Source organism: Dactylosporangium sp. NPDC005555 (assembly GCF_040605635.1).
Lineage (GTDB): Bacteria > Actinomycetota > Actinomycetes > Mycobacteriales > Micromonosporaceae > Dactylosporangium.
Genome location: NZ_JBEXDG010000019.1, coordinates 113,280 through 164,256, shown reverse-complemented (window position 1 = coordinate 164,256; position 50,977 = coordinate 113,280). Strand labels below are relative to the sequence as shown.

Below are 50,977 nucleotides of genomic sequence, written 5' to 3'. Positions count from 1 at the left end.
ACAGCATGTGTAACGGGAGCTTCGTTGCTGCGCAAGCCGCCACGCGGCATCGACAACCCTCGACGCAAATCCTTAACTCACCGGCATTGCGCCAGAGCAGCACAAACTCTTCCGGATCATCAAGGACTGCGGGCGGCCACGCGAAAAGGCGCCCCAGCCGTGTGCCGGGGCGCCTTTCACGACAGCACGATCTAGTGGTGGGCGTCCCCCGACGGGGACGACGGGTGCTGGTAGCGCAGCTGCTCCGGCGGCAGTGGGAACTCCTGGTCGTCGCCGAACGGTGAGCCCGCCGCCGCCCGGTCCAGGGTGAGCTCCGCCACCACGAGCTTGCCGTCCGCGCCGACCGGCGCCTCCTGCGGCACCGGGCCCTCCTGGTGCCAGTTGCTGCCCGTGTCCGCCACGGCCAGCTCGCCGGAGGTGGTCTTCGCGCTGGTCACGGCGTGCGCCGGCGCGGACTCGTCCAGCTGGTCACGACGGAAGATCTTGCGTCCGAGCCAGGTCACCGGGTCGTACCTCCGATCGACAACACGTTCCTTCATCGGGATGATCGCATTGTCAGTGATTTTGATGTGCTCGGGGCAGACCTCGGTGCAGCACTTGGTGATGTTGCAGTAGCCCAGACCCTGCTCGGCCTGCGCGAGCTCCTTGCGGTCGTCGCGGGCGTCCAGCGGGTGCATGTCCAGCTCGGCGGCCCGGATGAAGAACCGCGGCCCGGAGAACGCGGGCTTGTTCTCCTCGTGGTCACGGATGACGTGGCACACGTTCTGGCACAGGAAGCACTCGATGCACTTGCGGAACTCCTGCGAGCGCTCCACGTCGACCTGCTGCATCCGGTACTCGCCGGGGGCGACACCGGCGGGAGGCGCGAACGCGGGCAGCTCGCGGGCCTTCTGGTAGTTGAAGTTGACGTTGGTGACGAGGTCGCGGACCACGGGGAACGTCCGCAGCGGCGTCACCGTGACCGTCTCGGCCTCCTCGAACGTCGACATGCGGGTCATGCAGCCCAGGCGCGGCTTGCCGTTGATCTCCATCGAGCAGGAGCCGCACTTGCCGGCCTTGCAGTTCCACCGCACGGCCAGGTCGGGGGTCTGCGTGGCCTGGAGCCGGTGGATGACGTCGAGCACGACCTCGCCCTCGTTGACCTCCACCTGGAAGTCCTCCAGCGCGCCGCCGGTGTCGTCGCCGCGCCAGACGCGGAAGTGGCGTTTGGTGCCCATCACAGCTCCTCGTCGGTCATGTACTTGGCGAGCTCGGTCTGCTCGAACAGGCCCTGCAGCTCAGGACGCATGACCGGCAGCGGCTGGTGCTCCAGCCGGACGTCCTCGCCGTCAAGGGAACAGACCAGGTTCACCTTGCGCCACTTCGGGTCCATCTTCGGGTGGTCCTCGCGGGTGTGCCCGCCGCGTGACTCGGTGCGCTCCAGCGCGGCCTTCGCGGTGCACTCCGACACGATCAGCATGTTGCGCAGGTCCAGCGCCAGGTGCCAGCCCGGGTTGTACCTGCGGCCACCGCCCACACCGACCTTCTTGACCCGCTCCTTGAGCTCCGCCAGCCGGGTGATCGACTCGCGCAGCTCGCCGTCGCGCCGGATGATGCCGACGAGGACGCCCATGATCTCCTGCAGGTCGTGGTGCAGGGTGTACGGGTTCTCCCCGGCGTCGGCCCTGGCGAGAGGTGCGAGGGCGGTCTCGACGGCCGCGTCGACGGCGGCGGCGGACGGCTTGCGCCGGCCGGTCTTCTCGGCGTGCGCGGCCGCGTGCTCGCCGGCCCGCTTGCCGAAGACCAGCAGGTCCGACAGCGAGTTGCCGCCGAGCCGGTTGGAGCCGTGCATGCCGCCGGAGACCTCACCGGCCGCGAACAGCCCGGCGACCGCGGCGGCGGTCGTGTCGGCGTCGACCTCGATGCCACCCATCACGTAGTGACAGGTCGGGCCGACCTCCATCGGAGCGGCGGTGATGTCGACGTCCGCCAGCTCCTTGAACTGGTGATACATCGACGGCAGCCGCTTGCGGATCTGCTCGGCGGGCAGCCGGCTGGCGATGTCGAGCAGGACGCCGCCCGCCTTCGTGCCGCGGCCCGCCTTGACCTCGCTGTTGATCGCGCGGGCGACCTCGTCGCGGGGGAGCAGCTCCGGGGGGCGCCGGTTGTTGTCCGGGTCGGAGTACCAGCGGTCCGCCTCCTCCTCGGTGTCCGCGTACTGCTTGCGGAACACGTCGGGGACGTAGTCGAACATGAACCGCTTGCCCTCGGTGTTGCGCAGCACGCCACCGTCGCCGCGGACCGACTCGGTCACCAGGATGCCCTTGACCGACGGCGGCCAGACCATGCCCGTCGGGTGGAACTGCAGGAACTCCATGTTGATCAGCGTCGCGCCGGTGCGCAGCGCGAGGGCGTGCCCGTCGCCGGTGTACTCCCAGGAGTTGGAGGTCACCTTGTAGGACTTGCCGACGCCGCCGGTCGCGAGCACGATCGCGGCGCTCTCGAACAGCACGAAGTCGCCGGACTCGCGGTAGTAGCCGAACGCCCCGGACACCGCGCCGTCCTCGACGAACAGCTCCGTGATCGTGCACTCCTGGAAGACCCGGATGCGCGCCTCGTAGTCGCCGTGCGTGGCGAAGTCCTCCTGCTGCAGCGACACGATCTTCTGCTGCAGCGTGCGGATCAGCTCCAGGCCGGTGCGGTCGCCGACGTGCGCGAGCCTGGGGTACTCGTGGCCGCCGAAGTTGCGCTGGCTGATCTTGCCGTCCTTGGTGCGGTCGAACAGCGCGCCATAGGTCTCCAGCTCCCAGATGCGGTCCGGGGCCTCCTTGGCGTGCAGCTCCGCCATCCGGAAGTTGTTGAGGAACTTCCCGCCGCGCATCGTGTCGCGGAAGTGGACCTGCCAGTTGTCCCGCGAGTTGACGTTGCCCATCGCCGCGGCGGCGCCGCCCTCGGCCATGACGGTGTGCGCCTTGCCGAACAGCGACTTGGAGATGATGGCGGTCTTCTTGCCGGCGAGCCGAGCCTCGATCGCGGCGCGCAGCCCGGCGCCGCCGGCGCCGATGACCACGACGTCGTAGGTGTGTCGCTCGATGTTCGTCATCGGAATGTCCCTAGTTGAAGAACCGGAAGTCGGTGATCCACCCGGCCGAGACCGCCATGACGTAGGCGTCGGCGATGATCACCGAGAAGAGTGATGCCCACGCGTACTGCTGGTGCTTGGCGTTGAGCTTCGACACCAGACCCCACGCGCGATACCGCACCGGGTGCTTCGAGAAGTGCTTGAGCCGCCCGCCGATGATGTTGCGGCAGGAGTGGCAGCCCAGCGTATACGCCCAGATCAGCACCGCGTTGGCGGCGAGGATCAGCGTGCCCACGCCCATGCCGATGCCGCCGTCCTTGCCGTGCCAGGCGAGGACCGCGTCATACGTGAGGACCGAGCCGACCAGGATCGCGGCGTAGAAGAAGTACCGGTGGATGTTCTGGAAGATCAGCGGGAAGCGGGTCTCACCGGAGTAGGTCTTGTGACCGTCCGGGACCGCGCACGCCGGCGGCGACAGCCAGAACGAGCGGTAATACGCCTTGCGGTAGTAGTAGCAGGTCAGACGGAAGCCGCCGGGCAGCACCAGGATGATCATCGCCGGTGACATCCAGGACGGCAGCTGCGGGACCGGCTGGCCGAGGAAGTGGCTCGAGCCTTCCACACAGCTCTGGGTCAGGCAGGGGGAGTAGAACGGCGCCAGGTAGTGCTCGGCGCCAGCCCAGTAGTGGTCGTTCATGATGGCGCGGACCAGGCCGTAGACCACGAAGGCCCCGAGACCGAGGAACACCAGCAGCGGCTGTAGCCACCACCTGTCCGTCCGCAACGTTTTCTCGCTGATCGCTGCGCGGGGCCCCGCGCCCGAGGCTGACCGAGGCCTGGCCGGCGTGGTCGTCATGGTGATTGCTCCCTGTTGGCGCCGAGGGACGGGCCGATGTACCGATCTGGTGGTCGGTCACACGTTACGCTCGGACGCATCCGGCCTCGTGATCGCCCTCACCCGGACGCGCCACCGGTGTAATTCCACGAGGCGAGCCGCAGTGCGGGGGCGAACGATCCGGACTCCGACTAGGGGCCCGGCAGCTCGACCGCGCGCGGCCCGACACCCAGCACCGCGCCTGGTGCCAGGGCCTGCGGATAGGACTGCGTGAACCGGAAATTGCGCACCGGCGTGGTCACTACACCGTCCTCGATCAGCCAGACCCCGTTGCGGGTCAGGCCGGTGACGACCAGCGTGCGCGGGTCCAGGACGCGGGTGTAGTGGTTGTCGGTCACCAGCAGGCCCCGCTCCACCCCGGCGACCAGCGCGGCCACCCCGGAGTCCGCGGCCGGGCCGTCGACCTCGACCGGTGCCGGCCCGTCGTGCGCGAGCAGCCGCAGGCTGGCCGGGATCGCGCCGAAGCTCGCCCCGCCCGGGATCGCGTGCCCGGTCGAGACCGCCCCGTCGCCGGCCTTCGCCGCGGTCCGCCGGTCGTGCACGACCGCGCGTGACACGCCCGCGTCGACCAGCACGACCCGCTGCCGCGGGGTGCCCTCCACGTCGAACGGCAGCACCGTCGAGTCGGCCGCCGCCGAGTCCTCGACCAGCGTGACCGCCGGGTCGAACTGCGCCGCGCCGAGCTCCAGGAACGACTGCCGGTCCTGCACCATCTTCGCGTTGAACCCATACATCGCGAGCATCGACAGCACGTCGGCGACCGCGGTCGGCTCCAGCACCACCTCATAGCGTCCCGGCGGCAGCTCCACCGGGTCGGCGCCGGCCCTGGCCTTCGCCGCGGCCCGCGCGCCCAGCACCGCCCCGTCGAGGTCGGCGATGCGCACCGACGCCAGCCGGGCGAGCCCGTCGGACGTGCCGGTGCGCGCGATGCCGTCCATTGCCGCGCCCGTCCTGCCGCCCGTGACGTGCTGACCCGCGGAGTTCGCATAGACGACCCTGGTCGCCGAGGTGCGGCAGTAGCCCGCCACCTCCAGCCCGGCGGCCCGGTCGACGAACGCCCGCACCCGGGCGGCCCGGTCGTCCGGCGCGGCCGCGGCGGTCGCCTCGTCGAAATTGCCGCCGAACCGCGGTGCCGCGGGCGGCGCGAGGCCCGGCCAGGCCGGATCGGCGGGGGCGAGGGCCAGGCCCGCCACGGTGCGCCGCACGAAGTCCTCGACGCCGCCGACGACCGTGGTCGTGGCCGTCGTGGTCCGCCCGCCGCCGTGCAGCCTGAGCCGCACCGCCATGGTCTCGTCGGCGACATTCTGGTGGATGTAGGAGTTGGCGAAGCGGGTCAGCGACAGCGCCGACCGCTCCACCACCACCTCGGCCTCCACACCGTCGCCGGCGAGCTTCAGGATCCGCTCGGCGAGATCGGTCTCGTTCATCCCCTGACCCCCACCCGCACGTTCTGGAAGCGGGCCGCGGCGGCCGGATGGCCCGTGTGCCCGATCTGGCCCGGCTGGCCCTTGCCACAGTTGGGCGTGCCCCACGACACGACCTCCGAGGACAGCATGTCCATCGACCCCCAGAACTTCGGGCCGATGCCCGTGTAGGTCGGGTTGCGCAGCATCCGCCCGAGCCTGCCGTCCTTGATCTCCCAGCCGATCTCGCAGCCGAACTGGAAGTTGAGCCGCTTGTCGTCGATCGACCAGGACCGGTTGAGGTCCATCAGCACGCCGTCGGCGGTCTCGGCGATCATCTCCTCCAGGGTGTGCGGCCCCGGGGCCAGCCCGACATTCGTCATGCGCACCATCGGCAGCCGCGCCCAGCCGTCGGCCCGCACGCTGCCGGCATAGTCCAGGCCCGCCACGGCCGCCGACTCGCGCCCCGCCAGGGTGCCGACCCAGATCCCGTCGCGGACCGCGTGCCGCGCCTGCGCCGGGGTGCCCTCGTCGTCATAGCCGAACGAGCCGAGCGCGCCGGGGATCGTCGGGTCGATCGTGATGTTCATCAGCTCGGAGCCGTAGCGCAGCCGGCCGAGCTGCGCCAGGTCGAGCCAGCTGGTGCCCGCGAACGCGGCCTCCCAGCCGAGGATGCGGTCCAGCTCGATCGCGTGCCCCACCGACTCGTGGATCTGCAGCGCCATCTGCTCGCTGCCCAGGATCAGCGTCGTCTCGCCCGCCGGGCACAGCGGCGCCGACAGCAGCGCCCGCGCCTCGTCGGCGATCCGCGCGGCGTGCGCGGTCAGGTCCAGCTCGTCGACCAGCTCCCAGCCTCTCGTCCCATACTGCCCGCGATAGGACGGATAGGACCGGCGCTGGGTCTCGCCGTCGCCGATCACGGTGGCGGAGATCCCGGCGCCCGACTCGCGGATGTGCTGGTCGATGCGGTGCCCCTGCGACGACACGAACCACTTGCGCGTGTCCCAGATCTGATAGAGCCCCTCGGCGATGTCGGCGCCGCCCTTGTGCGCCTCGGCCGTCGCGGCCGTGAGCAGGTCGCCCTTCGTCGACAGGGCAACGCCCAGCGGGTCGACCTCGCACGCGCTCGCCCACGAGTCGGTGCGCGCCTCGATCTCGACCAGGTCGACCGGCGGCCCCGGCACCGACGCGGACGCCCGCGCGATCGCCGTGGCCCGCTCACCCGCCCGCCGGGCCGCGTCGCGCCCCAGGTCGGGCAGCGCGAAGAAGCCCCAGCTCGACCCGACCAGCGCCCGCACGCCGACGCCGGCGTCCTCGGCCTGGCTCAGGTCCTCGATCGCGCCGTTGCGCGCGGTCATGGACTCGGACCGGCGGTGCATCACGCGCGCGTCGGCATATCGGGCCCCGGCTGCGAGGGCGGCCTCGACCGCCGCGCCCGCCACGTCGAAGTGGGTCATGCCTGGACCCTACCGACCGGGTACGACATTTGCTCCGCCCAGCGGGACACCCCCGCAAATCCACCGTGGCACGTTCGGGGGATTCGGGTGATCACCCGGATGCCTAACGTTCTCGTCGGCACCACACCAACGACTCCCCTGAGGGCGGACGAGCATGAGCGACTACGACAGCGGCGACCTCGACCCCGGCTACACCGGCGACGACCAGCCCGAGACGCTCGACCCCGGCTACACCGGCAGCGACCAGCCCGACACCTACGGCGCCGGCGGCACGGACTACGGCCAGTACGCGACCGGCCAGGAGCACGGCGAGGTCGAGCAGCTGCACCAGACGTCCGGCGGCGAGGCCGGCTACGACAACCAGTTCGCCGTGTACGAGCAGGATCACGCCTCGGCCGAGCAGACGAGCTTCGACCAGGGCCACCACGTCGAGTACACCGACCCGAGCGGCGCGCACTACGAGGAGTCGGACTTCACCTCGTACGACCACAGCGCCGCGGAATCCGACCACGTCTTCGCCGCCGAGGGCAGCGAGTCCTCGCACCAGGCCGAGTTCTCCACGCTCGACGCCCTGCGCGAGCAGATCGACACCGTCTTCACCTCGATCACCGAGGGGCACACCGGCGGCAACGCCGAGGGCTCGTCCGGCCTCGGCGTCGCGTCCAACTGACTCAGCCGACCAGCTCGTTGATCTGCCCGGCGAGGGCGACGTCCTTGGCGGTCACGCCGCCCTCGCTGTGGGTGCTGAGACGGAACGTCACCGTCCGCCACCGGATGTCGATGTCGGGGTGGTGGTCCGCCTGCTCCGCCACGTGTGCCACCTCGGCCACCAGCCGGATGCCGTCGAGGAACGTCCCGGCGGTCACCGAGCGCTCGATGCCGGAGACGTCGCCCGACCATCCGTGCAGACGGTCGAGCGCGGTGGCCACCTCGTCACTGCCGAGAAGCACGGTCATGCCGGAAACGCTACCGCCTCCAGTACAAAGGGAGCATGCCCATCGCCGGTGTCACCCGTGAACTCCTCGTGCGCTACCTCGACCTGTGGGTGCCGGGCGCCGTGCACTCGCCGCACGGGGCGACGTTCCTGCAGGCGTCGGCGACGGGCCTCGACGGTGACGTCGCGGAGGCGGCGCTGCGGGCGTGCGCCGAGTTCGGGGACAGGCTGACCAGGCGGCGGCTGACGCTGCTGTACGTCACGCCCGGCGCCGAAGGCCTGAAGGGCAGGCTCACCGCGGTACACCGGGAGCTGCGGACGCCACCGGAGCTGTCGCTGCACGTCATGGACGGCGACGTGGCCGTCATGCTGAAGGCGCTCGGCGCCCGGTCCGGCCCCCTGCTGTCCATGATCGACGGGATCGACCCCGCGGTCGTCGCGACCGCCAGGCCCGCCGAGGTGATCACCGTCGACGTCCCGCGGGAGCGGCTGCGCGACTTCGAGCTCACCGCGGCCGTCACCCTGGTCGACGGTGCCACGGAGCGGACGATCGGGTTCGGCACCAGGTCGGCGAAGAGCCTCGAGGCGTTCAAGAACGAGATGTGGGCCCTGGACGAGTACGCGGGCGTGCGCTACCGCGACCCCAACGACCCCGAGGGGCACCTGATGGACATCACCCTCGAACCGAACCCGGGCGCGCTGCGGCGGGAGCTCCTCGACCTCCTGCGCGGCGGCGGACGCACCGTCACCGAGCTGAAGCGCTTCGCGCTCACCGAGACGGTCTACCGGGCCGCCGACGCGGTCAAGGTGGTCACCGCGCTGCTGCAGAGCGGCGCGGTGACCAGGGAGCCCGCCGACGGCCGCCTCGGCGGCGACGTCACGATACGGATCGCCGGATGAAGTCCAGCTCGATGCGCAGCAGCTTCTCGGCGAGCCCGCCGGCGGCCATGTGGGTCGCGCCGGTCAGCGGGATCATCGAGTGCGGGCGGCCCGCGGCGAGCAGCGCCGCCGACAGCCGCAGCGTGTGCGCGGCGACCACGTTGTCGTCGACGAGCCCGTGCACGAGCAGCATCGGCCGGGCGTCCCCGGGGCGCACCGGCGGCTCCGCGGCCGGCTCGATCAGCGAGTTGTGGCTGTACACCTCCGGCGCGTCCGCGGGCAGCCCCAGGTAACGCTCCGTGTACGCGGTGTCGTAGAGCTCCCAGTCGGTGACCGGCGCGCCGACGACCGCGCAGTGGTAGACGTCCGGGCGGCGCAGCACCGCGAGCGCGGACAGCCAGCCGCCGAACGACCAGCCGCGGATCGCGACCCGGTCCAGGTCCAGGTCGGGGTGCTTCTCCGCGAGCGCCTGCAGGGCGTCGGCCTGGTCGGTGAGGATGACGTCGGAGAACCGCCGGTGGATCGCCTTCTCGAAGGTCGGCGACACGCCCGGGGTGCCCCGGTTGTCGATCGTGACGACCGCGAACCCGGCGTCGGCCCACCACTGCTTCTCCAGCCAGCGCGCCCGCGCCGCGACGACCTCCTGATGGCCGGGGCCACCGTAGATCGCGACGAGGACCGGCAGCTTCCGCCCCGCGACGTGTCCGCGCGGGTAGAGCACGGCGGTGGGCAGCCGCCGGTCGGTAACCCGCTCCAGCACCGGCCTCGGCGCGAAGGGCGGCGTCGCGGCCAGCGAGGGGATCGTGCCGATCACGGTGTCGTCGTGGTGGATGGTGTACTGCCATCCGGCGTGCTCCAGGGTCTGCGACCCGATCACCAGCGTGCGGGCGGCGGCGTGGGCGACGTGCCAGCCCGGCTCCGACGTGAGCCGCTGCGCCTGGGCACCCGCGTGCGATACGGGGATGCGGAAGACGTGCTGCTCGCTCGGCTCGCCCTCGGCGGCCTCGACGACGAGGTCGCCGCCGAGCCGTCCCGCGACGCGCCGCACGTACAGGTCGGGCGGCGTCAGCAGGCTGCCGTCGGCGAAGAGGCAGCGTGCGTCGTAGCCGTCGTGCGCGAGCTCGCCGCCGACGAGGACCCGCCCGTCCGGCAGGTGCTGCGGGGTGCCGGGCACCGGCTCGACCCAGCGCGGGTCGGCGAGCTCGGCGTGCACCTGCGTCTCGCCCGTGCGCGGGTCGACCGCGATCACCAGGCCGTGCTGCTGGAGGCGGCGCAGCACCGTGAGCAGCGGGCCGCCCTGCTCGGTCCATGAGGCGTCGACCAGGTACGGGTACGTCTCCCGGTCCCAGTGCACGTCCACCCAGCCGCCGTCCAGGTCGAGCACGTGCAGGGTGACCTTCGCGTTGGTGGCGCCGGCGTGCGGATACGCCACCGTCGTCGGCGGCTGGTCCGGCTGGGACGGGTCGTGCAGGTGCCAGCGGGGCACCCGCGACTCGTCGACGCGCGCGGTGAGGATGCTGCGCCCGTCCGGCGCCCACCAGTAGCCGCGGAAGCGGTGGAACTCCTCGGCGCCGATGAACTCCGCCAGCCCCCAGGTCACGCCCTCCTCGCCGGCGAGGACCGCGTCGGTGCCGTCGGCCTCGATCACGCGCAGGGCGCCGCCCGTCACGTACGCCACCCGTCGCCCCTGCGGGTCCGGCCGCGGGTCGACGGCGGGCCCGGCGGTGCGCAGCTCGGTGAGGTCGCCCGTCAGCAGGTCCAGGCGGAACAGGCGGCCACCGAGCGGGAAGACCGCCATCACGCCGGCGCTGTCCATCGCGTACGAGCCGATGCCGCCGGCCGAGAGCCGCAGCCGCTCGCGCAGCGCACGCTCGGCCGCCGGCAGGTCGACGTCGTCGGTGAGCAGGGTCGCGGGGTCGGCCAGGAGGCGTTCGGCCCGCGTCGCCACGTCGTACACCCACAGCGCGTCGCTGCCGTCCTCGGGCCCGGACGAGCGCAGGAACACCACCCGCGCGCCGTCGGAGGTCACCGTCACGGCGCGGGGAGCGCCGTAGGAGAAGCGTCGGGTGCGCGCGGCCAACTCCGGATAGTCCACCGCTGAATGTTTACCCGAAGCGGCCCGATTGTCATGCTCTGCGGGGGCCGCGCCGCGGAGGAAGTGTCACAGGCGGGTCGTACAGTTGGCGCTGTGAGTGCTCGGAGCATCCTTTTCGTCCATGCGCACCCCGACGACGAGTCGATGGGGACCGGCGCGACGATGGCCCACTATGCGGCCGCCGGCGCGCACGTCACCCTGGTCACCTGCACCCTCGGCGAGGAGGGCGAGATCCACCGGCCCGAGCTCGCCGGGCTCGCCGCAGGCGCCGCCGACCAGCTCGGGGGCTATCGCGTCGCGGAGCTGGAGGAGGCCTGCCGCCGGCTCGGTGTCACCGACCACCGGTTCCTGGGCGGCGCGGGGCGCTATCGCGACTCAGGGATGATGGGCACCCCGCCCAATGAGCACCCGCGCTCCTTCTGGGGCGCCGACCTCGACGCGGCGGCGGGCGAGCTGCTCGACGTGATCCGCGAGGTCAGGCCGCAGGTCGCGGTCACCTATGACCCCAACGGTTTCTACGGTCACCCCGACCACATCCAGGCGCACCGGGTGCTGATGCGGGCGGTCGAGCTCGCCGACGCCGAGGGGATCGCGCCGGCGAAGGTGTATTGGACTGCGGTGCCGCGCAGCGTCCTGGAGGCGGGGATGCGGGAGTTCCGCGACTCGTCGGACAACCCGTTCGCGGAGGTGGAGAAGCCCGAGGACCTGCCGTTCGGCACGCCCGACGACGAGATCGCGGCGCGGCTGGACGGGCACGAGTTCGCCGAGGAGAAGACGGCCGCGCTGCGCGCCCACGCGACGCAGGTGCCGCCGTCGTCGTGGCTGTTCGCGATCGCGGGCAACTTCGGCGCCGAGTTCATGGGCGTTGAGTATTACCAGCTCGCGCGCGGGGTGAAGGGGCCCGGCGTGGGTCCGCACGGCTGGGAGGAGGACCTCTTCGCCGGCCTCGACGTCGCAGTGGCCGCCGCGCAGGGCGCCCCTCAGCTGGAGACCGCGGCGTCGTGACGAAGCGGAAGGCGGGGACCGCGCAGCGCGCCGACGCTGCGCGAGTCGGCCTGTCCAAATCGGAGAGCGCCACGCCCGGCGACCCAGCGGCGACGGGCGGCGGGTCGGCGGCGGGCGGCGGCATTTCAGCGATGGGTGGTGGCTCGGCGGTGGGCGGCGGCAGCTCGGCGGCCGGCAACGGCTCGGCCGGCGGCGGTTCGGCGGGCGGCGGTTCGGCGGGTGGCAGTGGTCCGGTGGTCGGGGCCGGTCCGGTCGTCGGTGGTGGCCCTGTGATCGGCGGCGGTCCGGTGGACGGTAGCGGTGCCGTGGACAGCGGCCCGGCCGGCGGCGCCGCGGGCGTCATGCCTGTGGAGGGCTCCGCCGGGAGCGGTGACGCCGTCCCTCATGCGCCCGACAGCGGGTTTACGGTGCCCGGTGACCAGCGGAAACCCGAAGTCGCCGGGGGGCCGCTCGACATCGCGGTCACGGTCGGCGGCCTCGTGGTCGCCGTGCTGCTCGCGGTGGCGCTCGCGGTGACCGAGGCGTTCCTCGCGCCGCTGCGCGTGTCCGACCTCGGGTTCACGGGCACGGGGGAGAGCAACTGGCGCGTTCCCGTCGCGTTGGTGCTGGCGCTGGTGACGAATCCGTTGCTGGGGTGGTTCGCGTTCACGACGACCGGGCGGAGGTTCGCGGCGCTGCTGCCGGCCGGGGCGTGGTGCGTCGTGTGGATCCTCGCGGCCGGTCGCACGACCGAGGGTGACCTGCTCATCACCAACGACAACTGGGTGGGGCTGCTGACGCTGTTCGCGGGACCGGTGGCGTTCGCGGTGGGGATCTACGTGTCCGCGGTCCGGCAGCGGGTCGCGGGCTCAGCGAACTCCAAGGCAACCCCTCTTGCGCCACAGAGCGTGGGACAGGTAGACACGTTCCCGCACCGTCCGTGACATCCGGCGGCGCGCGGGGAGCGAGCAGCAGCGGAGGCTTGGAATGAAGGAGCGTTGGCTGCCTGTCGGAGTCGTGGCGGGGACGCTGTTCCTCGTCAACGTGGTCGCCAGGCTGGTCGTGCGGTTCGCCGCCGGTGACGACGACGACAAGCAGATCACCATCGGCCTGTGGGCGCTGTTCGCCGTCGGCGCCGTGATGATCCCCGTCGCGTTCTGGTACGGGCGCCGCCACCCCATGCTCCGCGTCGTGGCCGACCTGGGCATCGCCGTCGTCGCGGCGTGCGTGCTCGCGGTGCTGGTCGGCCCGTTCGTGTCGGGTGCCACGCCGTTCGGTGACGGGATCGGGCTCGTCTTCCGGCAGTTCTTCTACTTCGTCGGGCTCTCCGCGATCGGGGCGGTCCTGGGCATGCTCGCGCTGATGACGCTCGGCCTGGACCACCGGTCGCAGTCGTGGAAGCGGTACATCGACCGGGCCGGCACCAAGCCCCGCCGGGTCGTCCGCCGCTAGCCGGCCGGGTCGTCCGCCGCTGGCCGGGTCGTCCGCGGCTAGGTGGTGATGAGCTGCCGGGTCAGGTAGACGTGGTGGGTGGTGAAGCCGAGCCTCTCGTAGAGCGCGACCGCCCCCGTGTTGCGCTGCTCGACCTGCAGGTACGCGTCGGTGGCGCCGGTCTGCGCGGCCCATGCGACCAGGGCGGCGATCACCCGGCGGGCCAGGCCCTGCCGCCTGGCGCGCTCGTCGGTGCCGATCAGGGACAGACCCAGCCAGCGCCCGCCGGCGTCGGCGACGCAGCCGCGCCCGGTGGCGAGGAGCGTCCCTTCGGCGTCGCGCAGTGAGGCGAACCGTACCGACGCCACTTCGGTGAGGACCGCCCGGGCGCAATCGGGCAGCGGACCCTTCCGGCCCGCGACCGAGGTCAGCCACTCCTGCGAGGGCGCGGCGTCCAGCGAGATCGCCGGATCCTGCGACGGCGCGGCGCCGAGCGGGACCGCCGGCGGCGCGGCAAGGGCCGCGAGCGGTGCCGTCATGACCATCGTCAGCGGGGTCGGGGTCCAGCCGCGGCGCTCCAGTTCGTCGTCGATGCGCCGGAACAGCGGCAGCGGTACGCTGATGGTAGGGCGGAGGTTGCGCTGCTCATACCATCGCGTGACCGCGTCGACCGCGTCGGGCAGCGGCAGGTCGGGGTCGCCGACAGGGAGTGCCGAGTTGGCCCGCATGGTCCAGCCGTCGGTGGCGCGCAGCAGCCAGTCGCCGAGCCGGTCCTGCTCGCGGGCGGGCCACCCGGCGGCGGCCGCGACCTCCAGAGCCTCGGTCGGCGTGAGCCGGCGGCGGTCCGGGACCTGCTTGGCCCGGTGGATCTCAGCCGTTGGAATGCGGATGACCCCGGCCCGTGCACGCACTGTGAGATGTGTCTCGGTGACCTCGACGAGGTGGCCCAGAATGTCCGAGTACACGGGCCGATCACCGCGCCGTCCCACGATGCGGCGCACGACGACCCGACTTCCCACGTGCTGTGGTCCGAGCACGATGCACCTCCTGGGCGACGGGATACTAGGCTCGTACCCGCCGCGGTAGGGATGCGGCGGGGCTCGCCGACCACGTTGGCAGCCTCAGGTGCGAAAGAGGGCGACCCGTGACATACATCATCGCCGAACCTTGTGTGGACCTGCTCGACAAGGCGTGCATCGAGGAGTGCCCTGTCGACTGCATCTACGAGGGCAACCGCATGCTCTACATCCACCCGGATGAGTGCGTCGACTGTGGTGCCTGCGAGCCGGTGTGCCCGGTCGAGGCGATCTTCTACGAGGACGACGTCCCGGAGAAGTGGAAGGACTTCGTCGGCGCCAATTACACGTTCTTCGACGAGCTTGGCTCGCCCGGTGGTGCCTCCAAGGTCGGCAAGGTCGAGAAGGACGCGACGTTCGTCGCGGGCCTGCCGCCGCAGGAGCACGACCACTGACCGGCATCGTCCCGGCCGGAGCCCGGCGCTCGCTCGCCGCCGGGCTCCCGGACTTCCCGTGGGACCGGCTGGAGCCGGCCAAGACCAGGGCTGCCGGTCACCCCGGCGGCCTCGTCGACCTGTCGATCGGCACGCCGGTCGATCCGGTCCCCGCGGCGATCCGTGCTGCCCTGGCGCAGGCGTCGGACTCGCCCGGCTATCCGCTGACCGCCGGCACCCCGCAGCTGCGAGCCGCCATCCGTGCCTGGGTGACCCGGTGGTGCTCACCCGGGAGCGACGGCTTCGGCGTGCTGCCGACGATCGGGTCGAAGGAGCTGGTCGGGTGGCTGCCGACGCTGCTCGGGCTCGGTCCCGGCGACACCGTGGTCATCCCGTCGGTCTGCTACCCGACCTATGAGGTCGGCGTGCAGCTGTCGGGCGCGACCGTGGTGCGGTCGGACTCGCTGACGTCGCTCGGGCCGGCCCGCGTCCGGCTCGTGTGGGTCAACTCGCCGTCCAACCCGACGGGCCGCGTCCTGCCCGCCGCGCACCTGCGCAAGGTCGTCGACTGGGCCCGCGAGCGCGGCGCGGTCGTGGCCAGCGACGAGTGCTACCTGCCGCTGCCGTGGGAGGCCGAGCCGGTCTCGATCCTGTCGGTCTGCGACGGCGACTTCAGCAACGTCCTCGCCGTGCACTCGCTGTCCAAGCGGTCCAACCTGGCCGGATACCGCGCCGGGTTCGTCGCCGGCGACCCGGCACTCGTCGGTGAGCTCCTGGCGGTGCGCAAGCACGCCGGGATGATCGTCCCCGAGCCGGTGCAGGCGGCGATGGTGGCCGCTCTCGGCGACGAGGCGCACGTCCAGGAGCAGCGCGACCGGTATGCGGGACGCCGGGCCACCCTGCGGGAGGCGTTCGAGCGGGCGGGCTTCACGGTCGAGCACTCCGAGGCCGGCCTGTACCTGTGGCTGACCCGCGACGAGGACTCCTGGGACACGGTCGCCTGGCTGGCCGGGCGCGGCATCCTGACCGCCCCGGGCGCCTTCTACGGCCCGGACGGCAGCCGGCACGTCCGAGCCGCCCTGACCGCTTCCGACGAGCGGATCGAAGAGGCGGCGAGACGCCTGAGGTGACCTTGGAGACTTTGTCTCATCCTGACGAGACGAAGTCTCCAAGGTCGACAAGCGTCGGCTAGTTGGCGTGCAGTGCGGCGTTCAGCTCGATGCCGCGACCCGCCCGCTCGCGGACCTCCAGGCGGCCGGAGACCGAGTCGCGGATGTACAGCAGGTTCGAGACACCCGACAGCTCCCGGGCCTTCACCACGCGCCCGTCGGGCAGGGTGAGCTTCGAGCCCGCCGTGATGTAGCAGCCGGCCTCCACGACGCAGTCGTCGCCGAGGGAGATGCCGATGCCCGCGTTGGCGCCCAGCAGACAGCGCTCGCCGAGCCGGATGACCTCCTTGCCGCCGCCGGAGAGCGTGCCCATGATCGAGGAGCCGCCGCCGACGTCGGTGCCGTCGCCGACGACGACACCCGCGGAGATCCGGCCCTCGACCATGGAGGCGCCGAGGGTGCCGGCGTTGAAGTTGACGAAGCCCTCGTGCATGACGGTCGTCCCGGGCGCGAGGTGGGCGCCGAGCCGGACCCGGTCGGCGTCGGCGATGCGCACGCCGGACGGGGTGACGTAGTCGACCATCCGCGGGAACTTGTCGATGCCGAAGACGTTGAGCCGGCGGCCGGAGGCCAGCCGCAGCTCGTCGACCTGCTCCGGCAGGCAGGGCCCGGCGGAGGTCCACGCGACGTTGGTGAGGAGGCCGAACAGCCCGTCGAGGTTGGCCTGGTGCGGCTGGATGATCCGGTGCGAGAGCAGGTGCAGTCGCAGATACGCGTCGGCGGTGGAGACCGGTGCGTCGCCCAGGGAGCCGATCTCGACCCGGACCACCTCGACGGACAACGACGGCAGCGGTGCGGTGCCGGTCGGTGCGAGCGGCGGAACTTCCAAAGGCCGCAGGCCGAGGTGACCGGTGGGGAACCAGGCGTCCAGCACCTGCCCCGAGGAGGTCACCGTGGCAAGGCCGAGCCCCCAGGCGGGGGAGTCGATGTAGGCGGTCGTCACGTGATCAAACGCTACCGCATCTAGGGTATGGGGATGCTCACGCGTGACGTGCTCGACGATCCCATCGCCCTGACCCGTGCCCTGGTCGACATCGAGTCGGTGTCCGGCGACGAGGCCGAGATCGCCGACCGGGTCCAGCAGGCGCTGGAGGGCACCGACCTCAAGGTCGAGCGCTTCGGGCACACGATCGTCGCGCGCACCGAGCTGGGCCGCCCGCAGCGGGTCGTGCTCGCCGGGCACCTCGACACGGTCCCGCTCAACGACAACTGGCCGTCGCGCACCGAGGGCAACCTGATGCACGGCTGCGGCACGTCGGACATGAAGGCGGGCACGGCGATCGCGCTGCATCTCGCGGTCACCGAGTGGGAGCCGCGGCACGACGTCACGTATGTCTTCTACGAGTGCGAGGAGGTCGACTCGGCGCGCAACGGGCTGAAGATCCTCGCCGACACGCGGCCCGGGCTGCTGACCGACGCGTCGTTCGCGCTGCTGCTGGAGCCGACGCACGGGCTCGTCGAGGCCGGCTGCCAGGGCACCCTGCGGGTCCTCGCCCGGACCAGCGGCCGGCGCGCGCACTCGGCCCGCTCCTGGCTCGGCGACAACGCGATCCACAAGGCCGCGCCCATTCTGCAGCGGCTGCTGGCGTACGAGCCGCGCACCGTCACCATCGACGGCTGCGAGTTCCGCGAGGGCCTCAACGCGGTGCGGATCGGCGGCGGCGTGGCGGGCAACGTCATCCCCGACGCGTGCGTGGTCGAGGTCAACTTCCGGTTCGCCCCGGACCGCTCCGAGGAGCAGGCGGTGGCGCACGTGAGGGACGTGCTCGACGGCTTCGACCTGGAGGTGGTCGACTCCGCGCCCGGCGCGTTGCCCGGCCTCGACGCGCCGCCGGCGAGGGAGTTCCTCGCCGCGATCGGGCAGCCGCCGCGCGCGAAGCTCGGCTGGACCGACGTGGCCCGGTTCGCCGCGCTCGGCGTGCCCGCGCTCAACTACGGCCCCGGCGACCCGAATCTCGCGCACAAGCAGGACGAGCACGTCGAGCTCGACAAGATCGCCGAGGGCGCCGACGTGGTCAGGCGCTGGCTCACCGGAAGGCCGTGAGATCCGGAAGGCCGTGAGATCCGGAAGGCCGTGAGATCCGGAAGGCCGTGAGACCGGGAAGGCGTGCGATCCGGCAAGGCCGTGCGATCCGGCAAGGCCGTAACCGACCTCAGCGCTCGAGCGTTGACGGATCCGGGGGCTCGACCAGCGGACCCATGGCGGCCAGCATGCGGCGCACCGCGAGCACCTCGCGGATCCGCCGGTTCATCTGCCGTTTGCGACGGTCGTGCTCAGCACCTGTCATACCGGTCACCCCCTACACCTTGCCGTCCGGTATATCGGGTACGACGCGATGAAACCGGCGAACGTTGCCCTCCGCACCTGATTTCTCACCGGACCGCGACGTTCGGACTAATCATCAGGTGGGTCAGCGCGGCGCCGCGGGCCCGGTCACGTAGGTCCGGCCGTCCGGGTAGGGCCACGGGTTCTGGACGCATCCTTCGAGGCCGAACGTCTGCCGCGCCATGACCGGCGCCGGCGCCCCCTTGCGGGGGCACACCACGTGACCGTTGCCGAGGAAGTGCCCGACCTCGTGGTTGACGACCATGTCGCGGTAGTCGGCGAGCACCGGGTACCAGGCGACGCCGAGCTGCCACCGCTTCAGGTTGATGATCACATCCCGGCCGCCGCGGCAGGAGACCTCGCCCCGGGTGCGCACACCCCGCTTCGCGCACATCGTGTCGGTCGTGCCGGGGGTCGCCAGGTGCACGGTCAGCTCGCTCGGCTGCCCCGCCGGGACCCGCTGGAAGGAGGCCTTCCCGCCGGCGGTCCAGCTTCTGGGGTCGCCCAGCGTCGCGTGTACCGCCGCCGCGAACTCCTCCGGATCGACCGCCGATCCCCGCTCGGTGGCGACCGTGTAGCGGACGAGCCGCCCGGCCCCGCCGACCCGATCGGCGCCGGCGGTGCTGTAGTCGAACGTCCCGTTGCCGCGGGCGGGCACGGCGCCGACCACCGGCGACGGCGGCGGCGACGGTGCGGCGGAGGGCGACGGCGACGGCGACGGCGATGGCGATGGCGACGGGGACAAGGAGGGCGAGGGGGAGGCCGACGGCACGGCGGCCGTGCCCAGCCCGTACCAGACCGCGCCGACCCCGGCGGTGACCGCCAGCGCCAGCGCGACGATCATCCCCCGGCGCCGCCCCATGGCTGCATTGCATCATGAGATCCACGTACGGTGGGGACCATGACCGAGGGCAAGACCAGTCAGCCACCCGAGCGGCACCGCGGACCTGTCACCCTGCGCCGCGACTCGATCCCGCCGAGCACCGCCGACCAGCGCCTGCTCGACTCGCATCTGCGCGGCGAGTGGAAGACGAAGGACGCCTGGCGGGCGCTGCGGATCCTCAGCGAGTTCGTCGAGGGCTTCGACACCCTTGCCGACCTGCCGCCGTCCGTGAGCGTCTTCGGCTCGGCCCGCAGCAAGCCCGGCAGCCCCGAGTGGAAGCTCGGCGAGGAGATCGGGGCGGGGCTCGCCCGGGCCGGCTACGCGGTCATCACCGGCGGCGGCCCCGGCGTCATGGAGGCGGCCAACAAGGGCGCCGCGGAGGCCGGCGGGCTGTCCGTCGGGCTCGGCATCGAGCTGCCGTTCGAGCAGGGCCTCAACGAGTGGGTCGACCTCGGCATCGACTTCCGCTACTTCTTCGCCCGCAAGACGATGTTCGTCAAGTACGCGCAGGCGTTCGTCGTGCTGCCCGGCGGCTTCGGCACCCTCGACGAGCTCTTCGAGGCGGTGACCCTGGTGCAGACGAAGAAGGTCACCAGGTTCCCGGTCGTGCTCATGGGGGTGTCGTACTGGCAGGGCCTCGTCGACTGGCTGCGCGACACGATGCAGGCCGACGGCAAGATCGGCCCCGAGGACCTGGAACTGCTCCACCTGACCGACGACGTCGAGGAGGCCGTCCAGTACATCGTGCAGGCCGGCTCGGAGGAGATCGAGGTGGCATCCGCGCGCCGGACCGCCCGCGAGGCGAGCGGCTGATGGCCTCGATCGGCGTGTTCTGCGCCTCCTCGCAGCGGCTCGACCGGCGCTGGCTCGACCTGGCCCAGCAGCTCGGCCTGGAGATCGGCCGGCGCGGCCACGAGCTGGTCACCGGCGGCGGCTGTGTCGGGATGATGGGCGCCGTCGCCGACGGCGCCCGCGACGGCGGCGGCCGCACCTACGGCGTGATCCCGCAGTCGCTGGTGGACCTGGAGGTCGCCGACACGAAGTCGGACGAGCTCGTCGTCACCGACGGCATGGCCTCGCGCAAGACGCTCATGATCGAGAGGTCGGACGCGTTCGTGGTCCTGCCCGGCGGCCTCGGCACCCTCGACGAGCTGTTCGAGGTCTGGACGACCGCCATGCTCGACCTGCACCGCAAGCCGGTGCTGCTCTTCGACGCCGACGGCTTCTACGCCGGCCTCCTCGACTGGCTGCGCGGCCTCACCACCCAGGAGTTCGTCCGGCCCTCGGCGATGTCGATGCTGCTGATCTCCCGCGACGTGCCGGAGTCACTCGACCTGCTGGAAGCGAGCCTCCTCGGAGGAACTGTCGGTCGGTCGTGATTGCATAGCGGCGTGACCGCGACCGCTGCCTCCCGCCGCCAGTATCGTCTGGTGCGCCGGCCCGGTGCCGCGGCCGTCGCGATCGAGCGGGATCCGTGGCAGCGGCTCGTCGTGGAGCACACGGCCGGGCCGCTGCTCGTCGTCGGCGGCCCCGGCACCGGCAAGACCACCACGCTCGTCGAGGCCGTCGCCGCGCGGGTCGCCGAGGGGGTCGACCCCGAGCGGATCCTGGTCCTGACGTTCGGACGGCGGGGCGCGGTGCGGCTGCGGGACACGATCGAGGCCCGGCTCGGCCGCGCCGCGGGGCTGCGGACCACCGCCGAGCCGATGGTGCGCACGTTCCACGGCTATGCGTTCGGGCTGCTGCGCCGCGCCGCCGTCGAGCGGGGCGAGCCGTCACCCCGGCTGCTCACCGGCCCCGAGCAGGACCTCGTGATCCGGGAGCTGCTCCAGGGCGCGCACGAGGACTCGCGGGCGCCGTGGCCGGAGTCCCTGCGCGGCGCGCTCGGCACCCGGGCCTTCGCCACCGAGCTGCGCGACCTGCTGCTGCGCGCCGTCGAGCGCGGCGTCGGCCCGCAGGGGCTGGCCCGGCTCGCGGCCGTGCACCGGCGTCCCGACTGGGCCTCCGCCGCCGCGTTCTTCGAGGAGTATCTGCAGGTGCTCGCCCTGCGCGACGCGGCCGGCCGGGGCGCGGTCGCCTATGACTACGCCGAGCTGGTGCGGGCCGCCGCGGGGCTGCTGGCCGACCAGCCCGACGTCCTCGCCGCGGAGCGCCGCCGGATCTCAGCCGTCTATCTCGACGAGCTGCCCGACACCGATCCCGCCCAGATCGAGCTGCTCGACCTGATCGCCGGATCGGGCGCGCACCTCGTCGCGTTCGCCGACCCCGACTCCTCGACGTTCGCGTTCCGGGGCGCCGACCCCGGCATCGTCGGCGAGTTCCCCGGCCGCTTCCGCACCGCCGGCGGCGGTCCCGCCCCGCAGGTCGTCCTCCCGCACTCGCGCCGGCTCGGCGAGGGGCTGCTCGCGCCGACCCGGCGGGTCGCGTCCCGGCTGCGCGGCCCCGCCCGGCACCGGCAGCTCGCGGCGTCGCACCCGGGCGGCACCGTGGAGACCGCGACGTTCGGCTCGGAGACGACCGAGGCCGCGTTCCTCGCGCACCGGCTCCGCGAGGCGCACCTGCTGCGCGGCGTGCCGTGGTCGCGGATGGCGGTCGTGGTGCGCTCCACGGCCCGGCAGCTCGCGCCGCTGCAGCGGGCCCTGCACTCGGCGGGCGTGCCGACCGTCACCGAGTCCGAGGACCTGCCGCTGCACCTGCAGTCCGCGATCGCGCCGCTGCTGCTGCTCCTGCGCTGCGCCCTGGACGCCGACCGGCTCGACGAGGACGCCGCGGTCGCGCTGCTGCACTCGCCGCTCGGCGGCGCCGACCCCCTGGCCGAGCGGCGCCTCCGGCAGGGCCTGCGGGCCCTCGCGCTCGCCGCCGGCGACCGGCGCCCGTCCGGGGTGCTGCTCCTGCGGGCGCTGCGCGACCCCGGCGAGCTGGCCCCGGTCGAGCGGAAGTGGGCCGCCCCGGCCCGCGCCGTCGGGCAGCTGCTGCGGGCCGTCCGCGACGCCGCCGCCCGGCCCGGCGCCACCGCCGAGGAGGTGCTGTGGACCGCGTGGCAGGGCAGCGGCCTCGCCGACCGGTGGGCGTCGCTGAGCTCCCGCGGCGGCCACCGCGGCGCCGCCGCCGACCGCGACCTCGACGCCGTCGTGTCGCTGTTCGACGCGGCGGCCCGCTTCACCGACCGGCTCCCCGGCGCCGGCATCGCCGTGTTCCTCGACCACGTCGAGGGCCAGGACCTGCCCGCGGACTCCCTCGCCCCGTCCGCCGACCGCGGCGAGGCGGTCCGCATCCTGACCGCGCACGCCGCCAAGGGCCTCGAGTGGGACGTCGTCGCCGTCGCCGGCGTGCAGGAGGGCGTCTGGCCCGACCTGCGGCTGCGCGGCAGCGTGCTGGGCTCCGAGCTGCTCGTCGAGGTCCTCGCCGGGCGCACCATGGAGACCATCGGCCGGCTGTCGGCGCTGCTCGACGAGGAGCGCCGGCTCTTCTATGTCGCCGTCAGCCGGGCCCGCGAGCAGGTCCTCGTCACCGCGGTCGCCTCCGGCGACGGCGAGGACCAGCCCAGCCGCTTCCTCACCGAGCTGACCGGCGCCGACGGCGACGCCGAGCCCGACGGCACGGTCGTGTCCGCCGGAGGCGTCGACGACGCGATCATGGGAAGGCCGCCGCGCGCGCTGACCCTGCCCACGCTCGTCGCCGAGCTGCGGGTCGCGCTGATCGACCCCGACGCCACCGACGGCCGCCGGGCCGCGGCCGCCGCGATCCTCGCCCGGCTCGCCGCCGAGGGCGTGCCCGGCGCCGACCCGGACAGCTGGTGGGGGCTGCCGCCGCTGTCGGACGACCGGCCGCTCGTCGACCCCGGCGAGCCGGTGACCGTCACCCCGTCCACGGTCGAGAGCGTCGACCGGTGCAGCCTGCGCTGGCTGCTGGAGCGGCACGGCGGGAAGCTGGCGCCGTCGCCGGAGCAGTCGATCGGCAACCTCGTGCACGCCGCCGCGATGCTCGCCTCCGACGCCACCGCCGACCGGGCCCAGCTGGTGGCCTATGTCGCCGACCGCTTCGACGCGATCGAGCTGTCCGCGCGGTGGCTCGCCGGCCGCGAGCGCGACCGCGCCGAGACGATGCTCGACAAGCTCATCGGCTGGCTCGCCGGCAACCCGCGCCGCCTGGTCGCGATCGAGCAGGACTTCCTCGTCGAGCTCGCCGACCCCGGGGCCCCGATCGAGATCAAGGGTCGCGTCGACCGCCTCGAGCTCGACGAGCAGGGCCGGCTCGTCGTCATCGACCTCAAGACCGGCAAGTCCATCCCCGCCAACGCCAACCTGGCCGAGCACCCGCAGCTCGCGGCCTATCAGGCGGCGATCGAGCTCGGCGCGTTCGACGAGTCCACCGTCTCCGGCGGGGCGTCCCTCGTCCAGCTCGGCGGGGAGACCAGCAGCGCCCGCGAGCAGGTCCAGCCCCCGCTGGGCGAGTCCGGCGACCCCAACTGGGCCCAGGCGCTGGTGAGGAAGACCGCGCAGACGATGGCCGCGTCGACCTTCAGCGCCGTGGTCAACAACAAGTGCCGGGTCTGCCCGGTGAAGACCTCCTGCCCGGTGTCGGGCAAAGGCCGGCACGTCACATGACCCAGACGCGACGCGAGAGCACGAGCCCGGCACGGACCGGCTACACGCCGGTCGAGCTGGCGAAGCTGCTGCGGCAGCCGGCGCCGACCGCGCAGCAGGCGGCCGTCATCGCCGCGCCCGTCCAGCCGCTGCTCGTCGTGGCCGGGGCCGGGTCGGGCAAGACGGAGACGATGGCGGCGCGGGTCGTCTGGCTCGTCGCCAACGGGCACGCCCGGCCCGAGCAGATCCTCGGGCTCACGTTCACCCGCAAGGCCGCCGGGGAGCTGTCGCACCGCATCCGGCAGCGGCTCGGGCAGCTCGTCCGCCGGCTCGGCCGCGACGACCTGATCGCGGGCGAGCCGACCGTGGCCACCTACCACTCCTATGCCGCCCGGGTGGTCCGCGAGCACGGCGTCCGGGCCGGCTTCGAGCCCTCGACGCGGCTGCTCACCGAGGCCGCGTGCTGGCAGCTCGCCGACGCCGTCGTGCGCGGGTATGACGGCGACATGACCGCGGTCGCGTCGGCACCGTCGACCGTCGTCGACGCCGTCCTGCACCTCGCCGGGGACCTCGCCGAGCACCTGCGGGCCCCCGAGGACGTCTCCGCGTGGACCGGCCGGTTCTTCGCCGAGGTCGGCGCCAGGACCGGCAAGATGGCCAAGCCGGTCCGTGACGTGCTGTCCCGCCAGCAGGCCAGGCTCCAGCTACTGCCGCTGATCCGGTTGTATCAGGAGAAGAAGGCGCTGCTGGAGGCGATGGACTTCGGCGACCAGCTGGAGCGGGCGGCCCGGGTCGCGCTCGCGCACCCCGAGGTGGGCACGGTCGAGCGGGACCGCTTCCGGGTCGTGCTGCTGGACGAATACCAGGACACCAGCCACGCACAGGTGGTGCTGCTGCGGTCGCTGTTCGGCGGCGGCCACCCGGTCACCGCCGTCGGCGACCCCTGCCAGTCCATCTACGGCTGGCGCGGCGCCTCGGCCGGCACCCTCGAACGCTTCCCGGTGGAGTTCCCGACCGTCGGGGGCGCGGCCGCCGACGAGCTGACGCTGACCACCAGCTGGCGCAACCGGCCCGAGATCCTCGACGTCGCCAACACGCTGTCCGCGCCGCTGCGCGCGCACGGCGCCCGGGTCGCCGAGCTCGCCCCCGCCGACGTCCTCGCCGAGCCCGCGTCGACCGCGACCGTCCACTGCGCGCTGCTGCCGACCTATGCGGACGAGGCCGCCTGGATCGCCGACCGGATCGTCGCGTCGTGGCGGCTCGCGGCGAAGGCGGCGCCGGAGACGTTCCCGATGGACATCCCCGTCGAGGACCGGCCCACCACCGCCGTGCTGGTGCGGACCCGCGCGCAGATCCCCGCGCTGGAGAACGCGTTGCGCTCCCGCGGCCTGCCGGTCGAGGTCGTCGGGCTCGGCGGCCTGCTCGACACGCCCGAGGTCCGCGACGTCGTCAGCGTCCTGCGGGTCCTCGCCGACCCCGCCGAGGGCGCCGCGCTGCTGCGCATCCTGACCGGCCCCCGGTGGCGGATCGGGCCGCGGGACCTCGTCGCCCTGTACCGTCGCGCCCGCTCCCTCGCCGCCGCGCGCCGGGCCGGACCGGTCGACGACGAGCCGGCCCTCGCCGACCGGCTCGACGAGGCCGTCCTGGTCGAGGCCCTGGACGATCCCGGCGACCCGGCCGCCTACTCGGAGCCGGGGTTCGCCCGCTTCGCCGCGCTCGGCACGGAGCTGCGCCGGCTGCGGTGGCGCCTCGACCAGCCGCTGCCCGACCTGGTCGCCGACATCGAACGCGCCACCGGCCTCGACGTCGAGGTCGCCGCGCGCCCCGGCGACGCCGGCCTGGCCCGCGGTCACCTCGACGCGTTCAGCAACATCGCGGCCCGCTTCGCCACCGAGTCCGAGGGCGCGACCCTCAGCGCGTTCCTCGCGTTCCTCGCCGCCGCGGAGAACGAGGAGCGCGGCCTCGCGCCCGGCGAGGTCGAGGTCGTCTCCGGCGCGGTGCAGATCCTGACCGCGCACGCCGCCAAGGGCCTCGAATGGGACGTCGTCTCGGTCGCCGGCCTGTGCAACGACGTGTTCCCCGGCCCGAGCAACGCCGGCGACCACTGGCTGCGCGGCCTCGGCGTCCTGCCGTTCCCGCTGCGCGGCGACAGCGACGGCCTGCCGGTCCTGGACCTGTCCGCCGCCGCCGACATCAAGGGCGTGGTCCGCCGCCTGGAGGCGTTCACCGAGGACTGGCGCCACCACGACGTGCGCGAGGAGCGCCGGCTGGCCTACGTCGCGGTCACCCGCCCCCGCCGGTTGCTGCTGGCCAGCGGGTACTGGTGGGGCGACGGCGTCAAGCGCGCCCGCGGCCCGTCGATCTTCCTCGACGAGATCCGCGACCGCTGCGCGGCGGGCGCCGGTGCCGTCGACGTGTGGGCGGAGACCCCGGCCCCCGACGCGCAGAACCCGACGGCCGAGCACGTCCCGAGCGCCAGCTGGCCCGCCGACCCGCTCGGCGGCCGCCGTCCACTGCTGGAGGCGGCCGCGGCGATGGTCCGGGCCGCCGGGGGTGATGCGGGGGCGATAGTCGGACCGACGCCGCCGGCGAAACCCGGTGCGGCCACCGAGCGCATCGCGTGGCCCGCCGAGGTCCTCGCCGACGGGTCGGGGCAGCGGTGGGCCGCCGAGGCCGATCTCCTCCTCGCCGAGCGGGCCCGGCTCACCCCGCAGCTCAACGCCCCTGTCGAGGTGACGCTGCCCGGGCACATGTCGGTGTCCCAGCTGGTCGCGCTGCGGCGGGACCCGCAGCGCCTGGCCCGCACGCTGCGCCGGCCGCTGCCCTCGCGGCCCGACCCTTACGCCCGGCGGGGGACCGCCTTCCACCACTGGCTGGAGCAGCGGTTCAAGGCGGAGCGGCTGATCGACCTCGACGAGCTGCCCGGCGCCGCCGACGAGGGCGCCGCCCCCGACGAGGCGCTCGCCGACCTGCAGGCCAGGTTCCTGGAGGGGGAGTGGGCGGACCGGGTGCCGCTGGACGTCGAGGTGCCGTTCGCCTCCGTCATCGCCGGCGTCGTGGTCCGCGGGCGGATGGACGCCGTCTACGCCTACCCCGACGGCCGCTACGACGTCGTGGACTGGAAGACCGGCAACCGGCCCGCCGGGACCGACGCCGCCGCCGCGGCGGTGCAGCTCGCCGCGTACCGGCTGGCCTGGTCGGAGCTGCGTGGCCTCCCGCTCGACCGGGTCGGCGCCGCGTTCTTCTACGTCCGCGACGGCGTCACGGTCCGCCCCGCCGACCTGCTCGACGAGGAGGGCCTGCTCGCACTGATCACCGCGCTGCCGAGCCGGTGACTCTTCGCAACAGTCTTTGCTCAACGGCAAGTATCGGGTCGAGCATCCGACACCTCGCTGTCCACGGAACCGCGCTGTCCTCGAAGCTGTCCAAAGAGCATGCGGACGGGCATGCGAGGGGAAGTGCGCACGATGCAGGCAACGCACACGCGCGAGGTCGCACTGGTGGTCGGGATGGCCGCCGCCGGGGTGCTGACCGCCGCCCTGATCGTCATCGGCCCGGTGGCCGCCGCGCACGCTCCCAGGTATCCCCAGGTCACCGACGTCCGCATGCCGGAGCAGCCGCGGCCGTAGCGGTTTTTGGCAGACTGGCCCCGGGCTGCGACACTTGCTTCTGAGATGACCGAGCAGCATTCACCGTGGGCTCAGCCGGACACGCAGGTCGTGCTGGCGCCCGTCGGGCCGGCGCCGACGATTCAGCGCACGGCCGAGCCGCCGCGCGCCGCGCCGGGTTACCAGTCGGGCCGGGTCTCGGGCATCGGCGTCCCGCCCATCGTGCCGCCGCCCTCGTTCCCGCCGCCCGGCGGTGGCGGTGGCGACGACGACGACCCGGTGAAGCGCAACAAGCGGATTCTGAAGGTCCTCAGCGGCGGCGCGGTCGCGGTCGTCGTCGTCGGCCTGGTCGTCATCCTCGTCTCGCTCATGACCGGCAACGCCAACACGCCGGGCGGCCTCTTCGGCAACCGCCCGGAGGGCCCCAGCGACACCCGCCCCGAGCTGGCCCGCCGCTGCCCGCCGCCGACCATCCCGCCGGAGGCCCCGCCGGGCGGCACGGAGGTGCCGGCCGGCCCGCGGATCTCCGACGAGGAGTCGGGGATCTCCTACAAGCAGTTCGGCGCGCCCTGGGAGCCGTGGGACAACGCGTGGGTCGACCGCGGCGACCTGAAGGTCACCTACCGGATCGGTCAGCACTTCGTCACCGAGCCCAACTACCGCGGCAACAACGACTACCACGCGACGATCCTCTCCGGGCACGTCCCGGCCGCGGTCAACGACGGCATGGTGCTGGACCTCAAGTGCGTCGGCGACCAGATCGCCGCCGACGTGCGGATCAGCTTCTACCCGGAGCAGAACACGATCGAGCAGATCTCCGCGAAGGACCTGACGCTCGGCGGCCGCCCGGCCCGGCTGCTGAAGTTCCGCCTGCACTTCTCCCAGGTGGGGCTGCGGGCGAAGAGCGAGCTGGTCTCGATCGCCCTCATCGACCTCGGCAAACCCGAAGCGGCGATCCTGTATGTGTCGATCCCCGACACCCACCGGCAGTTCGACCCGATCGCCGACGAGGCCCCCGAGTCGGTCCGTCCCCTGTAGCCGGAAGCCGACTGGCGCGGGTTGCGTCGATCCGTCACGCTAGCGCGGTGAAGAAGGCCGCACTGGTTGCAGGAGTCGTGCTCGCACTCGTCCCCGTGAGTCCGGCGTGGGCGGACGGCATCCGTGACGATCAGTGGCCCCTGCAATACCTGCGGGTGAGCGAGGCCAACGAGAAGACCCGCGGCGAGGGCGTCACGGTCGCGATCATCGACAACGGCGTGGACCGCAACCACGTCGACCTGACCGCCAGCGTGCTGCCCGCGATCTACACCAACGGCGCGCTGACCGCGCCCGGCGACCCCGACGGGCACGGCACGGCCCTCGCCGGGCTGATCGCCGGGCAGGGCCACGGCGCCAACCGGCAGAACGGGGTGGTCGGCATCGCGCCGGGCGTCGACATCCTGCCGGTGGTCCTCGGCAGCCCCGCGACCCCGGACCCGACCGGCGTGCGCGGCGGCGCCCACACCATTACCGCTGACCAGTTGGCCGAGGGCATCGAGCTGGCCACCGTCCGCGGCGCGAAGGTCATCGTCGTCGGTTACTCCGTCGGCGGCAGCGAGCGGCTCCAGCAGGCGGTCCGGGAGGCCCTCGCCGCCGACGCGGTCATCGTCGCCGCCGACGGCAACCGCGCCGGTGAGGCGTTCGAGCCCTACCCGGCCGCGTATGACGGGGTCCTCGCGGCGGTCCCGCTGTCGCGCGCCGGCGACGTGCTCGTCACCTCCGACAGCGGCCGCAAGCTCGGCTTCGGCGTGCCGGGTGAGGACATCATGACGACCAACACGGGCGGCGGCTACCGGGTCGACGCCGGCAGCGCCTCCGCCGGCGTGCTCGCCGCGGCCGTGGCGCTGGTCCGCGCGGCGTATCCGAAGCTGCCCGCCGACGAGATCGTGCACCGGCTGTCGGTGACCGCCGTCGATGCCGGCGTCACCGGCGCGGACCCGGTGTTCGGCGTCGGCCGCGTCGACCTGGTGCCCGCGCTGACCAGGGTGATCCCGCTCGCCCACCCGCCGTCGCCGTCGGCCGTGCCGGCGCCGTCCACCGCGGCGCCGGCGTCCGTGCCGCCCCTGGCCGCCGATCCGCTGCACCCCAGGTCGCGGGGCAACCTGGGGTGGCTGCTGAGCCTGCCGCTGATCGCGTTCATCGGGGTGCTGCTCTGGTACGCCCTGCGCGCCGAGCACCGGCTGCGCCGCGCCGAGCGGGCCGGGTCAAGGGCCGGGTCACACGCCGACTCACACGCCGGCTCACGCGCCGAGGAGCCCGCCGGTAGCACCGGGTAGGCGGTCGGCGACGGCGAATCGCGCGGGACGGGATAGATTCGACGGGTGCCTCGTCGTAGTCCCGCTGTGCGGATTCCCGCGTCCAAGTATCCCGTCGAGCGCCTCACCCTTCCGAACGGTCTGCGGGTGGTGCTCTCACCCGACCGGGCCGCCCCCGTCGTCGGCGTCGCGGTCGTCTATGACGTCGGCATCCGCTCCGAGCCGCAGGGCCGCACCGGCTTCGCCCACCTGTTCGAGCACCTGATGTTCCAGGGCTCCGAGAGCCTGGAGAAGCTCGCCCACTTCCGTTACGTGCAGGGCTCCGGCGGCACGTTCAACGGATCGACCCACTTCGACTACACCGACTACTTCGAGACGCTGCCGTCCAACGCGTTGGAGCGGGCGCTGTTCCTCGAGGCCGACCGGATGCGCTCCCCCCGCCTGACGGAGGAGAACCTGCGCAACCAGGTCGACGTGGTCAAGGAGGAGATCCGGGTCAACGTCCTCAACCGGCCCTACGGCGGCTTCCCCTGGCTGCGGCTGCCCCCGGTCATGTTCGACACGTTCGCCAACGCCCACGACGGCTACGGCTCGTTCGACGACCTGGAGTCCGCGACCGTGCCCGACGCCGCCGACTTCTTCGACCGCTACTACGCCTGCGGCAACGCGGTGCTCGCGGTCTCCGGCGACTTCGACGTGGCGACCGCGACCGCGCTGATCGAGCGGCACTTCGGCGACGTCCCGGGCCGCCCGGCGCCGGCCCGCCCCGACTTCGCCGAGCCCGACCTGACCGCCGAGCGCCGCTCCTCCTACGAGGACCGTCTCGCCCCGCTGCCCGCGGTCGCGGCGGCGTGGCGGGTCCCGGACCCGATCAACGACATCGAGGCCTACCTCCCGTATGTCGTGCTCGCCGAGGTCCTCACCGACGGCGACGCGTCCCGGCTGGTCGAGCGCCTGGTGCTGCGTGACCGCACGGTGACCAGCGTCGGCGGCTACGTCGGCTTCATGGGCGAGCCGTTCGCGGTGCGCGACCCCACCGCGCTGGTCCTGCAGGCGCACCTGCCCCCGGGCGGCGACGTCGACAAGGTCCTGCGCACCGTCGAGGAGGAGTGCCAGCGGATCGCCACGGACGGCCTCGCCGAGGACGAGCTCAGCCGCACCCAGGCCCGTATGGCCACACACCTGCTGCGCGACACCGACGCGGTGCTCGGCCGGGCGCTGCAGATGGCGGTCCTGGAGCAGCAGCGCGGCGAGCCCGAGCTGCTCAACCAGCTCCACACGCTGATCGGTGGCGTCACCGAGGAGCAGATCATCGCCGCGGCGGCCACGCTGGTCCCGTCGCGCCGCGCCGCGGTCGAGGTCATTGCCGGAGGAGCCAAGTGACTGCCGAAACCCTGCTCCGCACCGTGCCCGTGCTCGGGCCCAACCGGCCGCTGAAGCTGCCGAAGACCGTCGAGCGGACCCTCGACAACGGGCTGACCGTGATCGCGTTGCGCCGCTCGTCGGTGCCGCTGGTCGAGGTCCGGCTGCGGGTGCCGTTCGCGAAGGCGCACCTGGCCCGCGCCGCGCTGCTCACCCAGACCGTGCTGTCCGGCACGACCGCGATGTCGACCGTCGACATCGCCGCCGAGCTGCAGAAGGTCGGCGGCGGGCTGTCCGCCGGCGCCGACCCGGACCGGCTGCTGATCTCCGGCAACGCGCTCGTCGGCGGCCTCGACCGGCTGCTGGACCTGCTCGCCGAGGTGCTCACCGACGCCAACTACCCGGCGGAGGAGGTCAGCACCGAGCGGGCCCGCCTCGTCGACCGGATCCGGGTCGCGCAGAGCCAGCCCAGCCACCTCGCCCGCGCCGCGCTGCTCAAGCGGATGTACGGCAGACACCCGTACGCGATCCAGACCCCGGCGCCGGAGCAGGTCGAGGCCGTCACCCCCGCCTCGCTGCGCACCCTGCACGCCGAGCGGGTGCACCCGACCGGGGCGACCCTCGTCATCGTCGGCGACATCACGCCGGAGAAGGCGATCGCCGCCGCCGAGCGGATGCTGGGGAAGTGGGACGGCGCGGGCACGAGCGTCGACCTGCCGCCGACGCCGGAGCTGAAGCCGGGGCCGCTGACCCTGGTCGACCGGCCCGGCTCCGTGCAGTCGTCGCTGCGCCTGGCGCTGCCCGCGGTGTCCCGCCGGCACCCCGACCACGCCGCGCTGCAGCTGGCCAACCTCGTCTTCGGCGGCTACTTCTCCTCCCGCTGGGTGGAGAACATCCGTGAGGACAAGGGCTACACGTACGGGCCGCACTCCCTCGTCGAGCACGCCGTCGCCGGGTCGGCGCTGGTCGTCGCCGCAGAGGTGGCGACCGCGGTCACCGGGCCGGCGCTGCTGGAGACGCTCTACGAGCTGGGCCGGCTGGCCAGCCTCCCGCCGAAGGAGGAAGAGCTGGAGCAGGCCCGGCAGTACGCGCTCGGCACGCTGCAGCTGGGCATGTCCACGCAGGCGGGGCTCGCCGGGCTGGTCTCCACCTACGCCGGGTTCGGGCTGCGCCTGGACTATCTCGCCGAGCACGCCGCCCGGCTGGCCCGGGTCAGCCGCGAGGACGTGGCGGCCGCGGCGGCGCAGTACCTCGCGCCGTCCCGGATCGCGGCCGTCGTCCTCGGCGACGCCGAGCAGATCGAGAAGCCGCTCGCGGCGCTGACGGCGGTCACCCGAGCGGCGTCATGACGGGCTCTGAGCGTCCGGTTGCTTCTGGACGGCGACGCCAGTGCGCAGCCGCTTCCGGACGGCGGCGCCGGTGCGCTGCGGGATGACCTCGTGACCGACGTTGCCGCCGCCCGGCCGGGGCCTCCGCTCGCGCGGGGTGTGCTCGACCGGGCGGCGCACCGCCGCACCGACGCCGCCTGGCTGGACGCGGCCTTCACCCGGGCCAGGGTCGTGGTCGTCGACGACGGGCACATGCTGGTCCGCGGTGACGACCCGCCCGAGCTCGTCTACGTGGACCCGGCCGACGCGCCGCAGGGCGAGCGGTTCTTCCTCGGCGAGGACACCGACGGCACCGCCTACTTCGCGGTCGCCGCGGACGTGGCCGTGCTGCCCGGCACGCGGCGGGTCACGCTGCGCCAGGTCGGGCACGCGCTGCCGGACCTGCCGGCCGGGCTGTTCATCACCGCCGTCGGGCTGGCCAACTGGCACTCGCGGCACCCGTACAGCCCCCTGAGCGGCAAACTGACGGTCCCGGCGCAGGCGGGGTGGGTGCGGACCACCGAGGACGGCGCCGAGACGCTGTGGCCGCGGACCGACCCGGCCGTGATCATGCTGGTGCACGACGGGGTCGACGGACCCGGCGGGCGCTGCCTGCTGGGCTGCAACGCGCAGTGGCCGGCGGCCAACGGCATCCGGCGCTACTCGACCCTGGCCGGGTTCGTCGAGCCCGGCGAGTCCGCGGAGATGGCCGTCGCGCGCGAGGTCCTCGAAGAGGTCGGCGTCGTCGTCGGCGACGTCACCTACGTGGCGAGCCAGCCGTGGCCGTTCCCCGGCTCCCTCATGCTCGGGTTCCACGCCACGGCACCGGTCGGCGCGCCGGTCGTGGTCGACGCCACGGAGATCCTCGAGGGCCGGTGGTTCTCCCGTGCCGAGATCGCGCCGGTACTGGCGGGGGAGTCCTCCGACTTCGGCCTGCCGTTCCCGGCGTCGATCGCGCACTACCTGATCACGGAATGGCTGGGTTAGCCCCGCTGCTCACGGCGAGCCCCTGCCGAGCGCTTCGCGGTGCCAGCGGTCGCACCAGCGGTCGAGGACCCCGGCGGCGTGTGCCGGGGTCACGGCACGGATGTCGTGGTCGATCTTGTGCGCGCCGAACGCCTGCGTCGGGTGCCAGTCGAGGTCGCGCCACAGCGCCTCCTCCGTCACCCGCCCGGCGGGTTCGACGACCCGGCGCAGCAGCGACAGCGGCGTGTCCACGTCCGTCTCGCCGTCGACGCGGACGAAATACGTGATGAGCGTCCGCGGGGCGGGCGGCGGACCGGTCCGCCACGCCGTCAGCGCGTCCTCGGTCAGCCGGCCGTCCGGCTCCGGCGCGGGCGCGCGGAAGTCGTGCCGGCGCATCTGCCGCAGCAGGTCCTGCTCGGGGGCGAGCCCGTCGTCGAGGATCTCGGCGACGAACCGCTCCGGCCACAGCCACAACCCGTCGGTGTGCAGCACGCCCGGACCGTGCCCACGGCCGATCGCGGTGCCGCCGGACAGATAGTCGGCGATGCGCCGCCGGCGCCCCGGGTCGGCCACCCGCGGCCGCTCGGGCGCGTGGTAGGTCCCCTGGTGAGCCCCAGGTCCCCGGGCGCCGGACACGGCGAAGTCGCGAGCCACCCGCATGCCGGTCACCGTAGTGAGCCGGCGGCTCCCTGTGAAGGGTCAGCTACTGACCGCGTTGGCCAGCTGGGCCTTGACCTGGACGATCGTCGGGTTCGTCAGGGCGGTGCCATCGTCGAACTTCAACGTCGGGACCGTCTGGTTGCCCCCGTTGACGCTCTCGACGAACGTCGCCGCGGCGGGGTCCCGCTCGATGTCGACGACCTGGTACTGGATGCCCTCACGGTCCATCTGCGACTTCAGGCGGTGGCAGTAGCCACACCACGTGGTCGAGTACATCGTCAGCATCCGGTGCTCCTCCGTCGTTTTCTCGGCAGGTACTTCGGGGGAAACGTCATACCCGGCTGGAATGATGCCTACCTGTGGCGGACTCCTCAAACCCACTCGCAGGACTTGACCCGGAGCAGGCGTCCGTGGTCACTGCTCCGGCCGGGCCCCTGTGCGTCCTCGCGGGCGCCGGCACGGGCAAGACCAGGGCGATCACGCACCGCATCGCCCACCGGGTGCGCACCGGGCACGTCCGCGGCCAGCACGTCCTCGCCGTCACGTTCACCGCCCGCGCCGCCGCCGAGATGCGCGCCAGGCTCGGCCAGCTCGGCGCCGGCGGCGTCCAGGCGCGCACGTTCCATGCCGCGGCGCTGCGCCAGGTCCGCTATTTCGCCCCGCGGCTCTTCTCCGGCCGGGAGATGCCCGAGCTGCTGGACAGCAAGGCCCGCCTGGTCGGCCTGGCCGCCACCCGGGCCGGGGTCAAGATCGACGGCACCGGCGCCCGCGACCTCGCCGGCGAGATCGAGTGGGCCAAGTCCTCGCTCATCGAGCCTGCCGACTATGCCGTCGCCGCCGCCAAGGCGCTGCGCGAGCCACCGTTCGACGCGGCCAAGGTCGGCGAGGTCTATGCCGCCTATGAGCGGGTCAAGCGGGCCCAGGGCGTGATCGACTTCGAGGACATGATCCGGGCCGCGATCTGGGCCATGGAGGAGCACGAGGACGTCGCGGAGCAGATCCGCTCGCAGTATCGGCACTTCGTCGTCGACGAGTATCAGGACGTCAACCCGATGCAGCAGCGGCTGCTGGAGTCCTGGCTCGGCGACCGCGAGGACCTGACCGTCGTCGGTGACGCCAGCCAGACGATCTACTCGTTCACCGGCGCCAGCGCGTCCTATCTCGTCGACTTCAAGCGCCGCCACCCCGGCGCCACCGTCGTGCGCCTCGTCCGGGACTACCGGTCGACCCCGCAGGTCGTCGGCCTCGCCAACACCGTGATCGGCCAGGCCCGCGGCGAGCTGGCCCGGCTCCGGCTGGAGCTGATCGGCCAGCGCCCGCCCGGCGCCGAGCCGGTCATGCGCTCGTTCCCCGACGAGCCGCAGGAGGCCGCCGCCGTCGCGGCCCGCTGCCGCGAGCTGATCGCCGGCGGCACGCCCGCAGAGGAGATCGCCGTGCTCTTCCGGGTCAACGCGCAGTCCGAGGTCTATCAGGAGGCCCTCGCCGAGGCCGGGGTGCCCTATGTGGTGCGCGGCGCCGAGCGGTTCTTCGAGCGGGTCGAGGTCCGCCAGGCGATGATCGCGCTGCGCGCCGCCACCCGGTCCCTCGACCCGGACGCGCCCCTCACCGAGTCGGTCACCCGGGCACTGGAGGGCGTCGGCTGGCGGGCCGGCGAGGTCCCCACCGGTGGCGCCGCGCGGGAGCGGTGGGAGGCGGTGTCGGCGCTCGTCACCCTCGCCGAGAGCATGCCGGCGCTGACCCTCGAAGCCTTCAACGAGGAGCTGGCCCGCCGCGCCGCCCTGCAGCACGTGCCGACGGTCGCCGGGGTCACGTGCGCGTCGCTGCACTCGGCGAAGGGGCTGGAGTGGGACGCGGTGTTCCTCGTCGGCCTCGCCGAGGGCACCATGCCGGTCATCCACGCCCGCACCCCTGACGCGGTCGAGGAGGAGCGGCGGCTGCTCTATGTCGGCGTCACCCGCGCGAGGCACACGCTGTGGCTGTCCTATGCGGGCGCCCGCACGCCCGGCGGCCGTCCCCGGCGGGCCACCCGCTTCATGCCCGCCCTGGAGCCGGGGCGTTCCTATGAGCCCGGCCGGCGTGCGTCGTCCCCGGGCATCGGCAAGACCGAGGTGACGGCCCGGGTGAAGCGCGCCGTCGCCGTCTCGTGCCGGGTCTGCGGCGCCGGGCTGCTCAGCGGGCCGGAGCGCAAGCTGGGCCGCTGCGAGGGCTGCCCGTCCGACCGCGACGAGGAGCTCCTCGCCCGGCTGCTCGACTGGCGGGCCCGGCTCGCCGCCGTGCAGAAGGTCCCCGCGTTCGTCATATTCACGGATGTCACGCTCGCCGCGATCGCCGAACGGCGTCCCGGCCGCCGCGAGGAGCTCGCCGTCATCGCCGGCATCGGCCCCCGCAAGCTGGGACTTTACGGCGACGACGTGCTCGCGCTGGTCTCCGGCACGACGGTCGATGACCTCGTGCGGAGCGACTGATTCCGATCCGCGGAAAAGTGACAAGAACTTTTCCCGGAAATTCGATTGCCCTACCCTGAAGACGCGGCATAGCCTGCGAACACGAACGCCGGAGCACCGGCGGTCGGCCCATGACGAGTGTGGAGAGAAGGTGCGACCCGTGAAGCTCTATATCTCAGCCGAGCTACAGCCGGCGTTGCGCACCCTCTGCGCCCCGTCCCCGGTGTCGGCGCGCCGTGTCCCGACGCTGTGGCAGGAATCTGCCGTCAGAGGCGCCTTCGCGGGCGTCGCTGCCGCGCAAGGCCCGGCCGCTTCCCTGATCCCGACCGTTGCCTCTGCTCCGGCTGCCGCTCCGACCGCGTTCTTCGCGGCCACGGGTGGCGTCGCGGCCCTGGGTGGCGTCGAGGTTCCGGGCGGCGTCGAAGTCCAGGGCGTCATCCCGGCCGATCTGAGGATCGACCTGGACGTCAAGGGCGGCACCGGCACCACCGGCACCACCAGCACCATCGAGCGCGTCCGCACCGTTGAGCAGATGCCCGCCGCCGGCGGCACGCTGCTCAACCGGCGGGGAGTCCAGGTTCAGGGGACCAGTGGGCTCACCGCGAACGACAAGCACGACCTGACGGCTCCGAAGCCCAACGGCGGAGTCCGCGGCACACCACCTCGAGGCAGGCCGGTCTAACAGACCGACTTACCGGCTCACCTCGAGGCCGCGGAACCCGACACCGGGATCCGCGGCCTCAGTCATTTTGCACCGACGATCACCACCAAACGATCGAGAAACAGAAAGGGGTGACCGGGATGAGTCTGGCCTTGGCATCGCGCGATGTGCGCGTTGAGGGTGCCGACGAGCGTCTCCTCGTCGCTGCCCGGGGCGTGAAGTCCGACCTGCCGTGCCGCACCTTCGACCCGGACCTGTGGTTCGCCGACCAGCCGGCCGAGCTCGAGCTGGCCAAGTCGCTCTGCGTGGAGTGCCCTCTGCGCGTCGAGTGCCTTGCCGGCGCAGTCGAGCGCGCCGAGCCCTGGGGCGTCTGGGGTGGCGAGATCTTCGAGCGCGGCGCGGTTGTCCCGCGGAAGCGTCCGCGTGGCCGCCCGCGCAAGGAGGACGTCGCCCGCGACGCCGTCCTGCGGGTCGAGGTCGCAGCTCGCACCGCGGCCGTGGCCGCGAGCGTGGCGGCCTGACATGAGCGCACATCCGTTGTCAGCCAGCCGAGGTCTGCGCGCCGCGCAGCCGACCCGGCTTCAACTCACCGACGTACGCACCAACCTGAGGAGCATGGCCGTGTCCTTGCAACTACTCCACGAAGCACTCTCACGAGCACGAATGCGTCAGCCTCAGGCTGTCCGTCACTCTGAGGCTTCTTCGTCCGCCCGTCAGATCGCGATGCGCGCCCGCCGTGAGCAGGAGCGTCAGCTGAACCGACACTGACCTTCGTCAAAAGGCGGCCTCCCGTCCGGGAGGCCGCCTTCGGCATTCGTCTATTCGGCCTTGCGCCGGCGCGTCTTCTTCACCGAAGGCTCCGCGAATCCCGGCAGCCAGCGCTCGATGATCTCCCGATAGGGGGCCTCGGCCTCCAGCTGACACAGGACGCCGATCGAGCCGAGCGTCACGCGGTGGGTCAGCATGTACGACGGGGGCAGGTTGAGCTGCCGGCTCATCGCATACGCGGGGCTCTTCGGATTGGCGAGCCGGCCCGCCTCCGCGCGCAGCCACGCCCGGCTGAACCGGAACTTCGGCTCCGCGACCGGGTCCAGCATCGGCCTGATGTAGCTCAGCACCGCCGCCGCGTCGATCTTCGCGTCGCGCTTCACGAACCCCTCGTCCTGCAGCCCGGACAGCACCGCGTCGGCGTCACCGGCGAGCGCGAGCCGGGTCAGCCGGCCGATCACCTCCGGATGCCCGCCGGGGAGCCGGGCGACCGCACCGAAGTCGAGGACCCCGAGCCGCCCGTCGGGCAGCATCCGGAAGTTGCCCGGGTGCGGGTCGGCGTGCAGCAGCTCCGCCCGCGCGGGCGCGGAGAAGTGCAGCAACGCCATCCGCGTGCCGGCCGCGTCGCGCTCCTCGACCGTGCCCGACGCGATGATCGTCGCCAGCGGCACACCGTCGATCCACTCCGTGACGAGCACCCGCGGCGACGACGTGAGGACCTGCGGCACGCAGATGTCCGGGTCGCCCTCGAACGCTTTCACGAACGCGCGCTGTGAGGTGGCCTCCAGCTCGTAGTCGAGCTCCTCGGTGACCCGGTCCCGGATCTCCTGCACGAGCGGCTTCACGTCCAGGCCCGGCTGGATCGCCTTGAAGAGCCCGGCGAACCGGGCCAGCTGGTTGAGATCCGACCGCAGCGCCTCACCGGCGCCCGGATACTGCACCTTGACCGCCACGTCGCGACCGTCCGCCCACACGCCTCGGTGGACCTGCCCGATGCTGGCCGCGGCGGCCGGTCTGTCGTCGAACTCCTTGAACAGCTCCCGCCAGTCGTCGCCCAACGACTCCCGCAGCACCTTGTGCACGCTGGCCGCCGGCAGCGGCGGGGCGGCCTCCTGCAGCTTCGTCAGCGCGGCCCGGTAGGGCCCGGCGAGGTCCTCCGGCAGCGCCGCCTCGAAGACGGACAGCGCCTGCCCCATCTTCATCGCACCGCCCTTGAGCTGCCCGAGGACGCTGAACAGGTGCTCGGCGGTGCGGCGCTGGACATCCGCGGACACTACGTCGGCGGCCATACCGGTCACTCGCTTGCCCAGGCCGAGCGCGGCCCGCCCGGCCAACCCGAGGGGAAGCGACGCCAGTCGTGCGGTGCGGGCGACTGCGCCCCTGGGGATCTCGGTCACACGTCATTCTTACCCGTTCTGCGCTGCGCGACGACGGCGACGGCAGTCACAGCGGGGATGCGCCACCCAAACCCGGCGTCTCAGCTCACCGGCGCGAGGGATCTCGACGATCGCCGCTTCCGTCCGCGCGGCCGTCCCGTCGAGGAACGCGAGCACCTCGTCGGCGGCGAACGCCACCCCCGCCAGGGCCGTCGCGGACGCGCAGGGCTCGCCGTCGCCGGGCGGGGCCGTGGCCAGCTGCGCCGCGAGGACCGGCCAGATCGGGTCCCGGTCGCGCCGGTGCAGGTCCAGGCACGCTCCGCAGGGGGAGCTCGCCGGGCGTACCAGCGGACCGATCAGCACGGTGCCGAGCCGGACCGTCAGCTCCAGCCGCGCCAGGCCACCGAGCCGCAGGCCCCTCCTGGCGAGCGCGGGCGGGTGGCGGTCACCGACGCGCACCACGAGATCGACGTGGCCCGTCCTGGCCGCCGAGAGGTCCGCCCCGGGCGCGCACCTGGCGACGGCGTTGCCGGTCGCGACCGCCCGTGAAACTCCCACGTCGTCGGCGAGCAGACCGCCGACCAGCACGTCCCCGGCGCCGGTGACCCCGTCGACGACCAGGTCGACGTGCCCGACCCCGCTCGCCGCGAGCAGCGCCGCCAGCGGAGCCAGCAACGGGCCGTCCCCGGCGACGACGACGCGGGAGGTGTACCGGCGGCGAAGGACGTCTGCGGGCTCTTCCCTGCCCCGGTCCTCGCGCGTGGCTTCGTGCCGGTCCTTGCGCGGCTGTTCGTGCCGGTCCCTGCTTGTTGCTCCGTGCCGGTCGTTGTGCGGCTGTTCGTGCCGGTCCTTGCGCATCTGGAGGGCGATCGCCGCGGCCTCGATGCTGAGGCGGCGGTGTGCCCGCTCGGGCAGGCCGGCCGGGACCAGGGCGTGCGCGCCGACGACCAGCCCTTCGTCCCGCAGCAGGTCCACCAGGCCGCCGACGTCGGCGGCCGCCAGCCCCAGCGCCTCGCCGGCCGCCAGCACGGCGGGCTCGGTGTGCGCGCCGTCGAGCAGGTCGAGCACCCTGGCCAGCTCCGGCCGGCGCAGGTGCAGCACCACGGCGCCGGCGGGGTCGGTGCCGAGCTGGACGGTGGACGCGTCCCGCCACAGGCGGCGCAGGTTCGGCAGGAGTGTCGGTCGCATGACCGGCGAGACTGCCACCGGCGCGGACTCCGGCCGGGGTGGTTGTCCACAGGGATATCCACCGCCGGCCGGACTTGTCCACAGCCGGCCGCCGAGTTGTCCACAGCGAAAGGCGCAAACGCTTCATACCGCGCGGGCCAACTGTGCTGCGCGAGCGCGACGATCTCGGGGCTCACCCACCGGGCGGGGGGCGGCGAGGAGCCGATGTGTACGGCCCGCCGTCGGCGGCCGTGCCTGGCTGCGTGCCTGGCTACGGGTGGAGTCAGGCCTTGCCGAGGATCCGGTTGACCGTCGTGCCGCAGACCGGGCAGGCGCCCTTGGCCATCTTCATGCCCGTCTTCGAGATCGCGATCTCGCCCTCGAAGTCCCGCTTCTCCTTGCACTTGACGCAGTAGCCGTTGTACGTCTCGGCCACGATGCCCTCCTCATCTCGGTCCGGTGCACGCACCGGTGCTGACCAGCTAGGTCGACGTGGTGAGTGTGCCTTGTCGGACACTCGGGGAAAGTGCGGTAAGACGGGACACGCCGAGCGTAATCGGAAGATCTTCCTCTAACCGCACGCTACACACTATGCACAGCCTGGGGATAACTGTGTGGGCAACGGTGTGGGTTGCTGTGGATGAAATGCCTTCGGGTGGCCTTTGAGGGCCTGTTGGCGGCCTCATCGCTCCGACGACCGGCGGAATCTTTCCGGCGAGGCGCCACGAATGGGTGACATACGGGCGTGCTCCGCGAGATTGGCCCTTGCGGAGAGATGGCCGTTTCCGGCTAGCGTTCCTCCGTGAGCGGTACCCTGAGGGGGCCGGCATGACACGTAAGCCGGTCATCGAGGTGCGGCGCAGCAAGCGCCGCCGACGCACGGTGTCTGCCTACCGTGATGGTGAGCGGGTCGTCGTGCTGATCCCCGCGCAGTTCTCCCGGGCGGAGGAGCGCGAGTGGGTCGATCGCATGCTGGAGCGCCTGGCCATCCGCGAGCAGCGGGCCCGGCGCACCGACAGCGAGCTGACGGCACGCGCGCAGCGGCTCGCCGCCCGCTACCTGCCCGATCACCCCAACGCCGCCCGTCCGACCAGCGTGCGCTGGGTGCAGAACCAGAACGGGCGCTGGGGGTCGTGCACGCCGGCAGACGGTACCATCCGGATCTCGCACAGGGTGCAGGAGATGCCGGACTGGGTGATCGACTACGTCCTGTTGCACGAGCTGTCGCATCTGGTCATCGCCAGCCACAGCGCCGCCTTCTGGGCGCTCGTCGGGCGCTACCCGAAGTCGGAGCGGGCGCGGGGGTATCTTGAGGGGGTGTCAGCGGCTGCAGGTCTCGGGATCACTGAATGACTGACCCGGCGGTTTCGGCTGCGGTGATCGTGCTGCTCGTGCCGACGCCGTGGTCGCCGCCAGGGGTCGACCCTGCCTCGTGGCGTGCCGCGCTCGCCGAGGACGTCGTCGACCTGGTCGCCCCGCTGCCGCTCATCCAGCCGGCCATCGCCGCCCTGCCCGCCGACCTGCCCCTGGCCTCGAAGATCGCGTGGCCGGGCATGCCGCGATACGAGCTGCCGTCCCTCTCGATCAGCGCCGCCCTCGCGGCGGCCGCCGCCGACGGGCACGACCGCGCCGTCGTCCTCATGGCCGACGCACCCGACCTCCCGGCCATGCTGATCGGCAAGATGATCCGCCCCCTGTCCACCAGGGTGGTCGCGGTCGCCCCCGCCGCGGGCGGCGGCCTCCTGGGCGTGGCGACCCGCCTGCCGGCGCCGTCCTGGCTGCCCGACCTCGACCCCGAGACCGCCGACGTGGTCACCGCCCGCCGCCCGGCGCCGTCCCCGGCGATGGTGGCCGCCGCGCCCGGCTGGCACCGCCTCCGCGGCCCCGAGGACCTCCGCCACCTGGACATGGCCCTGGACGGCTGGGACGCCACCCGCTCCCTGCTCTCCTGAACCGAAGCCGGGCACTGCGTCGCGGCCGAGCGCGGCCGGGGCACTGCGTCGCGGGCGGGCGCCGGGACGCCGCGGAACAGTGATCTGCGGCGGCTCGGCACAGTCGCCCCGCCGCAGCCGGACCAACGGGTCTGGAGGATGCCGGCACCGGGCAGGACACCGCCCGGCGGGCCAGGAGGGCGCGCCGGGCCGGGTCTGCGGTCGTCACGCCTTCGGGGAGCCGCCCTCCCCGGGCTCGTCGCCCTGCTCCGGCGTGTCGTCCTTCTGCGGCGGGTCGCCGGCGGTCTTGTCGCCGAGACCGAGGTCGGTGTCGCTGAAGCCGAGGTCGCTCAGGTCGAGCTCGGTCCGGGCGAACAGCTCCGGGTCCGCGAACGCCTCCTCCTCCGGCAGCAGGTCCGGGTGGTCCCACAGCGCGTCCCGGCCCGCGACGCCGCGGTGCTCGAGCAGGGCCGCCCACAGGGCCGTGGCCTCGCGGAGGCGGCGGGGGCGCAGCTCGAGGCCCACCAGGGCGGCGAACGTCTGCTCGGCCGGCCCACCCGCTGCGCGGCGGCGGCGGAACGCCTCGGACAGGCGGACCACGTCGGGGAGGCGGTCGCCGGCGGCGCGGTCGACGACGTGGCAGACCCAGCCCTCGATGAGGGCGAGCGCGGTCTCCAGCCGGGCGAGGGCGGCGCGCTGCTGCGGCGTGTCCTCGGGGGTGAAGATGCCCTCCAGGACGAGCTCCTGCGGGTCGCTGCCGAGCGTCGCGGGGTCGATGCGGCTCATCGCCTCCTCGATCGCCTCGCGGTCGACATGGATGCCGGCCGCGTAGGCCTCGACGGCCGCGAAGACGTGGCTGCGCAGCCACGGGACGTGGCCGAAGAGCCGCTGGTGGGCCGCCTCGCGCAGCGCCACATACAGGCGGACCTGGTCGTCGGGGATCTCCAGGCCGCGACCGTATTCGGCGATGTTGGCCGGGATGAGCGCGGCGGTGCCGGCCGGGCCCAGCGGCAGGCCGATGTCGCCGGCGGAGAGGACCTCGGCGGCGAGCGAGCCCAGCGCCGTGCCCAGCTGGCCGCCGAGCAGGGCACCGCCGAGGGAGGCGACCATCGAGGTCATGGGCCCCATCTGGGCGCGCATCTCCTCCGGCACGAGCTCCGTCATCGCCGACACCATGCGGGCGGCGACCGGGTCGCACAGCTTCTGCCAGACGGGCAGGGTGATGTTGAGCCACTCGCCCCGGCTCCACGCGGTGGTCGACCGCACGCCGGACGGCAGGGCGGACTCCGGGTCGAGCCACAGGTCGGCCAGGCGCAGCGCCTCGATGACCCCGGCCCGCTCGGCGGGGGTGACCGACGGGTCACCGACCGGCTTCGCCGCGTCGGGGTCGCCGGTGTTCGCTGCCGGCGTAACCGCGACGCCGGGCATCGCGAAGCCGACGGGGAACTGGGCGAGGCCACCGGCGGGACCACCGCCGGTGAGGTGGGCCTGGGCGAGCTGACGTGCCAGATCCCAGTTGACCGGGCCGCCTCCGGGCGTGGCGAACAGTTGCTGCAGCTGGCTGAGGAACTGCTGCATCTGGCGCGGATCGTTGGGATCCGGCACCTCTCCGCCGGGCGGTCCGAAGCCGAACGGGATGTCTGCGGGCATGTCCCAAAGGTACTCGCTTCCGATGTACGAAAACTGAGAGCGCTAGGCTCGCCGCCATGAGACGTCGTGGCGTGACCGTGTTGGTCGGCGCGTTGCTGCTGCTGTTGCTGTCCTGGCAGACGACCGTGTTGCAGGTGCCCTACGTCGAAATGGGGCCCGGACCGACCTACAACACGCTCGGCGCCGGCGACGACGGCAAGCCGATCATCAATGTCGACGGCGCGCCGGTCACGAAGTCGGCGGGGCAGCTGCGGATGACCACGGTGTCGGTGCAGCCGCAGATGACGTTGCTCGAGGCGATGATCGGCTGGTGGCAGAAGGACCGCGCGGTGGTGCCGCGTGAGCTGATCTACCCGCCCAACCGCACAGAGCAGCAGGTCGAGGAAGAGAACAAGAAGGACTTCCAGGCGTCGCAGTCCTCGGCGGAGACGGTCGCGCTGCGCAAGCTCGGCTATCCCGTCCTGGTGGCGATCGACGAGGTGTCCGCCGGCTTCCCGGCCGAGGGCCAGCTCCAGGCGGGCGACGTGATCAACAGCATCGACGGCAAGCCGGTGACGTCGCTGGCGAAGCTCACCGAGCTGGTCCGGGCCGAGCCCGCCGGCACGCCGCGGCAGGTCGAATACACCCGCGGCGCGGACAAGCGCACGGCGACCGTGGCGACGAAGGCCGCCGACGACGGCACGCCGCGGCTCGGGATCACGGTCAAGTCGTCCCAGCCGCACCCCTTCAAGCTGTCGATCCAGCTGGACCGCATCGGCGGGCCGTCGGCCGGGCTGATGTTCACGCTCGGCATCATCGACACCATCAAGGAAGAGGACCTGACCGGCGGGATCATCATCGCCGGGACGGGCACCATCGACGACGAGGGCAATGTCGGGCCGATCGGCGGCATCCCGCAGAAGCTGGTCGCGGCGAAGGCGGCGAAGGCGAAGTTCTTCCTCACCCCGGCGGCCAACTGCGCGGAGGCCGTCGCCAATGCCCAGCCGGGCCTGCCATTGATCAAGGTCAGCACCGCCGACCAGGCGCTCACCGCGCTGGAGCAGTTGCGGGCCGGTCAGACACCAGCCGTGTGTGGTCCATGACTACGCTGAACGGGTTTCCATACGCGAACGGGCGGAGCCGACCGTGGTAATGCGTAATCCCATGACCAGGGTGAGCCGACGTGGTCGGGTCACGATCGTCGTGCTGGCGGTCGTCTTCCTGCTCTTCACCCTCTTCGACCGGGTCGTCGGGGCCTGGACCGACTATCTGTGGTTCTCCGAGGTCAAATACACCGGGGTCTTCTCGACGGTGCTCACGACCCGCCTGTGGATGTTCCTGATCTTCGGGGCGGCGGTCGGGCTCATCATCGCCGGCAACCTCTACCTGGCCTACCGGACCAGGCCGCTGCTGCGGCCGCACTCCGCCGAGCAGCACGCGCTCGACCGCTACCGGCTCTTCCTGCTGCCGCACATGACGATCTGGGTCGTCGCGGTCGCCGGGCTGATCGGCCTGTTCTCCGGCCTGTCGGCACAGGGGCACTGGCAGGAGTGGCTGCTGTTCACCAACAGCACGCCGTTCGGGCAGAAGGACGCCGAGTTCGGCGTCGACCTGAGCTTCTACGTGTTCGAGTATCCGTTCTGGCGGTACGTGCTGGGCGTCGCCTTCACCGCGGTGGTCTTCTCGCTGCTGGGCGCCCTGGCCCTGCACTACCTCTTCGGCGGCGTGCGGCTGCAGGGCGCCGGCGAGCGCATGACGACCGCGGCACGCGCCCACCTGACCACGCTGGTCGCCACGTTCGTGCTGCTCAAGGCCGCCGCGTACTACCTGGACCGGCGCGGCCTGCTGCTCGACAAGTTCCCCACCCAGGAGCTGTACGGCGCCGGCTACACCAACATCAACGCGCTGCTGCCGGCGAAGGAGATCCTCGCCTGGATCTCGATCGTCGTCGCGATCGCGATCCTGGTGTTCTCCAACGCCTTCATGCGCAACCTCATCTGGCCCGGGCTCGCCCTCGGCCTGCTGGCCCTGTCCGCGGTCGCGGTCGGCGGGATCTACCCGGCGGCGGTGCAGTCGTTCACGGTGAAGCCGAGCCAGCTGCAGAAGGAGGCGCAGTACTTCCAGCGCAGCATCGACGCGACGAGGCTGGCCTACGGACTGAACACCGTCGAGGTCAAGCCCTATGCATCGCGCAACCAGGAGCCACCGACGAACCTGCCGTCCTACGACGAGACGGTCGGCAACATCCGCCTGCTCGACCCGACCGTCGTCGGCGAGACCTACACGCAGCAGCAGCAGGTCCGCGGCTTCTACGAGTTCAACCCGAAGCTGGACATCGACCGGTACACCATCGGCGGCAAGACCCAGGACTACGTCGTCGGCGTCCGTGAGATCAACTACTCGCAGCTGCAGCAGAACAACTGGCAGAACCGGCACTCGGTCTACACGCACGGCTACGGGTTCGTCGCCGCGCCGGCCAACCAGGTCGTCTGCAACGGGCAGCCGTTCTACGTGTCGGGCTTCCTCACCAACCAGGCCAAGCCGGTCGGTGAGCAGGGCCAGCAGTGCGCGTCGCAGCAGGACCTGATCCCGGTGAAGGAGCCGCGGATCTACTACGGCGAGCAGATGGGCGACGTCTACGCGATCACCGGCAAGGCGTCCGGCGCCAGCAACGCCGAGTTCGACCGGCCGACCGTCGAGGCCGGCGACCAGTACTCCAGCTACGAGGGCGCCGGCGGCGTCCCGGTCGGCTCGTACTGGCGCCGCCTGCTCTACGCCGCCCAGATGCGCGAGACGAACTTCCTGCTCTCGGGTGTGTTCAACGAGAACTCGAAGGTGCTGTACGTGCGGAACCCCGAGGACCGGGTCCGCAAGATCGCGCCGTTCCTGACGCTGGACAACGACCCGTACCCGGCGGTCGTCGACGGCAGGATCCAGTGGATCATCGACGGGTACACGACGTCGGCGACGTACCCGTACGCGCAGCGCATCGACTGGAACACCGCGATCCAGGACTCCTCCACCAGCGGCCGGATGTTCCCCGAGCCGCGCCAGGACGTGTCCTACCTGCGCAACTCGGTGAAGGCGACCGTCGACGCGTACAGCGGTGAGGTCAACCTCTACGCGTTCGACGAGAGCGACCCGATCCTGAAGGCGTGGAACAAGGCGTTCGGCAACAAGCTGGTCAAGCCGCGCTCGGCGATCTCGGCGCAGCTCATGGACCACCTGCGCTACCCGGAGGACCAGTTCAAGGTCCAGCGGGACCTGCTCAGCCGCTTCCACGTCACCACGCCGAACGGGTTCTTCTCCGGCCAGGACTTCTGGGAGGTGCCGAAGAACCCGGCGAACCCGACCGCCGACCAGCCGCCGTACTACATCGTGGCCAAGCTGCCCTACCAGGACAAATCCCGGTTCCAGCTCACCACGGCGCTCGCGCCCCGCAGCCGCGGCAACCTGGCCGCGCTGATGTCCGCGTCGTACGTCAACGGCAAACCGGTGTTCGAGATCCTGGAACTGCCGCCGGACACGGCGATCCAGGGCCCGGCGCAGATGCACAGCACGATGACCGGTATCGCCGACGCGAGACGCGAGCTGACCCAGTTCAGCTCCAACAACTCCGAGGTCATCTACGGCAACCTGCTCACGCTGCCGGTCGCCGAGGGCATGTTGTACGTGGAGCCGATCTATCTGCGGACGAAGAGCGACAAGACGTTCCCGACGCTGCAGAAGGTCCTGGTCGCCTACGGGCCGAACTACAAGGCCTACGCCAACAACCTCGCCGACGGGCTGGGCGAGCTGGTGAAACAGGCGACCGGCCAGGCGCCCGTGCCGAGCACCGGCGACAACGCCGAGCCGACCGTCCCGAACACCGGCGGCCAGCCCGGCTCGCCGGCGGTGCAGGCGGCGATCGCCGACATGAACAAGGCGATCGCGGACCTGAAGGCGGCGCAGGTCGCAGGGGACTTCGAGGCGTACGGCCGGGCGCTCAAGGCCCTGCAGGACTCGCTCGGGCGCTATGAGGCGGCGGTGAAGGCGGCGACACCGGCCGCAAGCACCTCACCGAGCGCCGGGCCGAGCCCGTCGGCGAACGCCAATCCGTCGGCGACGGTGACGGTCAGTCCGGCACCTTCAGGCTGATGGCGGAAGGGCCGCCGCACAGGGGTGCGGCGGCCCTCCGTGATGCCGGACACGTTCACCCGTAAGCGATTTGGAAGACATGACCGCCATGCGCTAATCTTTAGAAACCGACGCGGGGTGGAGCAGCTCGGTAGCTCGCTGGGCTCATAACCCAGAGGTCGCAGGTTCAAATCCTGTCCCCGCTACAACCGCTGACGCCCCCTGCTCACGCAGGGGGCGTTTCGCGTTGGCGGTTTCCGCATCCGCGCACCGGCGGAGCCGGTGCTCCCCAGTGGGGGAGCTTCGCTCCACCCACACCCCCTCGAAACCGTCGGCCCCGCCGACGGGTTCGCCGTGGGTGCCCGGTCGTGGGTGGGGTCGTTGCTTCGCTCGACCCAGCCCCAACCCCAACCCCGCCCCAACCCCAGCCCAACCCCAGCCCGGCCCCAACCCCAGCCCGGCCCCAGCCCAGGCCCGGCCAGGCCCGGCCAGGCCCGGCTCGTCCGTTTCGGTGTGCCTTGGGGCGTCCTTCCCGGTGGCGCCGAAGACCGGGAAGTAGCCCGTTCCTTGAAAGGGAGTCGATGAACATCCGGCGATGGATGGCACCGTGGGTGCTCGTCGTGCTGACCGCGTGTGGCGCGTCGGGCTTCCAGCCGACCGAGCGGTCGCAGGTGTTGGGGGAGTGGTGCGGCGCCGATGGCGACCGTCTCCAGCTCGGCGACGACGGCAAGGCCGCCGTCGCCGGGATGTCGGCGAAGCTCGGGCAGCGGCTGATCGGGCAGTACGACCAGCCGGTCACGCCGACGCTCGACGGCAACTGGAGCTGGAAGGTGCAGGACAAGTCCTACGTGACGCTCACGTTCGCGCCGGTGCCTCCGTTCACCAACTCCAGGGTCGAGCGGCTCAGGGTCGCCAACGACGGCGAGAGGATCAGGCTCCTGGCCTACTTCGGCGACTTCGACTCCGGCTACGACTACTCGTTCGACCGCTGCGCCTGACCCTGGTCGCGGCCGCGTGACCGCATGGCCGTCGTCCCGTTCCCGCAGGGCGGCGGCCGTGTCGTATCTGCGGCGTGACCTGGCACAACGGGAAACCGTACAGTGTCACGTGTTAGTGTCGGCTCCTGCTGTGACGTACGTGCGAGGAGCGTCGGAATGTTCGGATCGGCGATGCTCGACGAGCGCGGGGTGCGGCCGGGGACGATGGCCGCGGGCCAGGTCCATCTGAGCGGCGCCCGGGACGACGTCGCCGTCGACGGGGTCACGGTGACGCTCATGACCGTGGTCAGCGGCGTCGAGGCCGACTTCCTGCGGTGCCAGGTGTCTGCCGGGTTCACGCTGGCGGCGGGCCGGAGCAGGGCGATCCCGTTCGAGCAGCCGCTGCCGTGGGAGACGCCGTTCACGCACTTCGCGGGCGAGCCGCTGCCCGCCGTGTCGGTGCGGCTGCGGACCACGGTCACCGTCGCGGGTGAGCTCCTCGACGTCGGCGTGACACCGGTGACGGTGCACCCGACGGCCGGGCAGTGGCGGGTGCTGGACGGGCTGCGGCGGCTGGGCTGGACGTTCCCGCGCTGCGAGGTGCGTCAGGGCACGGTGCCGGGCGTCCGCCAGAGCGACCCGTTTCTGCAGTGGTTCGACGGCACCGGCCCGCACGCGCCCGACCGGCTGCGGCTGACGTTCGTCGCCAACCCGGTCGGTGTCGACGTCCTGCTCGACCCCGCCGGGGCCGACGACGGCCCGGGTGAGCGGCGCAGGTTCGCGGTGCGCCACGACGACGACGCGCTCGACGTCCCCGCACTGCTCGAAGACCTCCTCCGCCCACTGCCCGCCCGCCGCTGAGAAGCCGGAAGGGCGGCCACCGGAACCCGGTGACCGCCCTTTTGAACCGTAGGCCGTGCTTACGCCAGGAGTTCGAGCTCCGCCAGCTGGGTTTCGGCGGCGCCGTGGTTGGCCGTGACCTGCAGCCGGTACCGCGAGTACGAGGTCCCGTTGCTGATCACGAACGCCCTGGTCTGCCGCCGGTCGACGAAGTCGATGTTGGTGCGGGTGTCGACCGTCGTCCAGGTGGTGCCGTCGTTGCTGCCCTGCAGGACCCAGTTCTTCGGGTCGCGGCCGGGCACGTCGTCGGCGGAGGTCAGCGTGTACTGCTTGACCGTCGCCGACGCGGTGAGCTGGCAGGTGATCGTGGCCGTGTTCGCGAACGCGAGCCACTTCGTCATCGAGGTGTCGTCGACGAGCATGGCCCGGCCCTCGGCCGTGCCGTTCTCGGCGGTGGCGGTGACGGTGCTGCCGGTCGCCTTGTCCTTGAGCTGCGCCGGCGCGGCGGTGCCGGACGTCATCGACCCCGGGATGTCCGAGGCCCCGGTGCCCCACGCCGACGGGTTCGGGCCCATCACGAAGCTCAGGGTGCCGCCCGCGGTGAGGTCCGCGTGCGTCAGGTAGTTCTTCGTGTAGGTCACGCCGTTGAGCGTGGCGCTCTGGATGTAGCGGTTGGTGTCGCTGACACCGGGCGCGTTGACGACGAACGTGCGCCCGTTCTCCAGGGTCAGCGTCGTCTTCGGGTGCAGCGGCGCGCCGATGGTGTAGTCGGTCGAGCCCATCCGGGCCGGGTAGAAGCCCGCCGCGGAGAAGACGTACCAGGCGGACATCTCACCGTTGTCCTCGTCGCCGAGGTAGCCGTTGCCCGTGCCGGCGCCGGAGTTGTACAGCGTGGTCAGCACCTTGCGGACCTGGTTCTGCGTCTTGGCCGGCGTGCCGGCGTAGTTGTACATGTAGAGCATGTGGTGGATCGGCTCGTTGGAGTGCGCGTACTGACCCATGTTCGTGTCGTACGCCTCGGACATCTCGTGGATCGTCCCGCCGTAGCAGCCGGGCAGGAAGTCCCGCGACGCGGCGAGCACCGAGTCGATCTTCGCCGAGAGCTGGGCCTTGCCGCCGTAGAGGTTGGCCATGCCGTTCGGGTCCTGCGGCGCCGCGGTCGCGTAGTGCCACGGCGCGCCCTCGGTGAACTCGCAGCCCCACTCCTGCGGCTTGAAGTTCGCGTCGGTGGTGCGCCACGCGCCGTTGCTCTGCTTGC

At 72.4% G+C, this 50,977-nt stretch carries 44 protein-coding genes, 1 tRNA gene and 1 pseudogene (1 of these 46 running past the window's edge); 28 read left to right on the top strand and 18 right to left on the bottom strand.

The features are described 5' to 3' along the window. Positions 1–191: 191 nt before the first annotated feature. The 5 genes and pseudogenes from ABZS58_RS22900 to ABZS58_RS22880 all read right to left on the bottom strand — a co-directional run bounded on the left by ABZS58_RS22900 (position 192) and on the right by ABZS58_RS22880 (position 6,816). Complete coding sequence (locus ABZS58_RS22900; protein WP_354784522.1) at positions 192–1,217, bottom strand: succinate dehydrogenase/fumarate reductase iron-sulfur subunit; 1,026 nt, start codon at positions 1,215–1,217, stop codon at positions 192–194. Further along, entirely contained in the window at positions 1,217–3,082 is a 1,866-nt protein-coding gene (locus tag ABZS58_RS22895) for a fumarate reductase/succinate dehydrogenase flavoprotein subunit (protein WP_354784520.1), read from the bottom strand. Before ABZS58_RS22895 ends, ABZS58_RS22900 begins: the two co-directional genes overlap by 1 nt. A 10-nt stretch (positions 3,083–3,092) precedes the next feature. Further along, on the bottom strand, positions 3,093–3,917 hold the full coding sequence (locus ABZS58_RS22890) for a hypothetical protein (protein ID WP_354784518.1): 825 nt from the start codon (positions 3,915–3,917) through the stop codon (positions 3,093–3,095). 98 nt (positions 3,918–4,015) lie between these two features. Next, positions 4,016–5,383: pseudogene (locus ABZS58_RS22885) on the bottom strand (metallopeptidase TldD-related protein). After that, positions 5,380–6,816 carry a TldD/PmbA family protein gene (locus ABZS58_RS22880; protein WP_354784516.1) on the bottom strand — a complete coding sequence of 479 codons (1,437 nt, stop codon included), beginning with the start codon at positions 6,814–6,816 and terminating at the stop codon, positions 5,380–5,382. The pseudogene ABZS58_RS22885 and the gene ABZS58_RS22880 overlap by 4 nt, the downstream one beginning before the upstream one ends. Positions 6,817–6,970: 154 nt before the next feature. On the opposite strand from ABZS58_RS22880, the gene ABZS58_RS22875 reads away from it, so the two are divergent. Further along, the gene (locus ABZS58_RS22875) at positions 6,971–7,486 is read left to right on the top strand and encodes a hypothetical protein (protein WP_354784514.1); all 516 of its coding nucleotides are present in this window, start codon (positions 6,971–6,973) and stop codon (positions 7,484–7,486) included. A gap of 1 nt (position 7,487) precedes the next feature. Here the strand turns inward: ABZS58_RS22875 and ABZS58_RS22870 are convergent, their stop codons facing one another. Further along, a complete protein-coding gene (locus ABZS58_RS22870) occupies positions 7,488–7,772 on the bottom strand; it encodes a 4a-hydroxytetrahydrobiopterin dehydratase (protein WP_354784512.1) in 285 nt (94 codons plus the stop codon). 35 nt (positions 7,773–7,807) lie between these two features. Between ABZS58_RS22870 and ABZS58_RS22865 the strand changes: the two genes are divergently transcribed. After that, positions 7,808–8,650 carry a hypothetical protein gene (locus ABZS58_RS22865; RefSeq protein ID WP_354784510.1) on the top strand — a complete coding sequence of 281 codons (843 nt, stop codon included), beginning with the start codon at positions 7,808–7,810 and terminating at the stop codon, positions 8,648–8,650. Here ABZS58_RS22865 and ABZS58_RS22860 read toward each other — a convergent pair. Continuing rightward, a complete protein-coding gene (locus ABZS58_RS22860; protein ID WP_354784508.1) occupies positions 8,628–10,724 on the bottom strand; it encodes a prolyl oligopeptidase family serine peptidase in 2,097 nt (698 codons plus the stop codon). The genes ABZS58_RS22865 and ABZS58_RS22860 overlap by 23 nt on opposite strands. Positions 10,725–10,817: 93 nt before the next feature. Here ABZS58_RS22860 and mshB point away from each other — a divergent pair, with 93 nt between their 5' ends. Genes mshB through ABZS58_RS22845 form a run of 3 tightly spaced genes read left to right on the top strand, consistent with a single transcriptional unit; the run spans position 10,818 to position 13,160 of the window. Beyond that, a complete protein-coding gene (gene mshB, locus ABZS58_RS22855; RefSeq protein ID WP_354784506.1) occupies positions 10,818–11,729 on the top strand; it encodes an N-acetyl-1-D-myo-inositol-2-amino-2-deoxy-alpha-D-glucopyranoside deacetylase in 912 nt (303 codons plus the stop codon). Further along, a complete protein-coding gene (locus ABZS58_RS22850; RefSeq protein WP_354784504.1) occupies positions 11,726–12,652 on the top strand; it encodes a hypothetical protein in 927 nt (308 codons plus the stop codon). Before mshB ends, ABZS58_RS22850 begins: the two co-directional genes overlap by 4 nt. A gap of 43 nt (positions 12,653–12,695) precedes the next feature. Next, complete coding sequence (locus tag ABZS58_RS22845) at positions 12,696–13,160, top strand: hypothetical protein (protein ID WP_354784502.1); 465 nt, start codon at positions 12,696–12,698, stop codon at positions 13,158–13,160. Positions 13,161–13,198: 38 nt separating this feature from the next. Here the strand turns inward: ABZS58_RS22845 and ABZS58_RS22840 are convergent, their stop codons facing one another. After that, the gene (locus tag ABZS58_RS22840; protein ID WP_354784500.1) at positions 13,199–14,176 is read right to left on the bottom strand and encodes a GNAT family N-acetyltransferase; all 978 of its coding nucleotides are present in this window, start codon (positions 14,174–14,176) and stop codon (positions 13,199–13,201) included. 107 nt (positions 14,177–14,283) lie between these two features. Between ABZS58_RS22840 and fdxA the strand changes: the two genes are divergently transcribed. Next, positions 14,284–14,610 carry a ferredoxin gene (fdxA, locus tag ABZS58_RS22835; RefSeq protein ID WP_239136063.1) on the top strand — a complete coding sequence of 109 codons (327 nt, stop codon included), beginning with the start codon at positions 14,284–14,286 and terminating at the stop codon, positions 14,608–14,610. Between the two features lie 5 nt (positions 14,611–14,615). Then, positions 14,616–15,719: a succinyldiaminopimelate transaminase gene (gene dapC / locus ABZS58_RS22830; protein WP_354784543.1), complete on the top strand. Its 1,104-nt coding sequence runs from the start codon at positions 14,616–14,618 to the stop codon at positions 15,717–15,719. Positions 15,720–15,777: 58 nt separating this feature from the next. Here the strand turns inward: dapC and dapD are convergent, their stop codons facing one another. Continuing rightward, on the bottom strand, positions 15,778–16,701 hold the full coding sequence (gene dapD, locus ABZS58_RS22825) for a 2,3,4,5-tetrahydropyridine-2,6-dicarboxylate N-succinyltransferase (RefSeq protein ID WP_354784498.1): 924 nt from the start codon (positions 16,699–16,701) through the stop codon (positions 15,778–15,780). A gap of 33 nt (positions 16,702–16,734) precedes the next feature. On the opposite strand from dapD, the gene dapE reads away from it, so the two are divergent. Continuing rightward, positions 16,735–17,802: a succinyl-diaminopimelate desuccinylase gene (gene dapE / locus ABZS58_RS22820; protein ID WP_354784496.1), complete on the top strand. Its 1,068-nt coding sequence runs from the start codon at positions 16,735–16,737 to the stop codon at positions 17,800–17,802. 109 nt (positions 17,803–17,911) lie between these two features. On the opposite strand, the gene ABZS58_RS22815 is transcribed toward dapE, so the two are convergent. Further along, a complete protein-coding gene (locus ABZS58_RS22815; protein WP_354784494.1) occupies positions 17,912–18,046 on the bottom strand; it encodes a hypothetical protein in 135 nt (44 codons plus the stop codon). 123 nt (positions 18,047–18,169) lie between these two features. After that, on the bottom strand, positions 18,170–18,946 hold the full coding sequence (locus tag ABZS58_RS22810) for a DUF3152 domain-containing protein (protein WP_354784492.1): 777 nt from the start codon (positions 18,944–18,946) through the stop codon (positions 18,170–18,172). 39 nt (positions 18,947–18,985) lie between these two features. Between ABZS58_RS22810 and ABZS58_RS22805 the strand changes: the two genes are divergently transcribed. The 10 genes from ABZS58_RS22805 (at position 18,986) to nudC (ending at position 33,171) form a co-directional block, all read left to right on the top strand. Then, positions 18,986–19,780: a TIGR00730 family Rossman fold protein gene (locus ABZS58_RS22805; protein ID WP_354784490.1), complete on the top strand. Its 795-nt coding sequence runs from the start codon at positions 18,986–18,988 to the stop codon at positions 19,778–19,780. Beyond that, the gene (locus tag ABZS58_RS22800) at positions 19,780–20,346 is read left to right on the top strand and encodes a TIGR00730 family Rossman fold protein (protein WP_354784488.1); all 567 of its coding nucleotides are present in this window, start codon (positions 19,780–19,782) and stop codon (positions 20,344–20,346) included. Before ABZS58_RS22805 ends, ABZS58_RS22800 begins: the two co-directional genes overlap by 1 nt. A 51-nt stretch (positions 20,347–20,397) precedes the next feature. Further along, positions 20,398–23,574, top strand: coding sequence for an ATP-dependent DNA helicase (locus ABZS58_RS22795; RefSeq protein ID WP_354784541.1), 3,177 nt, complete (start codon positions 20,398–20,400; stop codon positions 23,572–23,574). After that, on the top strand, positions 23,571–26,888 hold the full coding sequence (locus ABZS58_RS22790; protein WP_354784486.1) for a UvrD-helicase domain-containing protein: 3,318 nt from the start codon (positions 23,571–23,573) through the stop codon (positions 26,886–26,888). Before ABZS58_RS22795 ends, ABZS58_RS22790 begins: the two co-directional genes overlap by 4 nt. A gap of 132 nt (positions 26,889–27,020) precedes the next feature. After that, positions 27,021–27,182, top strand: coding sequence for a hypothetical protein (locus tag ABZS58_RS22785; protein WP_354784484.1), 162 nt, complete (start codon positions 27,021–27,023; stop codon positions 27,180–27,182). Between the two features lie 45 nt (positions 27,183–27,227). After that, entirely contained in the window at positions 27,228–28,199 is a 972-nt protein-coding gene (locus ABZS58_RS22780; protein ID WP_354784482.1) for a hypothetical protein, read from the top strand. Between the two features lie 47 nt (positions 28,200–28,246). Further along, complete coding sequence (locus ABZS58_RS22775) at positions 28,247–29,476, top strand: S8 family serine peptidase (RefSeq protein ID WP_354784480.1); 1,230 nt, start codon at positions 28,247–28,249, stop codon at positions 29,474–29,476. Between the two features lie 66 nt (positions 29,477–29,542). Continuing rightward, positions 29,543–30,838 (top strand): pitrilysin family protein, encoded by a 1,296-nt coding sequence (locus ABZS58_RS22770; RefSeq protein WP_354784478.1) that lies wholly within the window; start codon positions 29,543–29,545, stop codon positions 30,836–30,838. After that, positions 30,835–32,166, top strand: coding sequence for a pitrilysin family protein (locus ABZS58_RS22765; RefSeq protein WP_354784476.1), 1,332 nt, complete (start codon positions 30,835–30,837; stop codon positions 32,164–32,166). Before ABZS58_RS22770 ends, ABZS58_RS22765 begins: the two co-directional genes overlap by 4 nt. A gap of 90 nt (positions 32,167–32,256) precedes the next feature. After that, positions 32,257–33,171 carry an NAD(+) diphosphatase gene (gene nudC / locus ABZS58_RS22760; RefSeq protein ID WP_354784474.1) on the top strand — a complete coding sequence of 305 codons (915 nt, stop codon included), beginning with the start codon at positions 32,257–32,259 and terminating at the stop codon, positions 33,169–33,171. A gap of 9 nt (positions 33,172–33,180) precedes the next feature. On the opposite strand, the gene ABZS58_RS22755 is transcribed toward nudC, so the two are convergent. Both ABZS58_RS22755 and ABZS58_RS22750 read right to left on the bottom strand, forming a co-directional pair. After that, positions 33,181–33,810 (bottom strand): hypothetical protein, encoded by a 630-nt coding sequence (locus ABZS58_RS22755; RefSeq protein WP_354784472.1) that lies wholly within the window; start codon positions 33,808–33,810, stop codon positions 33,181–33,183. Positions 33,811–33,849: 39 nt separating this feature from the next. Next, entirely contained in the window at positions 33,850–34,095 is a 246-nt protein-coding gene (locus ABZS58_RS22750; RefSeq protein ID WP_354784470.1) for a mycoredoxin, read from the bottom strand. A 74-nt stretch (positions 34,096–34,169) separates the two neighbouring features. Here ABZS58_RS22750 and ABZS58_RS22745 point away from each other — a divergent pair, with 74 nt between their 5' ends. The 3 genes from ABZS58_RS22745 to ABZS58_RS22735 all read left to right on the top strand — a co-directional run bounded on the left by ABZS58_RS22745 (position 34,170) and on the right by ABZS58_RS22735 (position 37,436). Continuing rightward, positions 34,170–36,275 (top strand): ATP-dependent DNA helicase UvrD2, encoded by a 2,106-nt coding sequence (locus ABZS58_RS22745; RefSeq protein WP_354784469.1) that lies wholly within the window; start codon positions 34,170–34,172, stop codon positions 36,273–36,275. Between the two features lie 139 nt (positions 36,276–36,414). Then, positions 36,415–36,936 carry a hypothetical protein gene (locus ABZS58_RS22740; RefSeq protein ID WP_354784467.1) on the top strand — a complete coding sequence of 174 codons (522 nt, stop codon included), beginning with the start codon at positions 36,415–36,417 and terminating at the stop codon, positions 36,934–36,936. Between the two features lie 119 nt (positions 36,937–37,055). Further along, positions 37,056–37,436 (top strand): WhiB family transcriptional regulator, encoded by a 381-nt coding sequence (locus tag ABZS58_RS22735; RefSeq protein ID WP_354784465.1) that lies wholly within the window; start codon positions 37,056–37,058, stop codon positions 37,434–37,436. Positions 37,437–37,733: 297 nt separating this feature from the next. Here ABZS58_RS22735 and ABZS58_RS22730 read toward each other — a convergent pair whose 3' ends face one another. The 3 genes from ABZS58_RS22730 to ABZS58_RS22720 form a co-directional block, all read right to left on the bottom strand. Further along, complete coding sequence (locus ABZS58_RS22730) at positions 37,734–39,080, bottom strand: AarF/ABC1/UbiB kinase family protein (protein WP_354784463.1); 1,347 nt, start codon at positions 39,078–39,080, stop codon at positions 37,734–37,736. A 9-nt stretch (positions 39,081–39,089) separates the two neighbouring features. After that, positions 39,090–40,247 (bottom strand): TOMM precursor leader peptide-binding protein, encoded by a 1,158-nt coding sequence (locus ABZS58_RS22725; RefSeq protein WP_354784461.1) that lies wholly within the window; start codon positions 40,245–40,247, stop codon positions 39,090–39,092. Positions 40,248–40,509: 262 nt separating this feature from the next. After that, complete coding sequence (locus ABZS58_RS22720; protein ID WP_190251171.1) at positions 40,510–40,662, bottom strand: DUF5679 domain-containing protein; 153 nt, start codon at positions 40,660–40,662, stop codon at positions 40,510–40,512. Between the two features lie 392 nt (positions 40,663–41,054). On the opposite strand from ABZS58_RS22720, the gene ABZS58_RS22715 reads away from it, so the two are divergent. Then, positions 41,055–41,579, top strand: a complete 525-nt coding sequence (locus tag ABZS58_RS22715; protein ID WP_354784457.1) for a M48 family metallopeptidase — start codon at positions 41,055–41,057, stop codon at positions 41,577–41,579. Next, the gene (locus ABZS58_RS22710; protein ID WP_354784455.1) at positions 41,576–42,178 is read left to right on the top strand and encodes a hypothetical protein; all 603 of its coding nucleotides are present in this window, start codon (positions 41,576–41,578) and stop codon (positions 42,176–42,178) included. The genes ABZS58_RS22715 and ABZS58_RS22710 overlap by 4 nt, the downstream gene beginning before the upstream one ends. Positions 42,179–42,382: 204 nt before the next feature. On the opposite strand, the gene ABZS58_RS22705 is transcribed toward ABZS58_RS22710, so the two are convergent. Further along, complete coding sequence (locus tag ABZS58_RS22705; protein ID WP_354784454.1) at positions 42,383–43,807, bottom strand: zinc-dependent metalloprotease; 1,425 nt, start codon at positions 43,805–43,807, stop codon at positions 42,383–42,385. Between the two features lie 56 nt (positions 43,808–43,863). Here ABZS58_RS22705 and ABZS58_RS22700 point away from each other — a divergent pair, with 56 nt between their 5' ends. The 5 genes from ABZS58_RS22700 (at position 43,864) to ABZS58_RS22680 (ending at position 49,740) form a co-directional block, all read left to right on the top strand. After that, the gene (locus ABZS58_RS22700) at positions 43,864–44,889 is read left to right on the top strand and encodes a PDZ domain-containing protein (protein WP_354784452.1); all 1,026 of its coding nucleotides are present in this window, start codon (positions 43,864–43,866) and stop codon (positions 44,887–44,889) included. A gap of 61 nt (positions 44,890–44,950) precedes the next feature. Next, positions 44,951–47,923, top strand: coding sequence for a UPF0182 family protein (locus ABZS58_RS22695; protein ID WP_354784450.1), 2,973 nt, complete (start codon positions 44,951–44,953; stop codon positions 47,921–47,923). Between the two features lie 111 nt (positions 47,924–48,034). Then, positions 48,035–48,108: transfer RNA gene (locus ABZS58_RS22690), tRNA-Met, on the top strand. A 375-nt stretch (positions 48,109–48,483) separates the two neighbouring features. After that, complete coding sequence (locus tag ABZS58_RS22685; RefSeq protein ID WP_354784448.1) at positions 48,484–48,900, top strand: hypothetical protein; 417 nt, start codon at positions 48,484–48,486, stop codon at positions 48,898–48,900. Positions 48,901–49,056: 156 nt separating this feature from the next. Beyond that, a complete protein-coding gene (locus ABZS58_RS22680) occupies positions 49,057–49,740 on the top strand; it encodes a sporulation protein (RefSeq protein WP_354784446.1) in 684 nt (227 codons plus the stop codon). A 59-nt stretch (positions 49,741–49,799) separates the two neighbouring features. Here the strand turns inward: ABZS58_RS22680 and ABZS58_RS22675 are convergent, their stop codons facing one another. Next, positions 49,800–50,977 carry the 3' end of a GH92 family glycosyl hydrolase gene (locus ABZS58_RS22675; RefSeq protein ID WP_354784444.1) on the bottom strand. It continues 2,101 nt past the right edge of the window, so the window shows 1,178 of its 3,279 coding nt (coding positions 2,102–3,279); its start codon lies beyond the right edge, outside the window; the stop codon is at positions 49,800–49,802.

What these genes read in the sequence shown, in the direction of transcription:
- ABZS58_RS22755 (WP_354784472.1), bottom strand. Translation starts at nt 33,810, where the DNA reads ATGCGGGTGGCTCGCGACTTCGCCGTGTCCGGCGCCCGGGGACCTGGG.
- ABZS58_RS22870 (WP_354784512.1), bottom strand. Translation starts at nt 7,772, where the DNA reads ATGACCGTGCTTCTCGGCAGTGACGAGGTGGCCACCGCGCTCGACCGT.
- ABZS58_RS22895 (WP_354784520.1), bottom strand. Translation starts at nt 3,082, where the DNA reads ATGACGAACATCGAGCGACACACCTACGACGTCGTGGTCATCGGCGCC.
- ABZS58_RS22700 (WP_354784452.1), top strand. Translation starts at nt 43,864, where the DNA reads ATGAGACGTCGTGGCGTGACCGTGTTGGTCGGCGCGTTGCTGCTGCTG.
- ABZS58_RS22865 (WP_354784510.1), top strand. Translation starts at nt 7,808, where the DNA reads ATGCCCATCGCCGGTGTCACCCGTGAACTCCTCGTGCGCTACCTCGAC.
- ABZS58_RS22705 (WP_354784454.1), bottom strand. Translation starts at nt 43,807, where the DNA reads ATGCCCGCAGACATCCCGTTCGGCTTCGGACCGCCCGGCGGAGAGGTG.
- ABZS58_RS22810 (WP_354784492.1), bottom strand. Translation starts at nt 18,946, where the DNA reads ATGGGGCGGCGCCGGGGGATGATCGTCGCGCTGGCGCTGGCGGTCACC.
- ABZS58_RS22780 (WP_354784482.1), top strand. Translation starts at nt 27,228, where the DNA reads ATGACCGAGCAGCATTCACCGTGGGCTCAGCCGGACACGCAGGTCGTG.
- ABZS58_RS22900 (WP_354784522.1), bottom strand. Translation starts at nt 1,217, where the DNA reads ATGGGCACCAAACGCCACTTCCGCGTCTGGCGCGGCGACGACACCGGC.
- dapE (WP_354784496.1), top strand. Translation starts at nt 16,735, where the DNA reads ATGCTCACGCGTGACGTGCTCGACGATCCCATCGCCCTGACCCGTGCC.
- ABZS58_RS22805 (WP_354784490.1), top strand. Translation starts at nt 18,986, where the DNA reads ATGACCGAGGGCAAGACCAGTCAGCCACCCGAGCGGCACCGCGGACCT.
- ABZS58_RS22710 (WP_354784455.1), top strand. Translation starts at nt 41,576, where the DNA reads ATGACTGACCCGGCGGTTTCGGCTGCGGTGATCGTGCTGCTCGTGCCG.
- ABZS58_RS22735 (WP_354784465.1), top strand. Translation starts at nt 37,056, where the DNA reads ATGAGTCTGGCCTTGGCATCGCGCGATGTGCGCGTTGAGGGTGCCGAC.
- ABZS58_RS22715 (WP_354784457.1), top strand. Translation starts at nt 41,055, where the DNA reads ATGACACGTAAGCCGGTCATCGAGGTGCGGCGCAGCAAGCGCCGCCGA.
- ABZS58_RS22785 (WP_354784484.1), top strand. Translation starts at nt 27,021, where the DNA reads ATGCAGGCAACGCACACGCGCGAGGTCGCACTGGTGGTCGGGATGGCC.
- ABZS58_RS22815 (WP_354784494.1), bottom strand. Translation starts at nt 18,046, where the DNA reads ATGACAGGTGCTGAGCACGACCGTCGCAAACGGCAGATGAACCGGCGG.
- ABZS58_RS22680 (WP_354784446.1), top strand. Translation starts at nt 49,057, where the DNA reads ATGTTCGGATCGGCGATGCTCGACGAGCGCGGGGTGCGGCCGGGGACG.
- ABZS58_RS22685 (WP_354784448.1), top strand. Translation starts at nt 48,484, where the DNA reads ATGAACATCCGGCGATGGATGGCACCGTGGGTGCTCGTCGTGCTGACC.
- ABZS58_RS22890 (WP_354784518.1), bottom strand. Translation starts at nt 3,917, where the DNA reads ATGACGACCACGCCGGCCAGGCCTCGGTCAGCCTCGGGCGCGGGGCCC.
- ABZS58_RS22800 (WP_354784488.1), top strand. Translation starts at nt 19,780, where the DNA reads ATGGCCTCGATCGGCGTGTTCTGCGCCTCCTCGCAGCGGCTCGACCGG.
- ABZS58_RS22880 (WP_354784516.1), bottom strand. Translation starts at nt 6,816, where the DNA reads ATGACCCACTTCGACGTGGCGGGCGCGGCGGTCGAGGCCGCCCTCGCA.
- ABZS58_RS22790 (WP_354784486.1), top strand. Translation starts at nt 23,571, where the DNA reads ATGACCCAGACGCGACGCGAGAGCACGAGCCCGGCACGGACCGGCTAC.
- ABZS58_RS22750 (WP_354784470.1), bottom strand. Translation starts at nt 34,095, where the DNA reads ATGCTGACGATGTACTCGACCACGTGGTGTGGCTACTGCCACCGCCTG.
- ABZS58_RS22725 (WP_354784461.1), bottom strand. Translation starts at nt 40,247, where the DNA reads ATGCGACCGACACTCCTGCCGAACCTGCGCCGCCTGTGGCGGGACGCG.
- ABZS58_RS22875 (WP_354784514.1), top strand. Translation starts at nt 6,971, where the DNA reads ATGAGCGACTACGACAGCGGCGACCTCGACCCCGGCTACACCGGCGAC.
- ABZS58_RS22845 (WP_354784502.1), top strand. Translation starts at nt 12,696, where the DNA reads ATGAAGGAGCGTTGGCTGCCTGTCGGAGTCGTGGCGGGGACGCTGTTC.
- ABZS58_RS22695 (WP_354784450.1), top strand. Translation starts at nt 44,951, where the DNA reads ATGACCAGGGTGAGCCGACGTGGTCGGGTCACGATCGTCGTGCTGGCG.